The organism is Streptomyces sp. UF-297 (assembly GCF_058245575.1).
In genome coordinates, this window is record NZ_JBSIBZ010000043.1 from 1 (window position 1) to 55378 (window position 55378).

Here is a 55378-nt window from a genome sequence, read left to right on the forward strand (position 1 = left end):
GACAAACACGACCCCGTTTTGCGTGTGGGCTCGCGTGAAACGGGGTGGGGGCGGGCGATGTTTCACGTGAAACGAGGTGTGGAGCGGGGGAGTTCGGTGCTGCCCTGTGAGTTGTGCGGAGTGTCGGTCGGCGGGCCGGTCCTGCCTGGTCTCTGCGTACCGATAAGGCTTGGCAATTGGCCCTGCCGGGATTGCCGTTGTTCAAGATCTCTGCCGGAATGAGAGTGGAGAAGTCCCAAGGGGAGTCATCAACAAGGGAGTTGATCCCGGTGTCAGCAGTGGTGGAGGTCGCCCCTGAGGCGGCCGGTGCCGCGATGCTCTCCCCGCAGGTGCCGTCCGTCCTGCAGATCTCCTTCCAGGGGCGCGCACAAAGCCGGGCCTTTGCGGTCCTCGGTGCCACGGTCGGCCTTGCCTCGGCCGGGAGCAGGGGGTGGTGGCAGCCCGCTGACCGGCCCCCGGCTCCATGCCGCGCTCGCCCTGCTGCCGCTGCCGGCTCCAGCCGGATGTCGCAGGACATCGGGCCGGGGCGGGGCGCGCGGTGCTGCGTTTGCTCGCAGGGCGCCGGTCGGCCCCGTTTTCCGTGGATCTCGTGGCGCCGCCGCGCCCGTCGTTAACGATCTTGTTCAGGGGCTGCTCTAGAATCGGAATGAGCGACCCGGTTGAATGTGCGGAAGGACCGGCCCGGGTGTCGCGGATTTCGCAGGAGGCATACGCATGGTGGACGGCGGTTCGGGACCCTCGCGTGCGGATGCCCGGCGGAACAGGGCGCTGGTGTTGCAGGCGGCCCGATCCGCCTTTGAGGAACAGGGGTTGGGGGTTCCGCTCGGGGAGATCGCGCGCCGGGCCGGGGTGGGCGCGGGGACGGTGTACCGCCATTTCCCTTCCAAGGAAGCCCTGTTCAGAGCGACGGTCTCGGACCGGATCCAGCTGTTCACCGACACCGCAAGGGACTTGGCGGACGCCGAGGACGCCGGTGGGGTCTTCTTCCGCTTCCTGGCGTCGGTGGTGCGGCTGGCGGCGCGGAACAAGGCGCTGTGCGACGTGCTGGGCGCGGTGGGCGAAGGGGGATTCCAGCCCTCCGAGGGGGTCGAGCGGGCCTTCGGGGAAGCTCTTGAGGTCTTGCTGACGAGGGCTCAAGTGGCGGGCGAGGTACGGAAGGACGTCCGCTTCGACGATGTCAGGGTGCTGCTCGCCGGGTGTGTGGCCATGGAGCGGAACAGGTCGGGAGCGGGGGCGACGGTCGGGGTGCCGGGGCGGATGACGGCGCTGATGTGCGATGGGCTGCGTGCGGGGCGCAACGTAACGAAACTTCCGGATCGGGCGGCGGAACGTAACGAAACCCGCTGTGAGGTGTGCGGCGGGCCGGTCCCGGTGTCGGGGACGGGCCGGCCCGCGCGGTACTGCGGCGGAGCCTGTCGGCAGAAGGCGCACCGGGCCAGACGGCGGGCGCGCGGCGCGGACGGCTCCGCGGCCCGTACTCAGAGCTGAAGCTTGAAGCCCAGGTGGGAGGCGTCGAAGCCGAGGCGCTCGTAGAAGCGGTGCGCTTCCACGCGGGTCGCGTCGGAGGTGAGCTGCACCAACGAGCAGCCCAGCGTGCGGGATTCGGCGATCGCCCACTGTATGAGCTGGGTCCCCAGGCCGCTGCCGCGCTCGTCGGAGTGGACCCGTACGGCCTCGATGGTCGCGCGGGAGGCGCCGCGGTGCGAGAGGCCGGGGATGACGGTGAGCTGGAGGGTGCCCACCGTACGGGCGTCGCGTACGGCGACGATCAGGTGCTGGTGGGGGTCGGCGGCCAGCTTCTGGTAGGCCGCCCGGTACGGGGTCAGGTCGTCGGGGGACTCGCGGGTGGCGCCCAGGGCGTCGTCGGCCAGCATCGCCACGATGGCGGGGAGGTCGTCCTCGGTCGCACGGCGGAACTCGATATCGCTCATGAGCGCGACCTTATGCCGCGCCCCTGACGCGGGAGCGGTCCGGGCGACAGGGCGGGAACAGGCCGGAGGGCGGGCCGGAGAACGGATGAGCCCCGTCGAGGGCCCTGTGGCGGGCTCCCGGCGGGGCTCGCGAGGAGAAGAGCGGAGTTACGAGGCAGGGGCCAGGTTCTCGACGGCGGTCACCAGCGGCGCCAACTCCGGCCGCTTCGCCGCCTCTTCGAGCGCCTCGCGCAGGGCCCGGTCGTGCGTGGGACGGGCCTTTTCCAGCAGCTTGTACCCCGCGTCGGTGACATCGGTGTAGATGCCGCGCCGGTCGTCGGTGCACAGATAGCGGGAGAGCAGACCGCGCTCCTCCAGCCGGGTCACCAGGCGGGTGGTGGCGCTCTGGCTGAGCACGACGGAGTCCGCGACCTGGTGCATCCGCAGATGGCCGCCCGGACCGTCGTGCTGCTCGCTGAGCACGCTGATCACCGAGAACTCGCGGACGCTGAGGTTGTGCTCGGCCTGGAGGGCACGTTCGATGTGCGCCTCGAGGCGGCCGTGCAGTGCGGAGAGGGCGCACCAGCCCTGGGCTAGGCCGCGGGCGGGGTTCCGCTGCTGAGTCTGCTGCGTCATGGCAGCCCTCCTTACAGGTCCGTATGCGGGGCCGTACAGGTCCGTGCGGTCCAGGATAGGGCACGTTCGAAATATCCCGCGCTTGCATTTAGTCCGCGTCTGCAATTATTGTTTTCGCTCGTAAGGCTCGTAGGCAACCAGTTTCGCAGTCACTCAGCTTGAAGGGCCCTGTCATGCCTCTCGCACTCCTGGCGCTGGCCATCGGCGCTTTCGGCATCGGGATGACCGAGTTCGCCACCATGGGCCTGCTGCCCCAGATGGCGGCCGATTTCGGTGTCTCCATCCCCCTGGCCGGATACGCGACCACCCTCTACGCCCTGGGCGTCGTCGTGGGCGCGCCGCTGATGACCGCCGTCGGCACCCGGATGACCCGCAAGCAGATGCTCACGCTGCTGATGGGGCTGTTCATCGTGGGCAACGTGATCACGGCCCTCGCTCCCGCCTTCGGGCTGATGCTGGTGGGCCGGGTCGTCTCGTCCTTCACGCACGGGGCGTTCTTCGGCATCGGCGCGATCGTCGCCGCCGACCTCGTGGCACCCGCCAAGCGGGCCACCGCGATCTCCGTGATGTTCGCCGGTCTGACCTTCGCCAACGTCGTCGGCGTACCGGTCGGCACGCTGCTCGCCCAGCAGGTCAGCTGGCGGGCCACCTTCCTCGCCATCGCCGCGCTGGGCCTGGTCGGCATCGCCGGTATCGCCAAGCTCGTACCGGCCCAGCCCGGACCCGCCGCCTCCAGCATGCGCAGCGAACTCGCCGTCTTCCGCAACCCGCAGGTCGGCCTCGCCATGCTGATGACGGTCCTCGGCTTCGGCGGTGTCTTCGCGGCCAGCACCTACCTGGCGTCGATGATGACCGAGGTCGCCGGCTTCGCCCCGTCCTCCGTGATCTGGCTGACCATGGCCTTCGGTGGCGGACTGATGGTCGGCAACCTCTTCTCCGGCCGGCTCGCCGACCGCCGCCCGATGCCGATGCTGTTCATCTCGCTGATCGGACTCGCCCTCTCCCTGGGCGCGTTCACCTTCACCGCGCACCACAAGGTCGCCGCGATCATCACCATCGCGCTGGTCGGCGCCTTCGGTTTCGCGACCGTACCGCCGCTGCAGAAGCGCGTGATGGACAACGCCGCCTCCGCCCCCACGCTCGCCTCCGTCGGCAACATCGCGGCCTTCAACTTCGGCAACGCACTGGCCGCCTGGCTCGGTGGCATCGTCATCACGGCCGGTTTCGGCTACACCGCGCCCAACTGGGTCGGTGCGCTGATGACGCTCGGCGCCGTGGGCGTCGCGATCATCGCCGTGACCCTGGAGCGGCGCGGCGTGGGCACCGGCCACGGCCAGGTGGTCGCGGCCGGAGGACCGGGCCAGGAGCAGGCCGCGGTCACCGCGCAGGACCGCCCCCGGCAGGCCGTACGCGTCGAGCAGCACTGAGCCGTACGCCCCTGGGAAGTACCGAACGTCCGTGGAGACGGCCGCACGTGCGGCGGCACCCACCCCGTGCCCGCGGCCGTACTTCTCACAAAACCCGCCGCGCGGGCCCCTGCCGGGCAGGGCCCGCGGCCTCCGCACCGACCAGCACCGCCACACCGTTACAAGGAGCAGTACCCCATGAGCACGACCACCGCCGTCCGCACCCTGACCACCCACGACGCGGACACCCTCATCGAGGCCGCCCGCAGTGCCGCCGAGGGTCTGGGAGTGCGCGGCAGCATCACCGTCCTGGACGCGGGCGGCCATCTGCTGGGCTTCCGCCGCGACGACAGCGCGGTGCTGATCTCCGGTGAGACCAGCACCCGCAAGGCCTACACGGCCCTCCAGTTGGACGCGCCGACCGCCGAACTCGTCGACGCGGTACGCCCCGACGGCCTCTTCCACACCCTGCCGACCGCGCTGGACCGGCCGCTGCTGTTCATCGCGGGCGGGGTGCCGCTGCACCGCGACGGCCGGCTGATCGGCGCCATCGGCGTCGGGGGCGGGGCACCGGAGCAGGACCACCGGATCGCGACCGCCGCGATGGAGGCCGCTGGCCTGAACTGACGGGGGCCACTGCGGCGTCCCGCTGGAGGTGCGGTCGTGCACCTGCAGGACGGTGGGGACGGTCGCGCAGTTCCCCGCGCCTCCTATTGGGGCACGGGGAACTGGAGGCAGGTCGTCAACTGGCCTACTGGATCGATGGTTTCACGTGAAACGGCGCTCTCGATGGTCGTCAACTCACCGGTTGACGATGGCGGTTGATCGCCTTCGCCGCAGAAGAGGACGCCGACTTGGCCGTCGACTGTGCATGACGCAGTCGGCGGCCTCGTCGTGTCAGGCCCCAGGGCTTGAGCACCGAGATCACGGTGCAGAAGAGATACAGCGACAGCGCGACGGACGGCGCCATCACGAGGCTGAAGTCCGCTTCCGGACGCCCCGCCTCGACCGCGGCCGCGGCCCTGCCGATCTCCGGGCGCAGTGAGAAGACGGTGGCGCCCGCCGCGACGATCGTCAGCCACAGTTTGCTGCGTACCCAGTGGTAGCGGGCCAGTCCCCAAGGGGTGCCCAGGGACAGTACGACCCCGGAGACCACGGTCAGCAGGGCGATCGGCACGACCAGCCAGTCGATGAAGATCTTCATCGAGCGGTAGGCGGCCGCGACGGTCTCGGAGGAGCCGGTGGTGTAGGCGGTGAGGCCCAGCGCCAGCAGCCCGAGGGTCAGCCCGAGCCAGCCGACGGAGACGGTGACGTGGAGTGCGAGGGTGGCCCGGCGGACCGGGCGGGTGAGCTGCTGCATGACACTCACGGTGGCCCGCTGAGGTCCGTGGCGCGTCTGACGGCGGGAGTATCCCCTGGTACGCGTATCCGAGTACGGCCTAGGCTCGCGAGCATGAGCATCATGGGGACAACGCGGCCCGAGAGGGCAGAGGAAGCCGTGCGCTCCAAGGGGCGGCTGCACCTTTTCGACCTGGACGGGACGCTGATGTACGGGTCCGCCGCCGCCATCGAGATATCCCGGCAGCTGGGGCTGGAGCGCGAGATCGCCGAGCTGGAGCGGGCCTTCGTGGCGCGGGAGGTGGACCCGCCGCGCTATGCGCAACTGGCCGTGGAGCTGTGGAGCGAGCTGACCGATGCGCAGGTCGCGGCGGCCTTCGAGGGGGCGCCGTGGCTGGCCGGGATCCGGGAGGTGTGGGCGGACATCCGCGAGCGCGGGGAGCGCTGTGCGGTGATCTCGCTGTCGCCGCACTTCTTCGTCGAACGGCTGCTGGCGTGGGGCGCGGATGCCGCGTACGGATCGCGCTGGCCGGAGCTGCCCTTCCGCCAGCAGGTGGACCCGGCGGGCATTCTCTCCGCGGCGGCGAAGGTGCGCCTCGCGGACGAACTGTCCGCGAAATATGGGCTGACCAGGGACGATTGCGTCGCTTACGGGGATTCGATGTCCGACACCGAGCTGTTCTCGGTGCTTCGTGAGTCGGTCGCGGTGAATGCGGACCACCATGTCAGCGAACTGGCCTCATATGCGTACGCGGGGCGTGATCTGCGCGAGGCGTACGAACTGGTGCGGACCGGCCGGTAATTCCTGTCAATACGCCACGCATTCGCCGCGCGTGTGCAAAGAATTGGAGGGTGCGGGACGTTCGCCGTGCGCCGGTGATTTCGGTGGGGGTGTGCAGGTGTCGCGGATCAAGGGGTTGTGGTTTCAACTTCTGACGGTATGGTCGAGTCCCGTTCGACGGGGTGAGGGCGCCCGTGGGGGCGTACCAGGCATGCGGAGCCCGCCAGCCTAGCGGCGGCGAGGCGATCGGTACCCGGACTTCCGGCTATTTGTCCGGTGTGGTGGACCGGGGTGGCATGCTGCGGAGACGAGGGCCGCGCACAATGCGGCGAAACATGACACTTGTCCGCTTTGGAGGGTTTGCTCGGATCAACGGGGTGCGATGAAGAATTCCGATGCAGCGCGGGGGAATTCCGGGCACGTTCCGAACCACGGAAGTGCGTAGACGACCGAAAGACGCTCGAGGCGAGGCACACCATGGACGCTCCGACCACCACGACGGCCGATAACGGCTCTTCTGGCGGCAGTGGCGATTGGGGTTGGTTCACTCCGTCGAAGAAGTCCCCCGACGACTGCCCGGAGGGGCAGCATGAACCCGATGAGCAACAAGACGGTCAAACTCGGCGGGAACAGCACGACAAGAGCGAGCAGGGCGAGCGGGGCGAAATGGATGACCGGCACCGGATACCCGGCCGGCCGGTCAACCCGATAAGGCCCGTGGGCACCGCCGCCGAGCGCGGCCGCGATCCCGGGCCGGAAGCGACCGCGCCGGAAGCCCCCAGAAAGCCGGAAGCCCCCGCACCGCTGGAAGCCCCCGTACCGCAGGAAGCGCCACGGACCGCCGAGCCCGCACGGGCCGCCGGGCCGCCGCGTGCTCCCGAGCCGCCGCTCGTCACCGAGCCGCCGCGCGTCCCCGAGCCCCGCCAGGCCGCCGAGCCCGAGCCCGTGCACGAGCCGGTGCGGCGCCCGCTGCGGGAGGCGGCGCTGCCCGCGCCCGCCCAGTCCGCGCAGCCCGCCCCGTGGCCCGCCCGCCCGGCCAGGAGCGCGGGCACCGAGGCCGCCGCCTTGGCCGCGGATCTGCTGGACGCCTCCCCCGACACGGCCCTCATCCGCCGCACCATGGCCGAGATCGAGCCCATCTCCGACAAGGTGACGTCCTACTTCTACGCGCTGCTGTTCGTACGGCACCCCGATCTGCGTGCGCTCTTCCCGGCCGCCATGGACGCCCAGCGCGACCGCCTCTTCAGGGCGCTGCTCACCGCCGCCAAGCACGCCGACGACGCCGCGACCCTCACCGAGTACCTCTCCCACCTCGGCCGCGGCCACCGCAAGTACGGCACCCTGCCCGACCACTACCCGGCCGTCGGGGAGTGCCTGCTCAGCGCGCTGGCCCGCTATGCCCCCCGCACCTGGGGGCCGGAGGCGGAGGCGGCCTGGGTGCGCGCGTACACCACGATCTCCCAGATCATGATCGACGCGGCGGCCGAGAACGAGGCGGTGGCGCCCGCCTGGTGGCAGGCCGAGGTCGTCTCGCACGAGCTGCGCACGCCTGACATCGCTGTCGTGACCGTACGGCCCGACCAGCCCTACCCCTTTCTCGCCGGGCAGTACGCGAGCCTGGAGACCCCCTGGTGGCCGCGCGTGTGGCGGCACTACTCCTTCGCCTCGGCGCCGCGCTCGGACGGCCTGCTCTCCTTCCACGTCAAGGCGGTTCCGGCCGGCTGGGTCTCGGGCGCGCTGGTCCACCGGGCCCGCCCGGGCGATGTCATCCGCCTCGGCCCGCCCGCCGGATCGATGACCGTGGACCACAGCACCGACAACGGACTGCTGTGCCTGGGCGGCGGCACCGGCATCGCGCCGATCAAGGCGCTGGTCGAGGACGTGGCCGAGCGCGGCCACCGCCGTCCCGTCGAGGTCTTCTACGGAGCGCGCAGCGACCACGACCTGTACGACATCGACACCATGCTGCGGCTGGAGCAGGCCCATCCCTGGCTCGCCGTCCGCCCGGTCGTCGTGTACGGGGGGCCAGGCGGCCCCTTGAAGAGCCTGAGCGGCCAACTCCCCGACGCGGTACGGCAGTACGGGCCGTGGCGGGAGTACGACGCGTATCTGTCCGGGCCGCCCGGAATGATCCGCAGCAGTGTGGACGCACTGGTCGGGGTCGGCATGCCGTCCGACCGCATACGGCACGACTCCATAGAAGAACTGGTCGCGGCGGGAGATTGAGGTCTTGGCAGCAGAGACCGGACACATACAGGGCCAGTACGTACAGGACGGGCACACACAGGACGGGCACGTACAGAACCTTCAGGAACCGGAGCGGCAGGCGCCGGAGCGGCGGGTGCGTCCCGGCAGCGACGGCGAGCACGTGGTGCAGCGGCGCCTGGGCACGACCGAGCGCGCCGACCGCTTCTACGACGAGCAGGTGCTGGACCATCTCAACGTCCGTATGCGGGAGTTCGTGGCCCGCCAGGAGATGTTCTTCCTGGCCACGGCGGACCGCCACGGCGAGTGCGACTCGACCTTCCGGGCCGGCCCGCCCGGCTTCGTACAGGTGCTGGACGAGCGCACCCTGGCCTACCCCGAGTACCGCGGCAACGGCGTGATGGCCTCGGTCGGCAACATCTCGGAGAACCCCCGGCTGGGCATCCTGATGATCGACTTCACCCGGGACCGCATCGGCCTGCACATCAACGGCCACGCGCGCGTCGTGCGGGACGAGGAGATGCGCGCGCACCACCCCGGACTGCCCGTCGACCCGGTGCCCGGCCGCCGTGCCCAGCTGTGGGTCCAGGTGGGGATCGAGGAGGCCTACATCCACTGCGCCAAGCACATCCCGCATCTGCAGAAGGTCCCGGCGGGGCAGCGCGGCGACCGCGCCTGGGGGACGGACGACGTACGGCGCAAGGGCGGCGACTTCTTCGGGGCGGCGGCGCAGGCGGGCGAGCGCGCCGCGTACGGGGCGTCGGAGGGACAGCCGCGCGCTCAGCGGCCGCAGGCCCATCGGCAGCCGGATGTCCGCTCCGACTTCCGGGAGGCGGCGGAGCGGGTCCTCACCCGGGCACAGCAGCGGCGTCCGGCCGAGGAGGAGGCCGCCTTCCGGGGCTGGTTCGCCTGAGCCGCAGCGGGCCGGTCCGCAGCGGGCCGGTTCACAGCGGGCCGGTCCACAAGGGCCCGCCCGCCGTAGCCCGGCCCGCCGTGGGACCGCCCGCCACAGCCCGGCGCCTCAGAGGCTGTGCCCCGCCCAGCTTTGGCCGGATTCCGACGCACGCGGCGCGCCGGCTCAGCCCAGATCCGGCGCGTGCATGGCCCGTACGCCCTCGATGTTGCCGTCGAGGTAGTGCCGCAGCGAGAGCGGTACGACCTCGACCGAGGCGATCCCGACCCGGGTGAAGGGCACCCGCACGACTTCGTAGTGGCCGCAGGGCTCCTCGACCTCCGGGCCGTGGCGCCGGGACAGGTCCATGGAGTCCAGTCGGCAGACGAAGAAGTGCTGCACCTTCACGCCGTCCACCCCGCCGTCGCTGAAGTGCTCGACGGTGTCGACGAAGACCGGGACCACGTCGGTGACCTTGGCCCCCAGCTCCTCGTCCAGTTCGCGGTGCAGGGCCTCGATGACGGTGGCGTCCTCCGGCTCCACGCCACCGCCGGGAGTGATCCAGTACGGGTTGCGGTCGGGTTTGGTGCGCTTGATGAGAATGAGGTCGTCGCCGTCGAGAAGGATCGCGCGGGCGGTGCGTTTGACGACTGGCCGTACGGTCATACGGGACAGATGCCGCACTCGGCGCCTCACGAAACCCACGCGCCACGACGTGTCGGAATCACCGGACCGTCACGTACGCGCCCTCACCAGTCCACGGCCGCCCGCAGCAGCCACTCGTGGGTGCGCGCGATGTGCGGCAGCGCCAGGGTGCCGGTGCGTACGACGAGGAAGTACGTGCGCAGCGGCGGTACCGGCGGGTCCAGCAGGGCCACGACCTCGCCGGTGTCCAGCGCGGAGTCGCACAGATAGCGGGGCAGTACGGCCAGCCCGGCGCCCGCCGCCACACACGCCAGCACCGCCCGCAGGTCGCAGGCCACCACCGCGGCGGAGGTGGTGGGTTTGGCGTCGAAGACCGCGGCCCAATAGCGGGCGACCAGCGGCAGCGTCTCGTGCACCTCGACCAGGGGGACGGGGTCCAGCGCGGGTAACCCCCTGGCCTGCACGACCGCCGGGCCGCCGAGCCGCGCCGCCCAGCGGGGCGCGGCGATCAGCACATGCTCCTCGTCGCACAGCGGAGTGGCGGTGAGCAGGCCGCCGTGCGGGCGGGCGGTGGTGATGGCCAGGTCGTGGTGGCCCGCGGCGAGCCCGGAGAGCAGGTCCTCGGCGGGGCCGAAGGCGGTGCGTACGGCCAGCCCTTGGTCGATGAGGGGGGTGAGGGCGGGCAGCGCGCGCTCGGAGGTGAACTCGGGGGGACCGGCGAGGTGGAGGGTGTGGGAGACCGACTCCTCGTCCAGGCCGGCCTCGGTGATCTCGGTGAGGGCGTCCAGATGCGGGGCGATTTTGTGCGCGAGCTCGTCGCCGACTGTGGTGGGAGTGACGCCACGGGCCCTGCGCAAGAACAGAGGCTTGCCCAATTGGCGCTCCAATGACCGGATTTGACTGGTCACCGCGGGCTGCGAGAGGCCCAGCAGCGCCGCGGCACGGGTGAAGGAGCCGGCTCGGTGCACCGTGACGAACGTGCGCAGCAGCGCCAGATCCATCCGTACCCCTTCACGCCGGGATGCCTGGTCGAGGGACAACTATAAATTTGTCGATAGGACTGTGCCGCTAGCGTGATTGGACACTGACGCTGAGTCAACTAGCCTTGATTGTGCGGTTCGTTGCGCGTTGAACCGGGGCTGGCAGGGTAACGAGGGGGGATACCCTGCCAGCCCGCCTGACGTAGCCGCGCCACTCAGCCCTGGGCCGACGCCGCATCCAGGGCCCGCAGGACGTCCTCCACCAGGTCCTCCGGATCCTCGACGCCGACGGAGAAGCGGATGAAGCCCTCCGGCACGGCGTCGCCGCCCCAGCGTCCGCGCCGCTCGGCGGTGGACCGTACGCCCCCGAAGCTGGTCGCGTCGTCCACGAGCGTGAGCGCCGCCAGGAACCGCTCGGCGTGTGCCCGCCCGGGCAGCACGAAGGACACCACGCCCCCGAACTGCCGCAGCTGGCGGGCGGCGAGAGGGTAGGAGGGGTCGCCGGGCAGGCCGGGGTAGCGCAGCCCGCTGACCTCGTCCCGGCCGCTCAGGGCCTGGGCGAGCGTGAGCGCGGTGGCGGACTGCCGGCGTACCCGCAGGGCGAGGGTGGCCAGGGAGCGGTGGGCGAGCCAGGCCTCCATGGGGCCGGGGATCGCGCCGACGGTCTTGCGCCAGGTCCGTACGGACTGCGCCAGCGCCGCGTCGCCGGTGGCGGCGTAGCCCAGCAGGAGGTCGCCGTGGCCGGTCAGGGCCTTGGTGCCGCTGGCGACGGCGAAATCGGCGCCGAAGGACAGCGGGCGCAGCCCCAGCGGCGTGGCCAGGGTGTTGTCCATGGCCACCAGCGCCCCGCGGCGGTGGGCCTCCTCGACCAGGCGCGGGATGTCGCACATGTCCAGCCCCGGATTGGAGGGCGTCTCCAGCCACAACAGGCGGGCGCCGTCCAGGACTTCGAGCTGCCTGAGGCCCGCTGTGGGGGCCGTGCGCACTTCCACCCCGTAGCTCTCCAGGCGCTCGCGTACGGCCTTGAGGAGGTTGTAGCCGTCGCTGGGCAGGACGACCGCGTCCCCGGCGCGCAGCTGGGAGAAGAGCACGGCCGATATCGCGGCCATTCCGGAGGCGAAGGCGACGGCGTGGGCGGGGGCGCCGGGCGACTCCAGCTCGCCGAGGGCGGCCTCCAGCCCGCTCCAGGTGGGGTTGGTGTCGCGGCCGTAGGTGTACGGGCCCGTGGCCTCGCCGGGCAGGTGGTAGTGGGCGGCGAACACCGGCCCGGGGAGGGCGGGTTCATGGGCCTGGGGGGCCGGGAGCCCGGCTCGTACGGCCCGGGTGCTGTCACCTGTCATGTGCGCGTGGGCTCCTTCTCGCCGGCCTGGGCGCCGGCGTTCTGGTCGGCTGTGGCGCCGGTCTTCTCGCCGGTGAGCGCCGATCGCACCTCGGCCAGCAGCCCTTCGCTCGCCGCCTCCACCATCGTCAGACACTCCTCGAACCCGGCCTGCGTGCCGTAGTAGGGGTCGGGCACGTCCAGATCGGCGGGCCGGGCGGGGTCGTAGGAGCGCAGCAGGCGCACCTTGGCCGCGTCCTGCGGGGTGGGCGCCAGGCGGCGCAGCTCGTGCAGATGGCCGCTGTCCAGCGCGATCACCAGGTCCAGTTCGCCGAACCAGGAGGGCCGGAACTGCCGGGCGGTGTGGTGCTCGGTGTAGCCCGCCGCGTGCAGGACGGCGGTGGTGCGGCGGTCGGCTCCGTCGCCCTCGTGCCAGCCGTCGGTCCCGGCGCTGCCGGCCTCGACCAGGCCCTGGAGCCCGGCGTCGTGGATCTTCTCGCGGAAGACGGCCTCGGCCATGGGTGAGCGGCAGATGTTGCCCGTGCACACGAAGCAGATGCGGAAAGGGGCGTGGGGGGAGGACAAGAGGTCAGTCCTTCTCGTCGGGGAGGATCATGTGCATCGCCCAGGAGACGATCGAGATGATCAGGCCGCCCAGCACCGCCGTCCAGAAGCCCTCCACATGGAAGGCGAGGTCGAACCGGCCGGCCAGCCAGGAGGTCAGCAACAGCATCAAGGCGTTGATGACCAGCGTGATCAGGCCGAGGGTGAGGATGAACAGGGGGAAGGACAGCAGCTTCACCACGGGCTTGACGAGGAAGTTGACCAGCCCGAAGATCAGCGCGACGAGAATCAGGGTCAGCACCTTGCGGCCGGTGTTCTCACCGGTCAGCGTGATGTCGTTGAGAAGCCAAATGGCCACGGCAAGCGCCGCGGCATTGGCGATCGTCTTGACCAGAAAATTCTTCATGGTGTGATCGTCGCAGACCCGGCTGACACGACGGCCCGGCTGACACGGCGGTCGCACCAAGGGGCCGCGACGGTCTCATCAAGGGGCGTGGAGGACATGAAGGCATTTCGACTGGACGAGCTGGAGATCGAGCGGGCCGCCAACGACGGCGCGTATCTGCAGTTCCTGCGGGAGCGGAACATGTCCGTGGGGCTCTACGCCCTGGACGCCGGCGAAACGGACCCGCAGCAGCCGCACAACCAGGACGAGGTCTACGTCGTGGTCAGCGGGCGCGCCTCGATCACGGTGGACATGGAGACGACGCAGGTCGGGCGGGGCAGCGTGGTGTACGTTCCGGCCGGGGTGGCGCACCGCTTCCACCACATCAGCGAGGATCTGCGGGTCCTGGTGGTCTTCTCTCCGCCCGAAAGGTGAGTCCGGCCCCCTCGACCCGTAGGGGATCGTTCAGGGGAGGGCCGGGGCCGCGAGGCCCCCGATCCGCCGGCCGCCCGCCTAGCATCGAGGGTGTTGGGGGACGGGACACCGCATACGACGCGACGGAGCGCAGCACAGCGCACAGCGCAGAAAGCAGGGCAGAGCAATGGCTGGCAAGGGGATAGTCGCGGGACTTCCGTGGTGGGTGCTGTGGATCGTGGTGCCCGTGGTCGTGCTCGTGGTCTTCGGCGGACTGATCGCCACCGTGGTCGGCTGGCTGGCCTCGCTGCTCTTCAAGCTCCTGATCGCCGTCGCGCTGATCGCGGGTGTGGTGTACCTGATACGCCGCGTCACCGGCTCCTCCTCGTCCTCCTCGCGCAACGACTGGTGACCCCTGGCGCCCGTCGCCTCACCTGCCCGCACGCCCCGCTTCTCTCCAGGAGCGGGGCGCGCGGCATTGCGGGCCCGCCGGCCGGCGCGGGGACGGGCGCGCAGCCGTCCTCGGTACGGGGCACACGGCCCGGGCCTTCCGTGCGCCGCGCGTTCACCCGGTGCACTTGTGGCACTTCGTAACGTCACCCTCGGTCACGCGGTGCGCCAGGTGAGTTAACTCGCAAGCTAATCGGCTTACCGCCCCTGTGCCCCAAGTTAGAGTGCGGATCGCAGGCGTCTTCCGGATGGTGACGTTCCGGAAAATACCGAGTGAGCCGAGTCCGGGCCGGGCGTCGACGACGGGCCCCCTGGGAGACGCGGGCGCCGTGGGAGCTGGTCCCGCGGCCGGGGCCCAGTTGCCCCGGTGACCTGACCAGGGGGTTGGCGTTGGCAACGGTGAATGGTGAATCCGTTTCGCATCCCACCTTGATCGGATCGGTGCAGCGAGCGCTCCGCCTGCTGGAGGCGGTGGGCGCACACCCCGACGGGGCGCCCGCCAAACAGCTCGCCAGAGAGGCGGGGTTACCTCTGCCGACCACGTACCACCTGCTGCGGACGCTGACCCACGAGGGCTATCTGCGGCGCGAGAACGGCGTGTTCGTCTTCGGCGAGGCGGCCGACTCCATCGGCCGCGCCGGTGCGCAGCGCCAACAGCGCGCCAGGATCGCCGATGCGCTGTCCGCGGCGGGCAAACTCATCGGCGCCGCCGTCTACTTCGCGGTGTACCGCGAGGGTGAGATCGAGGTCGTGGCCGTCACCGACGACCCCGAGCGGCCGCCCGTTCAGGAGTGGGCGGACTTCCGTTCCACCGCGCACGCCCACGCGATCGGCCAGTGCCTGCTCGCCCAGCTCGACGAGCACTCCAGGAAGGACCACCTCGCGCGGTATCCGGTGCAATCCATCACGCCGTACTCCCTGCGGACCGAGGACGGTCTGCTGCACCGCCTGGATGCGGTGCGCCGCGCCCAAGTCGCCTACGAGCAGCAGGAATATGCCGTGGGCACAGTATGCTCGGCCATCCCGATCCAGGTCGGCTCGGCCGCCGCGACCCTGGCGATTTCTCTTCCCGCGGACGAGGCCGATCGACTGCGCTCCGTAACTGAACAACTACAGAGAATGGCGGAAGCGACGCTAACGACACTCGCTTTCTCTATCAGTATCTGAAAAATCACTCCTTGTGATCCGTGTGCACGTGACAGACGATGGCGTCAATGGAGCCACGGGGGATGATTCCTGGCCATCTCCGATCAACTACGGGCAGAGGTTGATGACCGACACAGTTCAGGCAGAAGTGATCATGAGCTTCCTGGTGTCAGAGGAGCTCTCGTTCCGGATCCCGGTGGAGCTGGAATTCGACCGCGCCGACCCCTACGCCGTCCGCTTCACCTTCGACCTCCCCGGCGATGTGCCGGTGACCTGGGTGTTCGGCAGGGAACTCCTGCTGGACGGGCTCAGCGGACCCGCCGGCGAGGGCGATGTCCGCATCGCGCCGTCCTCGGCCGAACACCTCAGCGACGTCTTCATCAGCCTCCAAGTCGGCCCCGAACGCGCCCTGTTCCGCGTCGCGGCGCCGCCCCTGGTGGCCTTCCTGGACCGTACGGACCGCCTGGTGCCGCTCGGTACGGAAGAGGTGTGCGGCACGCTGGAGGCCGAACTGGACCGCATCCTGGCCGAGGCCCAACGCGCGCGCTGAGCACGGGCCGCCGCGGCGAGCGGTCAGCGCTTGCGGCGCCGCCCGCGGCCCCCGCGCCGCGTACCTCCAACCGACGGTGCGGGAAGCGGACTTCGCGCGGCTCCGCCGGAGGCGGACGCGCCCTTGGTCCGGTCCGCGGAGACCACCAGCGCCGCCAGCAGCGTGGTCACGGGCACGGACGCCACCAGCCCGATGCTGCCCACCAGCGTACGGACGATCTCCTCGGCGACCACCTCGCTCGTGGCGACCGTACCGACACTGCTCTGTGCGATCGTGAACAGCAGGAGCAACGGGAGTGCCGCGCCCGCGTAGGCGAGCACGAGGGTGTTGACGACCGAGGCGATGTGATCGCGCCCGATCCGCATCGCCGCCTTGTAGAGCCGGCGCCAATTCGCCGACGGGTCCGCCTCCTTCAGCTCCCACACCGCCGCGGTCTGGGTGACCGTCACATCGTCGAGCACCCCCAGCGAGCCGATGATGATGCTCGCCAGCAGCAGCCCGCGGATCTCGATGCCGGGATACAGGCTGTGCACCAGGTTGGTGGTGTCGTCCGTGTTGCCGGTCAGCAGCGCCCAGCCGATGAACACCGAGCCCAGCAGGCCGATCAGCAGCAGTGAGACGAGCGTGCCGAGCACGGCCACCGAGGTGCGGGCGGTCAGGCCGTGGCACAGATACAGCGCGATCAGCATGATCGCGCTGCCGCCGACCACCGCGACCACCAAGGGGTTGGAGCCCTGGAGGATCGCCGGGAGGATGAACAGCGTCAGAACCAGGAAGCTGGCCACCAGCGCGACCAGGGCCAGCACGCCGCGCAGCCGTCCCACCGCGACCACCGCGAGCGCGAAGAGCGCGGCCAGCGCCCACATGGGGAAGGTCCGGTCCACGTCGGTGACCGCGTACTGAAGATCCCGGGGCGCCTTGGGAGAGTAGGCGACCACCACCTTCTGCCCGGCGGTGTAGTGGCGCGAGGCGTCGGGCGTGATGACGGTCTCGAAGACGTGGCCCTTGTCCGAGCCGGTGACGACCTCGATGGACGCGCGCTCGCAGTGGTCGCCGGGGCCCGCTCCCTGCGCCCCTGGGGGTTGCTGCTGCGAAGGTTGCTGAGGCTGCTGCGGCTGGGCGTGTACGTCCGCGCAGTTTACCTCCGCCACCTTGACGACCCTGGCCTGCTCGGTGGGCTGGTCGAAGCCGACGCCGGAGGGCTGATGGCCCGGTGCACCGCCCGGCCACAGCACGACCAGAGCGATGACGACCGCGGCGGCGAAGGGGATCAGCACCGCCGCGATGACCTTGCGGAGGTGCCGGGAGACGGGCGCTGCGGGCCCGTGGCCGTGCGCGTGGGAGTGGCCATGGGCGTGCTGAGGCGGCTCGGAGCTGGTCACCGACCGATCATCGCAAGAACTGCCAGGGCCCCCTGTTCACCGCGCCACATCGGCCGCTACCGTGGTGACACCTTTGCAATCGCGGGAGCTCGGAGCACCGGGCTGAGAGGGCGCTGACCTCCGTACACACACCGTACGGAAGCCGCTGCGTCGACCGCCGAACCTGTTACCGGGTAATGCCGGCGTAGGGAGTGGGTCTCATGACTCTGCAGGATGCACGCACGCCTGGAAACACCCAGGGCGAGCGGGAGATCGGCTGGCACAAGGGCTATGTCAGCGGATCGCGCCCGGACCTCCAGGTCCCGGTCCGCCGTGTGCACCTCACCAACGGCAAGGACGTGACGCTCTACGACACCTCCGGGCCGTACACCGACCCCCACATCGAAACCGATGTCCGCCGCGGCCTGGCGCCGCTGCGGGAGAACTGGATCATCGCGCGAGGAGACACCGAGGAGTACGCGGGCCGCCCGATGCGGCCGGAGGACGACGGCATCAAGCACACCTCGCCGCGCGGCGGGCTGAAGAACCTCGACGCGGTCTTCCCCGGCCGCCCGCGCCTGCCGCGCCGCGGCCGGGACGGCACGGCGGTCACCCAGCTCGCGTACGCGCGGCGCGGCGAGATCACCGCGGAGATGGAGTACGTCGCCCTCCGCGAGAACGTCACGCCCGAGTTCGTCCGCGAGGAGATCGCGGCGGGCCGCGCCGTACTGCCCTCCAACATCAACCACCCGGAGATCGAGCCGATGATCATCGGCAAGAACTTCCTGGTGAAGGTGAACGCCAACATCGGCAACTCCGCGGTCACCTCCTCCATCGAGGAGGAGGTGGAGAAGATGACCTGGGCCACCCGCTGGGGCGCCGACACGGTCATGGACCTCTCCACCGGCCGCAACATCCACACCACCCGCGAGTGGGTGCTGCGCAACTCCCCCGTCCCCATCGGCACGGTGCCGCTCTACCAGGCGCTGGAGAAGGTCGACGGCAAGGCCGAGGAGCTGACCTGGGAGATCTACAAGGACACCGTCATCGAGCAGGCCGAACAGGGCGTCGACTACATGACGGTGCACGCGGGCGTACTGCTGCGGTACGTGCCGCTGACCGCCCGCCGCAAGACCGGCATCGTCTCGCGCGGCGGCTCGATCATGGCGGCCTGGTGCCTGGCCCACCACAAGGAGTCCTTCCTGTACGAGAACTTCGAGGAGCTGTGCGAGATCCTCGCCTCGTACGACGTGACGTACTCCCTGGGCGACGGCCTGCGCCCCGGCTCCATCGCGGACGCCAACGACGAGGCGCAGTTCGCCGAGCTGCGCACGCTCGGTGAGCTGAACACCGTCGCCAAGCGGCACGGCGTCCAGACCATGATCGAGGGCCCGGGCCATGTCCCGATGCACAAGATCAAGGAGAACATCGACCTCCAGCAGGAGATCTGCGAGGAGGCCCCGTTCTACACCCTGGGCCCGCTGACCACGGACGTCGCGCCCGCCTACGACCACATCACCTCCGGCATCGGTGCCGCGATGATCGCCTGGTGGGGCACGGCCATGCTCTGCTACGTAACTCCCAAGGAGCACCTGGGACTTCCCGACCGCGACGACGTGAAGACCGGCGTCATCACGTACAAGATCGCGGCCCACGCGGCGGACCTGGCCAAGGGCCACCCCGGCGCCCAGGAGTGGGACGACGCCCTCTCCGACGCCCGCTTCGAGTTCCGCTGGGAGGACCAGTTCAACCTGGCCCTCGACCCGGACACGGCCCGCGCCTTCCACGACGAGACCCTCCCCGCCGAACCGGCCAAGACGGCGCACTTCTGCTCCATGTGCGGGCCGAAGTTCTGCTCGATGAAGATCTCCCAGGACATCCGCCGCGAACACGGCGGTGACCTGGGCGGTTTGACCGCAGCCGACGCCGAGGCCGGCATGGCGGAGAAGTCGAAGGAGTTCGCGGCGGCGGGGAACCGGGTGTATCTGCCGATCGCGGAGTGAGACGGCGACCTCCGGTCACCCTCTCGACGAGACCGGGCCCGAAGTGGCAATCAAGGGTTGCGACTTCGGGCTCGTTCCTTGTCAGCCGACGGACCCGCGCCCCGTCGCCGTGTCGGATGGTGCGGGGCCCGGCTAATCAGGGCGGTGATCCGGGCCCCCGTAGTCGGGGCTGGTGAAATCGGGGCTGGTGAAGCGCGGGCGGGGGGAGGCCGGGGGGCCGCCCTCGGGGCTGGTGAAGTCGGGGCGGGAGTAGCCCAGCGTCGGGATGCGGCTCTCGCCGTCCACGCCGCGCCGGCCCGTGTGCCGGGGCTCACGGACCGTACCGGATGCGGGGTCGCTCAGTGCCTCCCGCAGAAACGGGATCACCCCGCGCTCAAGAAGCGCGTGCCGCCACGCCTCACGGGCGCGGTCGACCTCCTGCGCCAACTCACCTCCCTTCGTGGCCCGCAGGGACGTCGATCCGTTGCGCAGGGCCGTGATGACCAGGCCCCCCATCGCGACGAGGATCGCCGCGGCGGTGAGTCCGGCGAAGACCCAGCCCACGCTGATCATGGGCTTGGCCACGGTCTGGTCGGGCCCCAGTCCGCGCAGGATGTAGCCGATGAGAAGGAAGATCACCGCGGAGATGCCGGCGAGTACGGGGACGAGGACCGCCAGCATGGCGGCCAGGCCCGCGCCCGTCGGCTCCGCCCCGCCGCTCACGGCGGCGACGAGTCCCTCTGCGGGACCGGTGCCCGGGGCATGGCGCTGTTCCTCGCCGTCCGTGCCGTCGTCCCCGTTTCCGTGCGCTGCGGAGGACGGGCCGGACGGGGAGCGCAGTTTCGCGCGGAGCTGTACGTAGCGTTCGTATTCGATCGTCGCGCATGCGGCGATCGCGGATGTGGCGCTGAGCGCCATGGTGCGCAACTGCTCGGTGTTGAGGCGCTTTCCCGCGGAGGCGAGATCCGGGCGGTATTCCGCGGTGCGCAGCGCCTCGTCGAGGATCCGCGCGAATTGCTCGCGGTCCTCGTTCAGCAGGTGCGGAGCGCTGTTCATGTGCATCCCCCGATGCTCCGTAGGGCCGTACGGGCCGGCATGTGCCGGGCAGATGGGCGGAAACGGAGGAGAGCCTGCTACGGATAGACCGATGGTAGAGCGCCTCCGGCACGGGGTGACAGGGTGTTTCCATAATTGGGCCCCGCTCGCGGCCGACCTCTGCCCCGCCCAGCTGTCCGCCGACCTGGTGGTACCCCTGCCCGAATAACGGTCAGTCAGTCAAGGGGAGCTGAACGACCAGCAGCTTTCCGGCCATGGTGACACCGCCGTCCATGGCGATGGCCAGCCCGTCGGCGTATACGTGCGGCCCGTCCACCGCGACGCCCTCGCCCTCGCCGTCCTCGGCGCCTACCTCTCCCAGCAGATACGGGATGGGGCTGTGGCCGTGGACGATGCGTTCGCCGCCGTAGGCGGCCAGCAGCTCGCGCACGGCCTGCGGGCCGGAGCCGTCGCGGAAGGCGAAGCGCTTGGTGAATTTGCGGAACAGGTCCCAGACCTCGTCGGCGTCACTGCGGTTGAGCACGTCGTGGACGCAGTCGTTGACGTCCTCGATGGTGTCGCCGTAATCGAGATAGGCGGTGGTGTCGGAGTGCAGCAGCAGGTGCCCGTCCTCCTCCACTACGGCGTCCAGGCGGGCCATCCACTGCAGGTGGTGGTCCTGCAGGCGGTCCATGTCGGTCTTCTGGCCGCCGTTGAGCAGCCAGGCGGCCTGGAAGGAGGCGGTGCCGGCGCCGGACTGCACGGGGGTGTCGCCGAAGCGCTTGGCCCCCAGCAGGAGGAGTTCGTGGTTGCCCATGAGGGCCTTGCAGTAGCCGCCGGCCGCCGCGGCCTCGGCGGACAGCTGCATGACGAGGTCGATGACGCCGATGCCGTCGGGCCCGCGGTCGGTGAAGTCGCCCAGGAACCACAGCCGGGAGCTGCCCGCCGACCAGTGGCCTTCCTCGTCGATGAGGCCCTCGGCGGCCAGCGCCTCGCGCAGCTCCTCGTAATAGCCGTGGACATCGCCGACGACGTAGAGCGGGCCCGGCCCCTCGGAGTCGGGGACGGCGGATTCCGGTACGGCGGAGAAGTCGACGGTGGGGTGGTCGACGGAGGCGTGCGCCAGGGAGGCGTGGTCGATGAGGGTGTCCGTGCGCTGGACCTCGCCGGGGGCGGAGTCCGTACGGGGTGCGCCCTCGGGGGCTTCGGCTCCGGTGACGCGCAGGGCGCGCTCGGTGGGGGGGTAGCCCTCGGGGGTACGGGCCGGGGGGACCCGGGGCATGGGCGGTGGGGTGAACGCCGGGGCGGGCGGAGCCCCGGCGGGCTGTCCGGGCGGCGGAGGGGACGCCGGAGGTTGTGCCGCCATGGTCCACACCATGGGTCCCTGACTGGCCCCCTGAGTCATCGACCCCTCCACCATCGCGCCGCCGTGCACCTCGCGGACCTTGCCTGGTCGACGGCGGTCCGTGGTGTCGTGCGCCCATCATAGGAATGCCGCTCGCGCGTTGTGACGCACCCGGGGGTGGTCAATCGAACGGTGCCCGGCGTTCGCTGCTGTTTTCTCCCGGGTTCGCCCCGTTTATCTCCGGGAAAGTCCAGCGCACAGGGCCCTCCGGCGCCCGTCAGTACTGCGTATGGACGGGGGCGCTCAGTCGCCGGACGGGCCGCGCGGGGGGCTGACGGTCGTGCGCGGGGACCTCCGTTGGGAGGAGGTGCGCACGATGAGGTCGGTCGGTATCACCTGCTCGACGGGGCGGCCGCTGTCCAGTCCTTCGATGGCGTCGATCAGGAGCTGGACGACGGCGGTGCCGATGCGGCGGGGCTTGAGGGACAGGGTGGTGATGGGCGGCTCGGTGGTGGCGTAGACATTGGATTCGCTGCAGCAGACCAGCAGCAGGTCCTCGGGGACGCGCAGGCCGTAGCGCCGGGCGGCGGCGAGCAGGTCGGTGCCGTTGGGGTCGAAGAGGCCGTAGACGGCGTCGGGGCGGTCGGGGCGGGCCAGCAGCCGGTCGGCGGCGACGGCTCCCGCGCACGGGTCGTGGGCGGGGTAGGACTCGTACACCGGGTCCTGGCCGACCCGCTCGCACCAGCGCAGATACGCGGTGGTGGACAGGCGGGTGTAGGTGTCGGTGGTGGTGCCGGTGAGCAGGCCGATGCGGCGGGCGCCGGCCTCGGCGAGGTGGTCCAGGAGTCCGAGGACGGCCGCCTCGTGGTCGTTGTCCACCCAGCCGGTCACCGGCAGCGAGCCGCCGGGGCGGCCGTCGGAGACGACGGGGATGCCGTGGCGGACCAGTTCGGTGACGACGGGGTCGCCGTCGGCGGGGTCGATGACGACCGTGCCGTCCAGGGCGACGTTGGACCAGACGTCGTGGCGGGAGGTGGCGGGGAGGATGACCAGGGCGTAGCCGCGTGCTAAGGCGGCGGAGGTGGCGGCCCTGGCCATCTCGGCGAAGTAGGCGAACTCGGTGAAGGTGAAAGGTTCATCCCCGTACGTCGTCACTGTCAGGCCGATGAGGCCCGACTTGCCGGTACGGAGGGTGCGGGCGGCGGCGGAAGGGCGGTAGCCCAACCGGTCGGCGACCTCGCGGACGTGGCGACGGGTGGCATCCGGAAGCCGGCCCTTGCCGTTGAGCGCGTCGGAGACAGTCGTGATGGATACACCGGCTGCGGCGGCCACGTCCCGGATGCCTGCCCGCCCCAGCCGGCGACCGGTCGACCGGCTCACCTGGTGCTTCCCTGCTGCTGTCATGGCGAGCCGATAGTAGGGCTCGGCCGGGGCTTTCGCGGGGCGTCGCGGGCGGCAGCGGAAAGGCACGTTTCTGCACGCCGGACTTCCGCCAATGACCTTGGAAACAAAGAGGGTTGTGCGGCCGGGCCGGTCTCTGATCGGTGATCGGTGAGACTTGCCTGTCGATTGGCCCAGGTCTCGAAGAGGTCTCAAGTCACCTTCACGGGTGATGCGCGCCACGGCGCGAGCCACCGGCGCATGGCAGGGCAAGGAGCGCTCCCCCGGGGCCGGGCGCGGGGCGGCCCCCGGCCGGGTCCCGTGCGGCCGGGGCCTACGCTCGGCCGGTCAATCCTCATAAGGTGTGCAGTATTGGAGACGGACGGGACGGTCGAGGAGGACCTGCGGTGAGCGAGAAGACCCCCAAACTGCGTGCTGCGCTGGACGGCATCCCCACCTACAAGCCGGGGAAGCCGGCGGCCGCGGACGGCCCGGTCGCCTACAAGCTGTCCTCCAACGAGAACCCCTATCCGCCGCTGCCGGGCGTCCTGGAGAGCGCGGTCACGGCCGCCGGGTCCTTCAACCGCTACCCGGACATGGCCTGTACGGGCCTGATGGCGGAGCTGGCCGAGCACTTCGGCGTCCCCGTGACGCACCTGGCCACGGGGACGGGATCGGTGGGTGTGGCCCAGCAGTTGATCCAGGCCACGGCCGGTCCGGGGGACGAAGTCATCTACGCCTGGCGGTCGTTCGAGGCGTACCCGATCATCACCCAGGTCTCCGGCGCCCGCTCCGTACAGGTCCCGCTGACCTCAGGGGATGTGCACGACCTGGACGCGATGCTCGCCGCTATTACGGACCGCACCCGGCTGATCTTCGTCTGCAACCCCAACAACCCCACCGGCACCGTCGTACGCCGTGCCGAACTGGAGGCGTTCCTGGACCGGGTGCCCTCGGACGTCCTGGTCGTGCTGGACGAGGCCTACCGGGAGTTCATCCGTGCCGCCGAAGGTGAAGGAGGTGGGGTGCCCGACGGCATCGAGCTGTACCGGGACCGCCCCAATGTGTGTGTGCTGCGCACCTTCTCCAAGGCCTACGGGCTGGCCGGGCTGCGGATCGGCTTCGCGGTGGCGCACGAGCCGGTGGCCGCCGCGCTGCGCAAGACGGCGGTGCCCTTCGGGGTGAGCCAGCTGGCCCAGGAGGCGGCGGTGGCCTCGCTGCGCAGCGAGGGCGCGCTGCTGGAGCGGGTGGACAAGCTGGTCGTGGACCGCGCCCGGGTCGTGGCGGGGCTGGAGGCGCAGGGCTGGACGGTGCCCGAGACGCAGGCGAACTTCGTGTGGCTGCGGCTGGGGGAGCGCACGGCCGACTTCGCGGCGGCGTGCGAGAAGGCCGGGGTGGTCGTGCGGCCGTTCCCGGGTGAGGGCGTGCGCGTCACGATCGGCGAGCCCGAGGCGATGGACCTGTTCCTGAAGGCGGCGGAGGCCTTCCGCAAGGAGCTGTAGCGCTGCCGCAGACCTCGTCAGGCGCCCGCACCGGCCACCGGTGCGGGCGCCTGTTTCTCTCTGCGTGACACCCATCACGCACCCCCCGTCAAGAGCGCCAATCGGCCATGCGCCATAATGCTTGTGAATGTGAACGCGTTCACAATCGTGTCCCCTTATGTCCCCCTTCCTATGTGACAAAAGGGGCAAACTGCCGTAATGAACGCGGCGACGTAAGGAGAGTCCGACGTGGAACTGGCGTTGGCGCCAGAGACTTTGGCGCGATGGCAATTCGGCATCACGACCGTCTACCACTACCTCTTCGTTCCCCTGACGATCTCCCTCGCCGCTCTGGTGGCAGGTCTGGAGACCGCGTGGGTACGGACGGGCAAGGAGAAGTACCTCAGGGCCACCAAGTTCTGGGGCAAGCTCTTCCTGATCAACATCGCGATGGGTGTCGTCACCGGCATCGTCCAGGAGTTCCAGTTCGGCATGAACTGGTCGGACTACTCGCGCTTCGTCGGTGACGTCTTCGGCGCCCCGCTCGCGTTCGAGGCGCTCATCGCCTTCTTCTTCGAGTCCACCTTCATCGGACTGTGGATCTTCGGCTGGGACAAGCTGCCGAAGAAGATCCACTGCTTCTGCATGTGGATGGTCTCCATCGGCACGATCCTGTCGGCCTACTTCATCCTCGCCGCCAACTCCTGGATGCAGCACCCCGTCGGCTACAAGTACAACGCCGCCAACGGGCGGGCCGAGCTCACCGACTTCTGGCAGGTGCTGACCCAGGACACCACCCTGGTCGTCGTCTTCCACACGCTGACCGCCGCCTTCCTGACCGGCGCGGCCTTCATGGTCGGCATCGCCGCGTACCACCTGATGCGCAAGAAGCATGTGAAGGTCATGAAGACCTCGCTGCGCCTCGGCCTGGTCACCATGGTCGTCGCGGGCCTGCTCACCGCCATCAGCGGTGACGAGCTGGGCAAGGTCATGTTCAAGCAGCAGCCGATGAAGATGGCCGCCGCCGAGGCGCTGTGGGACGGCGAGGCGCCCGCGCCCTTCTCCGTCTTCGCCTACGGGGACGTGGACAAGGGCCACAACAAGGTCGCCATCGAGATCCCCGGAATACTGTCCTTCCTCGCCCACAACGACTTCTCCTCCTTCGTCCCCGGCATCAACGACGTCAACAAGGCCGAGCAGGAGAAGTACGGGCCCGGCGACTACCGGCCCAACATCGCCGTCGCCTACTGGGGCTTCCGCTGGATGATCGGCTTCGGCATGGCGTCCTTCGCCATCGGAGTGGCCGGACTCTGGCTGACCCGGAAGAAGTTCTGGCTCTCACCCGGGCTGCGGACGGGGGAGGAGGAGCCACCCCATCTGGCGCTGACCAAGAACAGGAAACTGGGCGCGCGCCTGACCAAGTGGTACTGGTCGCTGGCCTTCGTCACCCTCGGCTTCCCGCTCATCGCCAACTCCTGGGGCTGGATCTTCACCGAGATGGGCCGGCAGCCCTGGGTCGTCTACGGCGTCCTGAAGACCTCCGCCGCCGTCTCCCCCGGCGTCTCCACCGGCGAGGTCATCACCTCGATGATCGTCTTCACCTCGCTGTACGCGATCCTCGCCGTCATCGAGGTCAAGCTGCTCGTCAAGTACGTCAAGGCCGGACCGCCGGAGCTGTCCGAGAACGACCTCAACCCGCCCACCAAGATCGGCGGCGACGACAAAGACGCCGACCGGCCGATGGCCTTCTCGTACTAGGAGGCAGCTGTGCACCTTCACGACGTCTGGTTCGTCCTCATCGCCGTCCTGTGGACCGGGTACTTCTTCCTCGAAGGCTTCGACTTCGGGATCGGCGTCCTGACCAAACTGCTCGCCCGTGACCGCCGCGAGCGGCGCGTACTGATCAACACCATCGGCCCGGTCTGGGACGGCAACGAGGTCTGGCTGCTGTCCGCGGGCGGCGCCACCTTCGCCGCCTTCCCCGAGTGGTACGCCACCCTCTTCTCCGGCTTCTACCTCCCGCTGCTGCTCATCCTGGTCTGCCTGATCGTGCGCGGCGTCGCCTTCGAGTACCGCGCCAAGCGGCCCGAGGAGCGCTGGCAGAGGAACTGGGAACAGGCGATCTTCTGGAGCTCGCTGATCCCGGCCTTCCTGTGGGGCGTGGCCTTCGCCAACATCGTGCGCGGTGTGAAGATCGACGCGCACAAGGAGTACGTCGGCAACGTCCTGGACCTGCTGAACCCGTACGCCCTGCTGGGCGGACTGGTCACGCTGACCCTGTTCACCTTCCACGGCGCGGTCTTCGCCTCGCTCAAGACGGTGGGCGACATCCGCAAGCGGGCCCGCAGGACGGCGACGGTGCTCGGTCTGATCACCGCGGGACTGGCGCTGGCCTTCCTGACCTGGACCCAGGCCGACAACGGAGACGGCAAGAGCCTGGCCGCGATGATCGTCGCGGTGGTGGCGCTGGTCGCCGCCCTGGTGGCCAATCAATTCGGCCGCGAAGGATGGTCCTTCGCCTTCTCCGGCGTCACCGTCGTGGCCGCGGTCGCCATGCTGTTCCTGACGCTGTTCCCCAACGTCATGCCGTCCTCGCTGAACGAGGCCTGGAACCTCACGGTCACCAACGCCTCCTCCAGCCCGTACACCCTGAAGATCATGACCTGGTGCGCCGGGATCGCCACCCCCGTCGTGATGCTCTACCAGGGCTGGACGTACTGGGTCTTCCGCAAGCGGATCGGCACCCAGCACATCGCCGACGCCCACTAGCCCCGTTGATCAACTTCCTTACTGGGAAGGGTTGTTTCACGTGAAACCGGTCGACCCGCGCCTGCTCCGGTACGCCCGCGCCACCCGCTTCTTCCTGATCGCGGTGGTGGTGCTCGGGCTTGCCGGGGCGGGCCTGGTCGTCGGCCAGGCCATGCTGATCGCCGAGGTCGTGGTCGGCGCCTTCCAGCAGGACAAGGCAGTGGCCGACCTCGGTCTGCCGCTGGCGCTGCTCGCGGCGGTCTCCGTGGGCCGGGGCCTGGTCTCCTGGCTCACGGAACTGGCCGCGCACCGCGCCGGCGCCGCGGTCAAGTCCGAACTGCGCACCCGCCTTCTGGCCCGGGCCACCGCCCTTGGCCCCGGTTGGCTGAGCGGTCAGCGCACCGGCGAACTCACCACCCTCGCCACCCGAGGCATCGACGCACTGGACGACTACTTCGCGCGCTATCTCCCGCAGTTGGGGCTGGCGGTGGTCGTCCCGGTCGCGGTGCTGGCCCGTATCGTCACCGGCGACTGGATCTCGGCGGCCACCATCGTGGTCACGCTGCCGCTGATCCCGCTGTTCATGGTCCTGATCGGCTGGGCCACCCAGTCCCGGATGGACCGCCAGTGGAAGCTGCTGTCGCGGCTGTCCGGGCACTTCCTGGACGTGGTCGCCGGGCTGCCCACCCTCAAGGTCTTCGGCCGGGCCAAGTCCCAGGCGGAGTCGATCCGTTCCATCACCGGGGAGTACCGCCGGGCCACGATGCGCACCCTGCGCATCGCCTTCCTCTCCTCCTTCGCGCTGGAACTCCTCTCCACGATCTCCGTCGCGCTGGTCGCGGTCGGCATCGGCATGCGCCTGGTCCACGGCGGCATCGACCTCTACACCGGCCTGATGATCCTGGTCCTGGCCCCCGAGGCCTACCTGCCGCTGCGACAGGTAGGCGCGCAGTACCACGCGGCCGCCGAGGGACTGTCGGCCGCCGAGGAAATCTTCACGGTCCTGGAGAGCGAGCCGCCCGCACCGGGCACCGAGCCCGCCCCCGGCGGCACGGGCATCCGCGTCCAGAACCTGCTGGTCCGCTACCCCGGCCGCACCCGGCCCGCCCTCCCCGCCACCTCCTTCGAGGTCCGCCCCGGCGAAACGGTGGCCCTCACCGGCCCGTCCGGCGCAGGCAAGACCACCCTGCTCAACGTCCTCCTCGGCTTCACCCGCCCCACCCAGGGCCGCGTCCTCATCGACGGCCAGGACCTGACGGCCCTCTCCCCCGACAGCTGGCGCCGACAGATCGCCTGGGTCCCCCAGCACCCGTACCTCTTCGCCGGCACCATCGCCGAGAACGTACGCCTGGCCCGCCCGGACGCCGACGACACCGCCCTGCGCACCGCCCTGCGCGACGCGGGCGCCCTCGACTTCGTCGACGCCCTCCCCGACGGCACCGACACCCGCCTCGGCGAATCCGGCACCGGCCTCTCGGCGGGCCAGCGCCAACGCCTCGCCCTGGCCCGCGCCTTCCTCGCCGACCGCCCGATCCTTCTCCTGGACGAACCGACGGCCAACCTGGACGGCGAAACGGAGGCGGACATCGTGGCCGCCGTCCGCCGACTGGCCCAGGGGCGTACCGTCCTGCTGGTCGTCCACCGCCCGGCCCTCCTGGCAGTAGCAGAGCGAGTCGTACGCCTGGACGTGGACGCGCACCACGACGACGCCGCGGCCGCCCACACCACCGAAGGGACCGGTGCGGAAGGGGTAGTTGCCGGACGTGAAGCGAAGCAGTCCGACGACTCCCCCCGGAGTACCGGTCCCGCAACACCCAGCGCACCTGGCGCGACCCCGGCACCCGGGGCGACCCCCGCCCCCGCCGAGAACCCCGCGACCCCGGCAGCCCGCAACCCCCTGGCCCGCCTGCGCGAGGCGGCCCGCCCCCGCAGCCCCCGCTTCGCCCTGGCCCTCCTCCTCGGCTCCCTGGCCCTCGCCAGCGCCGTAGGCCTGATGGCCACCTCCGGCTGGCTGATCTCCCGCGCCTCCCAACACCCCCCGGTCCTCTACCTGATGGTCGCCGTCACCGCGACCCGCGCCTTCGGCATCGGCCGCGCCGTCTTCCGCTACGCCGAGCGCCTGGTGGCCCACGACGCGGTCTTCCGCATGCTCGCCGACCTCCGTGTGACCGTCTTCCAGCGCCTGGAGCGACTGGCCCCGGCAGGCCTGAAGGACCGCAGCCGCGGCGATCTGCTCTCCCGGCTCGTCGCGGACGTGGACGCGGTCCAGGACTACTTCCTGCGCTGGCTGCTTCCCGCCGGAGCGGCGGTCCTGGTGGGCGCCGCCTCCGTCGGCTTCACGGCCTGGCTGCTGCCCGAAGCCGGCGCGATCCTGGCCGTGGGCCTGCTGCTGGCGGGCGCCGGAGTGCCGCTGCTGTCCGGCGCGCTGGCCCGCAGGACCGAGCGGCGCCTGGCGCCCGCCCGCGGCGTACTGTCCGCGCGGGTCGTCGATCTGCTCACCGGTACGGCCGAGTTGACCATCGCCGGCGCCCTGCCCTCGCGTACGGAGCGGACCCGCGACGCCGACCGCGACCTGACGCGGCTGGCCGCCCGCTCCGCCACCGTGGCAGGTGTCGGCGCTGGGCTGTCGGCGCTGGTGTGCGGCCTGACGGTGGCCGCCGCCGCCGTGGCAGGCGTCCAGGCCGTACACGCCGGACGGCTGGACGGCCTGCTGCTGGCCGTCGTCGTCCTGACCCCGCTCGCCGCCTTCGAGGCCGTCACCGCACTGCCGCTGGCCGTGCAGTACCGCCAGCGCACCCGCCGCGCCGCGCAGCGCATCCACGACGTGCTGGACGCGCCCGACCCGGTGCGCGAGCCCACCACGCCCGTCGAGGCGCCCGGATCGCCGTTCCCGGTGGTCCTCGATGACCTGACCGCACGCCATCCGGGACAGCGGGACGCGGCGTTGGACGGCGTCGGCCTCACCCTGACCGCGGGCCGCCGCCTCGCCGTCGTCGGCCCGTCCGGATCGGGCAAGACGACCCTGGCGCAGGTGCTGCTGCGCTTCCTGGACCAGGAGGCGGGCACGTACGAGCTGGGCGGGGTGGACGCCCGGGAGATGGCGGGGGACGCGGTACGCCAGCGGGTGGGGCTGTGCGCCCAGGACGCGCACATCTTCGACAGCTCCGTCCGCGAGAACCTGCGGCTGGCCCGTACGGACGCGAAGGAGGCGCAGCTGTGGGAGGCCCTGGAGCGGGCCCGGCTCGCCGACTGGGTGCGGCAGCTGCCCGAGGGGCTGGACACGTTGGTCGGCGAGCACGGCGCGCGGCTCTCCGGAGGCCAGCGTCAGCGCCTGGCGCTGGCCAGGGCGCTGCTGGCCGACTTCCCCGTCCTGGTCCTGGACGAGCCCGCCGAGCACCTGGACCTGGCGACGGCGGACGCGCTGACCGCCGACCTGCTCACCGCGACCGAGGGCCGTACGACGGTCCTGATCACCCACCGCCTCACCGGTCTGGAGGCCGTCGAGGAGGTGCTGGTCCTGGACCGGGGGCGGGCCGTGCAGCACGGCCCGTACGAGGAGCTGGCCGCGGCCGAGGGCCCGTTCCGGCGGATGCTGGAGCGCGAACGGGCGGTGGACGCCGCGTACGACACCGCCCGCGGGACGGACGGGACGGGCAGGACGGACGCGATGGCCGCACCAGATGTCCCGCATGGGCGACTTTCGCCCGAAAAGGCGGCTCATTAGGCTCGGAGCATGGCAGTCACGGCAGGACCCTCAGACCCCATGGGTACCGGGCACAGCGAGCCCGTCCCCGGCGTGGGCCCGCAGGACGGGCCGCTCCCCGGGCCCGACCCCATGGACGCCGCCACCGAGGCCACCCGCAGCCTCCAGGGCCTGTCCACCGAGCTGACCGCCCGGGTGCCGCAGCTGCTGGAGGCGATGCGTACGGTCGGCGCGGGGCTGGACCTGCACATCACGCTGGACCGGATCGTGGAGACCGCCGCCGAGCTGGCCGACGCCCGCTACGCCGCGATCGGCATCATCGACGACGCCCGCGAGGGCCTGTCGGACTTCGTGACGTTCGGGGTCACGGCCGAGGAGCACCGGCGCATCGGCGCGCTGCCCGACGGCCACAAGGGGCTGCTGGGGGCGCTCATCCACGACCCGCAGAACCTGCGGCTGGCCGACCTGACCCAGGACCCGCGCTCGGCCGGCCTCCCGCCGGGACACCCGCCGATGCGGACGTTCCTGGGGGTGCCCATCCGCGTCCAGGGAGAGATCTACGGGAATCTCTATCTGACCGAGAAGCGCGGCGGCGGGGAGTTCAGCGAGGAGGACCTGCACATGGTGCGGGTGCTGGCCACCGAGGCGGGCATCGCGATCGGCAACGCCCGCCTGTACGCGGCCACCCGCCAGCGTGAGCGGTGGATCGACGGCTCGGTCGCCGTGACGACCGCGCTGCTGGCGGGCAGCGACGTGGACGACGCGCTCGCCGTCGTCGCCGAACAGGCGCGCAAGCTCGCGGACTCCGCCGCCGGGATCGTCCTGCTGCCCACCGAGGAGGGCGGCCTGGAGATCGTCGCGGTCTCCGCCGACGCCCCGGCCGGAATCCTGGGTACGCAGATGCCGCCCGAGAGCCCCGTGGCGGCCCAACTCCTGGCCGGAGAGCCGGTGTTCGTCGACGACTCGGCCACCGACCCGCGGATGGTCACCCCCGTCGCGCAGCACTTCGGGCCGAGCATGCTGCTGCCGCTCAAGAGCGGGGGCCGGGTGCTGGGCACCCTGGCCACGCCCCGGGCCCGGGGCGGGCGGCCCTTCTCCGAGGCCGAGCGCAGGCTCGCGGCGCAGTTCGCCGCGCAGGCCGCGCTGGCGCTCGTCCTGGCCGACGCGCAGCGCGACCGCGAACGCCTGGCGGTCTTCGAGGACCGCGACCGTATCGCCCGTGACCTGCACGACCTGGTCATCCAGCGGCTGTTCGCCACCGGGATGATGCTGGAGAGCGCCCAGCGCAAGTCGGTGGTGCCCGAGGTGCAGCGGCGGGTGGGCAAGGCGGTGGACGAACTCGACGTCACCATCCAGGAGATCCGCACCGCGATCTTCGCGTTGCAGCAGGGGCCCGCCGAGGCGCCGTCCGGGCTGCGCACCCGGGTGCTGCGCGAGATCGGCACGGCAGCCGTACCGCTGGGCTTCCAGCCCTCGGCGAACTTCATCGGCCCGGTGGACGCGCGGGTGGGCGAGCTGACCGGCAAGAACCTGATCGCGGCCCTGCGCGAGGCGCTGTCCAACGCCTTCCGGCACGCCCAGGCCTCCCGTATCGAGGTCGTCGTCGACTGCACCGTCACGCTGCCGGACGGGCGCGAGGGGGTGCGGCTGACCGTCGCGGACGACGGGGTCGGCATCCCGGAGGGCGGGCGCCGCAGCGGCCTGCGCAACCTGGCCAAGCGGGCCGAGTCGCTGGGCGGTTCGAGCACCTACGGGCCGGGGCTGGGCGAGGACGGGACGGGGACGATGGTGACGTGGCAGGCGCCGCTGTAAGGGGCGGGCGCCCGGCCGGGTTGCGCCAATCGGGGCATTGCGGGGCGAAGAGGGAACCGGCATCCGCGGGTTCGCGTCCGCGCCGGGCGAGGATCGCCCCATGTGTGCCGTTTCTTCAGGCCCGTTGGGCCCCCGCGGAGCCCGCAGCCCAGGGGCCGCGCTGTGCGCGATCACCGTGGTGGTCTCGGCGCTGCTGGGAACCGGGCCGAGCGCCGCGCAGCCCGTACGGGCGCACGAGACGGCGCCGTTGGGGCAGCAGCCCGCGCCGCTGGGGCAGGTGCCGCACAGCCGGACCCCCTACGGCAGGGTCCCGCGCAGCGGCGCCGAGCGGCTTGCCGACGCGAGCCTGGAAGTGATCCGGCTGGGCGAGAGCGTGAGCCGGCTGGGCCGCGCCTATGAGCAGGGACGGCGGGCCGCGCAGACGCAGCGCGAGCACACGGCCCGGCTGCGCGCCGCGCTGCGCCGTGAGCGCCGTACCACCGCCGCACTGCACGCGATGGTGGGGCAGGTCGCGCGCGAGCAGTACCGCACCGGCGGCGGACTCCCGTACGCGATGCGCGGGTTGACCTTCCAGGATCCGACCGCGCTGATCGAGGGGCACCAGCTGGCCGAGCGGCGCGAGCTGGTCCTGGCGGCGCGGGTGCGGGCCGCGCTGCGCGAGAGCCGGTCGCTGGCGGCCGACACCGCGGCGGCCAAGGCCCGTTGGCGCACGCTGGAGGGGCGCAGGGACCGGCTGGCCAGGGAGCGGCGGCGGGTGGAGGGCAGTCTGCGCGCGGCCCGCGACCGGCTGCAGCTGCTGGCCTATCAGGCGTCCGAGAGCGGCCACTGCGGCGGGCTGCCGAGCGCCGCTTCTTCGGCGGCGGTCCTCTTCGGCCCGGTGGCCACGCCGCGCGGGCGCTGGACGGGGCCGGTGGAGCGCTTCGAGCTGTCGGCGTCCTTCGGCGGGTCCGGCGCCCGCTGGGCGAGCACGCACACCGGCCAGGACTTCGCGGTGCCGGTGGGCACGCCCGTACGGTCCGTGGGCTGGGGCCGGGTGATCGGCCTGACCTGCGGGGACGGCTTCGGGATCAGCCTGGTGGTGCAGCACGGCAGGGGCGCCTACTCGCAGTACGCGCATCTGGCCGCCGTCATGGCGGTGCCCGGCCAGCGCGTACGGCCGGGCCAGCGGATCGCGCTGTCGGGGGACACCGGCAACTCCACTGGCCCGCATCTGCACTTCGAGGTGCGGCGCACCCCGTACCTGGGCTCGGGGGTGGACCCGCTGCCGTGGCTGCGGCAGCGGGGGGTGCGGCTGCGCGGCGCGGGGGCGTGATCAGGCCCCCGCGGGCCGCGGGTTCATGACCGCGCCTTGAGCGGAGCGTCGGCGCTGTGCCAGGAGGCCGTCAGCGCTGCGCCAGGAGGCGTTCGATGGCCGCCGCGACCCCGTCGTCGTTGTTGGAGTGGGTGCGGTGGGTGGTGGCGGCGAGCACGTCGGGGTGGGCGTTGGCCATGGCGTAGGAGGTGCCCGCCCAGGAGAGCATCTCCAGGTCGTTGGGCATGTCCCCGAACGCGACGACCTCTTCGGGGGCGATGCCGCGCTCGGCGCAGGCGTGCGCGAGGGTGCTGGCCTTGCTGACGCCCGGGCCGCTGATCTCCAGGAGGGCGGAGGGGCTGGAGCGGGTGAAGGAGGCGTGCTCGCCGGCCGCGGTGCGGGCCAGCCGGAGGAAGGCGTCCGGGTCCATCTCCGGGTGGAAGGCCAGGAGCTTGAGGACCGGCTGCTCGTCGCAGGGGGCGCCGGGCGCGGCGACGTAGGGGGTGCCGGACGCGGCACCGGGTATTCGGGGCCCGGGCGTGCCGGGCGCGTGGGCGGCGCCGTACAGCGCGCTCGGCGAGGACGCGGAGACGGGCGGGGCCACCGGGCCGGAAGGGGCCGCAGCGTCCTGGGAGGTGCCCTCCGGGGTCTGCTCGCCGGGCGTGCCCGCCTCGGGGGAGAGCAACTTCTCGGCGGGTGCCACGACCGCGGCCGGGTCGAGGTGAAAGGGCGGGTACTCCGGCTCGTAGTTGATGCCGTTGGTGCGCTCCACCGCGAAGGAGGTGCCGGGGGCGGCGGCGCGCAGCGCGTGGACGACGGCGAGCGCGGCCTCCCGCGCCAGGGGGCGGACCTGGAGGATCCGGCCGCCGTTGTGCAGATCGACGACGGCCGCGCCGTTCGCGCAGATCGCCAGGCCGTGGCCGTGCACATGGTCGCTGACCACGTCCATCCAGCGGGCCGGCCGGCCGGTGACGAAGAAGACCTCGACGCCGGCCTTCTCCGCGGCGTCCAGCGCGGCGACCGTCCGGTCCGAGACCGATTTGTCGTCGTGCAGCAAGGTGCCGTCGAGATCGGTGGCGATCAGCCGGGGCGGAGTGGCGGAGGCATCAGTCACAGACCCATCCTCCCGCATATGCGCGCACAAGCGTGCGGCGGGTTGCGCGCATGAGCTCTACGGGGAGGTCGCGGTTGTCCACAAGGGCGTACGGGGAGGGGGCCACTCGTACGGCCGTGCCCCCGCGCCCGTACGGCCGTAGGCTCGGGATCATGCGACTGAGCACCGTGATCCTCCCCGTCCGCCGCTGGTCCCAGGGTGGAAAGGAGGTGTGGCAGCGCGCCGAGGAGCTGGGCTTCCACACCGCGTACACCTACGACCACCTGTCGTGGCGCAGCTTTCGCGACGGCCCCTGGTTCGGCGCCCTCCCCACGCTGACCGCGGCCGCCGCGGCGACCTCCCGGATGCGGCTGGGCACCCTGGTCACCTCCCCCAACTTCCGGCACCCGGTCACCCTCGCCAAGGAACTGATCTCGCTGGACGACATCAGCGACGGGCGCATCACGCTGGGCATCGGCGCGGGCGGCTCCGGTTTCGACGCCACGGCGCTGGGGCAGGACCCTTGGTCGCCGCGCGAACGGGCGGACCACTTCGGGGAGTTCGTCCCCCTGCTGGACGAGCTGCTGACGCGGGACGTGGTCTCCTTCGAGGGCGAGCACTACAGCGCGCACGAGGTGCGCAACATCCCCGGCTGCGTACAGCGGCCGCGGCTGCCCTTCGCGGTGGCGGCCACCGGGCCGCGCGGGCTGAAGCTGGCGGCCCGGCACGGTCAGGCGTGGGTGACCACCGGCGACCCCAAGGTCTCCGCGAGCGGGACGCCGGCCGAGTCCCTGGCGGCGATCGGCGGGCAGATCGAGCGGCTGGACAAGGCGTGCGCCGACACCGGGCGGGACGCCGCCGAGCTGGACCGGATTCTGCTGACGGGCTTCACGCCGGACCGGCCGCTGGAGTCCTTCGACGCCTTCGTGGACTTCGCGGGGGCCCATGCCGAGCTGGGCATCGACGAGATCGTCGTGCACTGGCCGATCGCCGATTCGATCTTCGCGGCGGACCAGAAGGTCTTCGAGCGGATCGCCACGGAAGGGCTCGGGCAGCTGGGATAGCGGCCTCGTGGGGCGGGCCCGTGGCGTGGGCCCGCGGGAGGGGTTCCGGGCGGGGCGGCGGGCCGCGGTGTTCCTCCGGGTGCCACTTACCTACCGCCCCTTTACCCCGTAAATAGCAATCAAGAGGGAGAATCGGGACAGGGGGAGACGCGCTAGGGAGGACGTGAAGCGATGGCCCGGACCCGATTCGCCCCCGACCGTGGGCTGACCTCGCGCATGGTCACCACGATGTTCTTCATCGGACTGCTGTACGTGGTCGTCGTGGGCGCGCTGGTGGTGCTGCTCAAGGGCGCGTGGGTGGTGGTGCTGCTGCTCTCGGGCGCCATGTTCGTCGCGCAGTTCTGGTTCAGCGACCGGATCGCGGCCTTCAGCATGGGCGCGCGCGAGGTGACGCCCGAAGAGGCGCCCGAGCTGCACGGCGCGGTGGACCGGCTGTGCGCGCTGGCCGACATGCCCAAGCCGCGGGTCGCCATCGCCGACACGGACGTACCGAACGCCTTCGCCACCGGCCGCAACCAGAAGAACTCCATGGTCTGCGCGACGACCGGGCTGCTGCGCCGCCTGGAGCCCGAGGAGCTGGAGGGCGTGCTCGCGCACGAGCTGTCGCACGTCGCGCACCGGGACGTGGCGGTGATGACCATCGCGTCCTTCCTGGGCGTACTGGCCGGGATCATCACCCGGGCGGCGCTGTGGAGCGGGGTCGGCCGCAACAACCGGGACAACAACGCCGCGGTCGCCGTCCTGGTCGTCACCGCTGTCAGCGCCGTCGTCTATGCCGTCAGCTTCCTGCTGACGCGGCTGCTGTCGCGCTACCGCGAGCTGTCCGCCGACCGGGCCGCGGCGATCCTCACCGGGCGCCCCTCGGCGCTGGCGTCCGCGCTGACCAAGGTCACCGGCCAGATGGCGCAGATCCCGACCCGCGATCTGCGCAAGGCCGAGCCCTTCAACGCGTTCTACTTCGCGCCGGCCTTCACCAAGGAGAGCTTCAGCCGGCTGCTGTCCTCGCACCCGACGCTGGAACAGCGCCTGGACCAGCTCGGCCGGATCTCGGCCCAGCTGGGACGGCCGTAGAGGCGCGCCGGTCGTGCGTGGCCGCACGACCCCATGGCCCGCTTCCCGGCGCGACCCGGCCCTGTGACTTCGACGACCGTGACGACTCTGAGCAAGGAGCCTGCCCCGTATGGGATTTCTGGACGCCATCCTCGGCCGCAGCAAGCCGGTACGTCCCGACCTCGACCAGCTCTTCGCCCTCCCCTCGGCCGCCGTCACCCTCCAGGTCGCGGCCGGATTCGTACCGACCGGCCTGGGGTCGGTGTGCTTCGCCAGCGTCGAGGGCGGCGCGTTCTCGCGTATCCAGGAGGAGGTAGGGGCGCTGCTGGACGCGCCGGTGGAGTTCAGCCAGGACGAGTACGGCTACACCTGGCTGCTCGCCCGGCACCCGCCCGAGGACCTCGCGGGCCTGGTCAACGATCTGCACGCGGTCAACACCTCCCTCCAGGACGGCGGGTTCGGCCCGCAGCTGCTGTGCTCACTGGTGGGCTTTCGCGACGAGCGGGGCCGCTCCCTGGCGCTGGTCTACCTCTACAAGCGCGGCACGTTCTACCCCTTCGCGCCGCAGTCGTCCCCGGGAGCGCGGGCCGCCGCTGCCGACAAGCGCGACAACCCGCTCGAACTCCAGGTACGGGCGATGCTCGGCGACGACCTGACGATCGAGAAGGACCTGGGGCGGTGGTTCCCGGTGTGGGGGGCGCCCGGGCTGTGAGGACCGCATGACCTGCTCTGCTTTACCGGTTCACCGGCTCCGGCTATCTGACGTGGCGGGACAGCCACGGGGTCAGGATGTTGTCCAGGACCAGCTCCTTGTACGTCTCGTCGCCGGGCAGCGGTACGACCAGCCACCAGCCGGGCGGGAAGAAGCGGCCCTTGACGTGTGCGAGGTCGCCGAGGACGGAGCGCAGGAAGGCGGGGACGGATTCGCGCGGGATGTCGTGGAAGGCGACGCCCTCGACGGTGACGGCCGCGTCGTCCTCCGGGAAGACCTCGATCTCGATATGGGGCGTGCCGGTGAACTCCACGGAGGCCTCGTGCGGGAGCGACCCGTCCGGGTCGGTCACCACAAAGGCCCCACTGGACAGTCGGCGCCCGGAGCGGTCCGCACCGATGTCGTGCGTGACCTCGATGTCGCGCCCGTGCTCTGCGGCCACCTCACGGATGGCGCTGACGACGGCCTCGGTGCTGGGGAACTTCGCCTGGTCCATACCTAGGGATCATGCAGCATGCGGGGAGAACCGGCCGTGCCCGGGGCGGGGCGCCCCGGGGGCAGGCCTCTCTGGTCCCCTGGCCGGGGCTGCTGCGGGCTGCTGCTCCGGGCTGCTCCGGGCTACTTCGGGCTACTTCGGGCTACTTCGGGGGTGCTGAGCGGTCCTGGGGCCCGGGCCGGTCCTCGGACCCGGGCGGTTCGGCGGGTGCGGACGGATCGGCGGGCGGGCGCCGGTCCCACGCCGTGGTCCGCTCGCTCGCCTTACGGGCCTTCGCGGAGTTGATCTCGTCGGCGGCCCAACGGGCCCACTCCTCCTGGGCGGTGGACATGCGCAGGCCGTACTCCAGCGCGATGCGGCCGTACACCGAGATCATCTCCTCGTCCCAGGCGGCGTCCTTGTCCAGCTGCTGGAACGAGGCGCGCGCACGGGCTGCGCGCTCGGCCTGCTGCAGGAGATAGGTGCTCGCCTCCAGCGGGGTGAGCACGCCGAGGAAGAAGACACGCAGCAGGGCGTCGCTGCGCGAGGGCCGGTTCGGCTCCACCTCGATGAGCCAGTGGCGCAGCTCGGCCAGGCCCTCGTCGGTGATGGCGTACTCCTTGCGGCCACGGGGGCCGTGCGCGCTGACCTCCGCGAGCCCGGCCGCGGTGATTTTGCTCAGCTCGCCGTAGACCTGGCTCTGGGTGGCGGGCCAGACGTTCGCGAGCGAGGCGTCGAACAGCTTCATCAGGTCGTAGCCGCTGGCCGGGGATTCGGCCAGCAGGCCCAGGACGGCATGTCTGAGGCTCATGACCCGCACTTTACATTCCACTCTTGACATGTCGAGTGAGCAGGTTCTACCTTCGACATGTCGAAGTTGGAATGTCGGAGTTGGAACGTCGTCGGTGGGCGAAGGCCGCGGGGCGACGAGGGGAGTCGGGGCGGGCGTCATGAACTACCTGCGCATTTTCATTCCGTGGATCGCCTACGCGGCGGTGTCGGCGGCCGGCTGGCAGTGGGGGGCGTCGGCGGGACTGCTGCTCGGCGCCGGGCTGCTGTTCGCGGACCGGGCGGCGGGCCTCGCTCTGGGCGAGCGGCTCCTGGACTACGGCACGCTGGTGTTCTTCGCGGCGCTCACGGCCCTGGCCTTCCTGCGCCCCGACAGCCCTCTGCAGGACTACGGCAGCGCACTGTCCGCGGGCTGGCTGGCGCTGATCTCCTGGGGCTCGATCGCGGTCGGGCGCCCCTTCACGATGGCCATCGCCCGCCGCGTGGCGCCGCCGGAGGTGTGGCACACCGCGCTGTTCCGCCGCATCAATGTCGTCCTCACCGCGGCCTGGGCCGCCGCCTTCACCCTTACCGCACTGGCCCAAACGGCAGTCTCCTTCTACGGGTTGGGGATCGCGGCCGCCATCGCCCTCCAGGTCGCCGGCATCGTCCTGCCCGCCCGCTTCAGCGCCACCTACCCGGAGCGCGTCCGGGCCCGCTATCTGCAGAAGTACGGAGCGAGGGGTACGGCGCCGAGCGCGACGGCCGGCTCCCCTCGCCCCGGCGCCCTCTCCGACATCCAGGGAGCCTGACCCATGACCACGTCATCCACCTCCCCTTCCGGTACGGCCCCCGCTCCCCACCTGTCGGGCAACTTCGCGCCCGTCCAGGAGGAGTTGACCGCCTACGACCTCCCGGTCACCGGCGCGATCCCGCCCGAGCTGAGCGGCTGGTATCTGCGCAACGGCCCCAATCCGCACGACGCCGACTCACCGCACTGGTTCTTCGGCGACGGCATGGTGCACGGCGTGCGGCTGGAGGGCGGCCGGGCCGTCTCCTACCGCAACCGCTGGGTGCGTACCTCCACCTTCACCGACGGCGCGCGGGTGTACGACGAGCAGGGCCGCCGTGACCTGCGGGCAGGCAGCGCCAACACCCATGTCGTCCGGCACGCGGGCCGGACCCTGGCGCTGGTCGAGTCCTCCTTCCCCTACGAACTGGACTGCCGGCCGGGCCATGAGCTGGAGACCGTCGGGCCGCACGACTTCGCCGGGCGCCTCACCACGGCCATGACCGCCCACCCCAAGACCTGTCCCCGCACCGGTGAGCTGCACTTCTTCGGATACGGCGGCCTGACCCCGCCCTATCTCACCTACCACCGGGCGGACGCCTCGGGCGAGTTGGTGGTCAGCCGCCCCATCGACGTCCCGGCCCACACGATGATGCACGACTTCCATCTGACGGCCCGGCATGTCGTCTTCATGGACCTCCCGGTCCTCTTCGACCTGAGCAGGCCGGGCATGCCCTACCGCTGGGACCCGGACTACGGCGCCCGCCTCGGCGTCCTGCGCCGCGACGACCCCTATGGCGAGGTCCGCTGGTTCCCCATCGACCCCTGCTATGTCTTCCACGCCCTCAACGCCCACGACGAGGGCTTCGAGGCGGACGCCCCGGGCGAGGCGGGCCGTCCGCCCCTGCCGGACGGCCACCTGCACCGCGGGGGAGCCCGGGCCCACGGGCGGCGCATCGTGCTCCATGTGGCCCGCTATCCCGACTTCAAGGGCGATGCCCCTTCCGCGCTGTGGCGCTGGACCATCGACCTCGACCGAGGGGTGGTGTCCGAGGAGCAACTGGACGACACCTTCTGCGAGTTCCCGCGCGTGGACGACCGCCTGGCGGGCCTCGATTCCCGTTACGGTCACGCCACCATGGCCGAGCTGCCGGGCACCGGGCCGATACCGAGCGCGCTGCTCCGCTACGACCTGCACACCGGAGCGGTCAGCCGACACGACTTCGCCCCCGGGCGCACCCCGGGCGAGGCCGCCTTCGCCGCGGCGGACGACCGCCCGGGCGGACCGGGCTGGCTGATCACCTACGTCCATGACGCGGCCACCGACACCAGCGACCTGGTGATCCTGGACGCCCAGGACATATCCGCCCCACCGGTGGCCACGGTCCAGCTGCCGCGCCGGGTTCCGTACGGCTTCCACGGCAACTGGATACCGGACCCGGTCAGCTGAAGGTCCATCGAGCTTGCCGGGGCGGGGCCTCAGCGGCGGGTGCGGCGGCGACCGGCGAGTTCGTCCATGGTGCGGGCCTGGACCTCGCGTTGGGCCGCGGCGGCGATGAAGGCAGCCGTGCCCGTGCTGCCCACCAGCTCCCGTACGGCCCGCACCGTCTCGGCGGGGAGGGCCACGGTCTCCGGGGCGGGGGTGGCGTCCGGGGTGAGGGGGGCATCCGGGACGGGCACGGCATCCGAGGGGCGGGGGGCGTCCGGCAGGGGGGCGGTGCCGGGCACGGGGGTGGTGCCCGGCAGGGGGGCGGTGCCCGGCGGGGGCTTGGACTCCGAGGCGAGGGGAGTGCGGGTGGTGGGGTCGCCGGAGAGGTGGTGGCGTACGTAGCGGGTGGCCGATGTGCGCATGGCGCGGGCGAGTTCGGCGTCGACGATCTGCTGGGCCAGGGGGCGCAGGCGGCGGACGAGGGTGGCGGCCTCGGTGGCCTCGGCGTCGGTGGGCGGGTGGTCCAGGTACTGCTGGAAGACGTGTTCGGTGGTGAAGTCGAAGAAGCGGGCGGCGATGTACTCGACCTGGACCCGGAGTTCGCGCAGGTGGCCGGAGATGGCGAGCAGGGGGACGCCGGCGGCATTGAGTTCGGCGGCCACCGCCAGTTCGCGGGGGCTGGGGACGATGAAGGTGTCCTCGTTTCCGGGGACGCGTTCCAGTACGCCCAGGTCGACGGCGTCGGCCACCGCCGCGTCGTCGTGGCTGCCGCCGAACTTGGCGTCCAGTTCGGCGCGGCTGATGCGGGCCGCCTCCTCGTCGGTCCAGGGCCCGTCGATCTCCGCGACCAGGCCGAGGACGCCGCCCAGGCCGCGGCCGGCGTCCCAGGCCTCCAGGAGCTCCTTGATGCTGGCGAGGGTGTAGCCGCGGTCGAGCAGATCGGCGATCCGGCGCAGTCGTTCCAGATGCGGTTCGCCGTAGACATTGGCCCGGCCGCGGCGCTCGGGCTTGGGGAGCAGGCCGCGGTCCTGGTAGGCGCGGATCGTACGGACCGTCGTACCGCTGATGTGCGCCAGGTCCTCGATGCGGTACTCAGGCGTACGGTCCTCGGCCCGCTCGGCCCGCTCGGCCCGCTCGGCCCGCTCGGCCCGCTCGGCCCGCTCGGCCCGCTCGGCCCGCTCGGCGGTCTCGGTCCCGGTGTCCTCCGGCCTCCCCCGTAGGGCCTTTTCCGATCCGGATGGCCGTGGTGGATGGTCGGTGGTCAATGTGGTGCTCCTTATGAGATGGCTGCGCGGCCTGCGGCGGCTGCCGCTGTGCGGGCGGCCGGGGAGGAGGCCAGGTAGGCGATGGCCCTGCGCAGTGACCCTTCCTGGGAGGGATGGTACGAGCGCTTGAGGTAGCGGGGAATGGCCGTGCCCAGCTCGCGCCAGGTGGGCAGGAGGCCCTTGGCCACGGCCCTGTTGTGCTCGCGCAGCGAGTAGCGCAGCCGTCCGGCCAGCTGCGGGTCGTGGCGGATGAGGTAGGCGGCGCCCCAGACCCACAGGTAGAGGAGTACGGGGGCGGTGATGCCCATGCCCAGGACGCGACGGGCGTAGCGGGGCAGGCCTTCACCGCCGGTGTGCTGGTACATGTCGAAGGCGACCGCGCGGTGTTCGACCTCCTCGGCGCCGTGCCAGCGCAGCAGGTCGAGCATGACCGGGTCGGGCTCGGCCCGGTCCAGGCCGTCGGCGTGCAGCACCCAGTTGCCCAGTACGGCGGTGAACTGCTCGATGGCGGCGATCAGCGACAGCCGGAAGCGCAGCCACTCCTGGGTGGGGATGGGCGCGGCGAAGGGCGGGCGCTCGCCGAGCAGGTACTCGAAGAGGAAGTCGACGTGTTTGGTGTAGGGGGCGGTGTCCAGGTCCTGGCGGGCCAAGTGCTGCAGGACGTAGGCGTGTTGGACGCTGTGGGTGGCCTCCTGGCCCATGAAGCCCTTGATGTCCTGGAGGAGTTCGGGGTCCTGGACCAGCGGCAGGGCCTCCTTGAAGACCTTGACGAACCACCGCTCGCCCGCCGGCAGCAGCAGATGCAGCACATTGATGACGTGGGTGGCGGTGGGTTCGTCCGGTATCCAGTGCAGCGGCGTCGCGTCCCAGTCGAAGGAGACCCGGCGCGGGGAGATGGTGTAGTGCCCGCCGTGCTCCCGGGACGAGCCGTACTCCCGGGATGCGTCGTGCTCCCCGGCTGAGCCGAGTTCCCCGGCTGAGCCGAGCTCCCCGGACGCTGCGGGCCCGGTGCGTTTCGTACTCACTCTCAACCCCTCCTGAAGTCCGGTCCTGAGTCCGGTCCTGCGCTCTACAGCGGCGGCTCGATCCGGGCGAGGGCCCGCAGCGTGCGCGGTGCGAACCGGGACATCCAGTGCGCGCCGCGCGCCTCGGGCGTGACCGGGACGACCGCCTGATTGCGCACCACCGCGCGCAGTACGGCGTCGGCGACCTTCTCCGGCGGGTAGTTGCGCAGGCCGTAGATCCGCGCGGACTTGGCCTGGCGGCGCTTTTCCTCCTGCGCCGAGACACCCGTGAAGCGCGAGGTGGAGGTGATGTTGGTGTTGACGATGCCGGGGCAGATCGCCGTGACCCCGATGCCCTGCCCGGCCAGCTCGGCGCGCAGGCACTCGCTGAGCATCAGCACGGCCGCCTTGGAGGTGCTGTAGGCGGGCAGCACCCTGGAGGGCTGATAGGCCGCGGCCGAGGCGGTGTTGACGATATGGCCGCCCTGTCCGCGCTCGGCCATCTGCCGGCCGAAGATCCGGCAGCCGTGGATGACGCCCCACACATTGACGTCCAGGACCTTCTTCCAGTCCTCGGAGGTGGTGTCGAGGAAGGCCCCGGACAGCCCGATCCCGGCGTTGTTGACCAGGACGTCGACGGTGCCGTACTCGGCGGCGACCTTGTCGGCGAGCTTTTCCATCGCGGCCTCGTCGGCGACGTCCACCACCTCGCCCCAGGCCTCGGGCGCGCCGATGAGCCGTGCCATCTCGGCCGTACGGGCGGCGCCCTCCGCGTCCCGGTCCACCGCGACCACCCGCGCGCCCGCTTCGGCGAAGGAGAAGGCGGTGGCCCGCCCGATGCCGCTGGCCGCGCCCGTCACCAGCACCAGCTGCCCGCCGAAGCGGTCGGCGTAGGGCCCGCAGGCCGTGATCCGGCGGGCCGGGTCGCCCTCCTCCTTGGAGGTGATGAACTCCGTTATCCAGGCGGTGAGTTGGTCGGGACGGGTGCGCGGCACCCAGTGCTTGGCGGGGAGGGTGCGGCGTACCAGCTGCGGCACCCACCGGTCCAGGTCGTCGTAGACCCGTTGGGAGAGGAAGATGTCACCGGCCGGGGTGATCAGCTGGACCGGGCAGTGCGCGTAGGCGTCCGTGCGTGGGCGGCGCATGCGGGCGCGGATGTTGTCGCGGTAGAGCCAGGCGCCGTGCGCGGCGTCGTTGGGCAGGGAGGGGGTCGGGTACTCCCCCTGCGGGATCTTCTCCAGCCGCTGAAGCACCTTGGGCCACTGCTTTCCCAGCGGTCCCTTCCACGCCAGCTCCGGCAGTACGGGGGTGTGCAGCAGGTAGACGTACCAGGACTTGGCGCCCTGGGTCAGCAGCTGGGCCACCCGGCGCGGGGTGGGGCGGACGGTCCGCTGCTTGATCCAGTGCCCCAGGTGGTCCAGGGACGGGCCCGACATGGAGGTGAAGGACGCGATCCGCCCCTCGGTGCGCTTGACCGTCGCGAACTCCCAGGCCTGCACCGAGCCCCAGTCGTGGCCGACCAGGTGCACCGGCTTATCGGGGCTGACGGCGTCGGCGACCGCCAGGAAGTCGTCCGTCAGCTTCTCCAGGGTGTATCCGCCGCGCAGCGGTTCGGGCGCGCTGGAGCGCCCGCAGCCGCGTATGTCGTACAGCACCACGTGGAAGTTCTCGGCCAGGCCGTGGGCGACCCGCGACCAGACCTCCTTGCTGTCCGGGTAGCCGTGCACCAGCACCACGGTGGGACGGGAGGCGTCGCCCAGTTCGGCGACGTTCAGCTCCACTGCGCCCGTACGGACCCAGTGTTCCCTCGCTCCGGTGATCATGCGGCCTTCTCCTCCTGCCAGCGCCGCACGTGCGGCAGATCGTCGTCCAGCCAAAAGGCGCTCTCCTGGGGGTCCTTGGAGTCGGTGACGACCAGGATTTCCTCGAACTTCGCGCCCGTGCCCCGGAATCCGAGGTGCGGTTCGACCGCCCACAGCCCGGCCTGGGGCGGGTGGTCGGAGAATCTGTACGGGCTCCACAGCGGCGACCAGCCCTCGCGGTGGCCGTGCAGCGCGTCGGAGGCCAGGCCCTTGAGCGACTGGGTGCCGAACCCGAAGAGCGTCGGCGACCACCGGCGGTCCTTGACCCGGTCGACCTTGTGGGCGATGACGCCGAAGGGGTAGGCGCGGTGCCGGTTGGTGTACCCCTGGCGCACCATCAGCCGCTCCACGTCCTCGTAGATCTCCCGCAGCGGGCGCCGTTCGCGCACCTCGCGCAGGATCAGCGCGCGGTGTGCCTCCAGGTCGGCCAGCAGCCGGTCGTGCACGGGGTTGAGCCCCAGGCAGCCGGAGTAGCCGATGTCGGCGGTGAAGCCGTTGTGCACGGGTGCCATGTCGAGGATGAAGGGCATCCCCGGCTCCAGCTCGCGGTGGGTGGGGAAGAACTGCAGGGGGATACGGAAGTTCGTGAAGGCGGTGCGGTCCCCGAACCAGGCGAAGGGCAGGTGGAACCAGTCCCGCACCCCGCGCTCGCGCAGCCACTCCCGCTGCATCCGCGCCGCGTCGCGCTCGGTGACGCCTGGTTTGAGCTGGGCCGCCACCGCCTCCGCGCACTCGTACGCCAGCCGCTGCACCGATGCGAACCCGCGGAGTTCAGCGGTGAGTTCGCCGGGCGCTGCCGTGCTCGCTGAAGCCATCGCCAACCGTCCGTCCCGTAGGCCCCGTCGATCCCGGTCCGGGCCGGCCAGATGCCGGACCGGTCGCGGTTCGATCGCGGTACTCGTCCGTAACTTGACGCTGATGAATGTGACAATGACTGACGGCTACGTCAAGGGTCCGGTACGACCTGTGGAGAACTTTCCGCGCCGCGGACACGGCATACGGGACACGCACCACGCGCCCCACGCCCCGCGCGGCCGTCCCCGCGCCCGGCGTACGACCGTGACCCTGACACCGGAAGCGACCGAAGGCATAGGCCCCCTACGGGCCGTAAGACCTGAGGACTACACCGATACCACCGCGCGGGTTGACGTCAGCTGTGGCATGCGCCACTACCGTCGAATACGTGACTGTGATCGTGACCGAAAGCCTGAGCAAGCGGTTCCCGCGGGTGACCGCCTTGGACCGGCTGACCGTTGACATCACCCCCGGCGTAACGGGCCTGGTGGGTGCCAACGGCGCCGGAAAGTCCACCCTGATCAAGATCCTGCTGGGTCTGTCCCCCGCCACGGAGGGGCGGGCGAGCGTCCTTGGCCTGGACGTGGCCAAGGACGGCAGCGCCATTCGCGAGCGCGTCGGCTACATGCCCGAGCACGACTGCCTGCCGCCCGACGTCTCGGCCACCGAGTTCGTCGTCCACATGGCGCGCATGTCGGGCCTGCCGCCGACCGCCGCCCGCGAGCGCACCGCCGACACCCTGCGCCACGTCGGCCTCTACGAGGAGCGCTACCGCCCCATCGGCGGCTACTCCACGGGCATGAAGCAGCGGGTCAAGCTGGCCCAGGCCCTCGTCCACGACCCGGAGCTGGTGTTCCTGGACGAGCCGACCAACGGCCTGGACCCGGTGGGCCGGGACGACATGCTCGACCTGATCCGCCGGGTGCACACCGACTTCGGCATCTCGGTCCTGGTCACCTCCCACCTCCTGGGCGAGCTGGAGCGCACCAGCGACCATGTGGTGGTCATCGACGGCGGCAGGCTGCTGCGCTCCTCGGCCACCGACGACTTCACCCAGGCCACGGCCTCCCTGGCCATCGAGGTCACCGACACCGACCGCCACCCCGACGGCACCCGCGCGCTGCACGCCGCGCTGGCCGCCGCGGGCGTGTCGGTGACGGCCGCGGCCGCCGGCGGCGACAGCGCCACGAGCGCCTCCTCTTCGGGACATCTGCTGTACGTGGACGCCGCCGGCGAGCAGACCTACGACCTCGTCCGGGACACCGTCGCCGACCTCGGCCTCGGCCTGGTCCGTATGGAACAGCGCCGGCACCGCATCGCCGAGGTCTTCCGCACCCCGCACGAAGCGCAGCGGCCGGCCGCTGCGGCGCACCCGCAGCACACCGACAGCCCGCCCGCCCCCGGCAGTTGGGGCGCCGACTGGAACGCCGAGCAGGGCTCCGCGAGCGCCAGGGGCGCGCGGGCCAAGAAGGACGGAGGCGCTCCCGATGCCGCCTGAGACCACCACCGCAAGCAGCGCGCCGAACGTCATCCACAACATCGGCTACCGCCACTACGACGGCCCGCGCCTGGGCCGCTCCTACGCCCGCCGCTCACTGTTCTCGCAGAGCCTGCGCGGCGCGTACGGACTGGGCCGCTCGGCCAAGTCCAAGGTGCTGCCGATGCTGCTGTTCGCCGTGATGTGCCTGCCGGCCGGCATCATCGTCGCCGTCGCCATCTTCACCAAGCTCAAGTCCCTGCCGGTCTCCTACACCCAGTACGCGATCTACCTCCAGGCGGTCATCGGCCTCTATCTGGCCTCCCAGGCGCCCCAGTCCGTCTCCCGCGACCTGCGGTTCAAGACCGTCCCGCTGTATTTCTCCCGCCCCATCGAGCGGGTCGACTACGTCGTGGCGAAGTTCGCGGCGATGGCCAGTGCGCTGTTCGTCCTGACCGCGGCCCCGGTGCTGATCCTCTACATCGGCGCGCTGCTGGCCAAGATGGACTTCGCCGACCAGACCAAGGGCCTGGCCCAGGGCCTGGTCTCGGTGGCCCTGCTCTCCCTGCTGTTCGCCGGGATCGGCCTGGTCGTCTCCGCGCTCACCCCGCGCCGCGGCTTCGGCGTCGCCGCCGTGATCGCCGTACTGACCATCCCGTACGCCGCCGTCAGCGCCGTCCAGGGCATCGCCACCGTCCAGGGCGCCACCGAAGTCGTGGGCTGGCTGGGCCTGTTCTCGCCGATCACCCTCATCGTCGGGGTGCAGACCACCTTCCTCGGCGGCACCAGCTCCTTCCCCGACGGGATCGAGCCCTCCACCGCCGCCGGATTCGTCTACCTCCTCGTCACGCTGGGCGCCATCGCCGGCAGCTACGCCCTGCTGATGCGCCGCTACCGGAAGGCCGGTCTGTGATGGCCCACCCGTCGCCCACCACCACCCTTCGAAGGAATGGGCCGCGCCCATGAGCACTCTCTCCATCGACCACGTATCGCGCTGGTTCGGCAATGTCGTCGCCGTCAACGACATCACGATGACCATCGGCCCCGGCGTCACCGGCCTGCTCGGCCCCAACGGCGCGGGCAAGTCCACCCTGATCAACATGATGGGCGGCTTCCTGGCGCCCTCCAACGGCACCGTCACCCTGGACGGCGCCCCGATCTGGCGCAACGAGCAGATCTACCGCCACATCGGCATCGTCCCCGAGCGCGAGGCGATGTACGACTTCCTCACCGGGCGCGAATTCGTGCTGGCCAACGCCGAGTTGCACGGCCTGGGCGGCAAGGAGGCGCAGCGCGCGCTGGCCACGGTCGAGATGGAGTACGCCCAGGACCGCAAGATCGCCACGTACAGCAAGGGCATGCGCCAGCGCGTGAAGATGGCCTCCGCCCTGGTCCACGACCCCTCCGTGCTGCTGCTGGACGAGCCGTTCAACGGCATGGACCCGCGCCAGCGCATGCAGCTGATGGATCTGCTGCGTCAGATGGGTGCCCAGGGGCGTACGGTCCTGTTCTCCTCGCACATCCTCGAAGAGGTCGAGCAACTGGCCGCCCACATCGAGGTGGTGGTCGCCGGGCGGCACGCCGCCTCCGGTGACTTCCGCCGGATCCGCCGCCTGATGACGGACCGCCCGCACCGCTATCTCGTGCGCTCCGACGACGACCGCGCGCTGGCCGCCGCCCTGATCGCGGACCCCTCCACGGCGGGCATCGAGGTCGACCTGAAGGAAGGCGCGCTGCGCATCCAGGCCGTCGACTTCCTGCGCTTCACCGAGCTGCTGCCGCGCGTCGCCCGCGACCACGGCATCCGCCTCCTGACGGTCTCGCCCTCCGACGAGTCCCTGGAATCGGTCTTCTCCTACCTCGTAGCGGCCTGAAAGGAGCCCTGTAGCGATGAGTTCGCTCTACCACCCCACCGTCGCCCGGCTCACCTACCGGGCCCTGCTCGGCAGGCGCCGCGCGCTGATCCTCTTCGCCCTGCCCGCCCTCCTGATCGTCATCTCGATCGCCGTGCGCGCCCTGACCGGCGCGGACGACGAAACCACCAAGGCCGTCCTGGGCGGCTTCGCGCTGGCCACGATGGTCCCGCTGATCGGCGTGATCGCCGGTACGGGCGCGATCGGCCCGGAGATCGACGACGGCTCGGTGGTCTATCTCCTGGCCAAGCCCGTGCCGAGGTCGACGATCATCCTCACCAAACTCGTGGTGGCCGTCGGGGTGACGGTCGTCTTCTCCGCCGTCCCGATCCTGATCTGCGGCTACATCCTCAACGGCAACAGCCAGCAGCTCGCGGTGGCCTACGCCGTCGCCGCAGCCCTGGCCTCCCTCGCCTACAGCGCGATCTTCCTGTTCCTGGGCACGATCACCCGCCATGCCGTCGTCTTCGGCCTGGTCTACGCCCTGGTGTGGGAGTCCCTGTTCGGCAGCCTGGTCCCCGGCGCGCGCACACTGAGCGTGCAGCAGTGGGCGCTGGCCCTGGCCCAGAAGATCGGCGCCGAGGGCGCGGTCAGCGCGGACGTGGCGGTGCCGCTGGCGGCCGTGCTGCTGGTGGTCGTCACGATCGCCGCGACCTGGTACGCGGCCCGGCGCCTGAAGGTGCTCAAGCTGGCCGGCGAGGAGTGAGGCTCCTCGCCGGACGGTGAGCGGACCGTGAGCGTTCGCCGCTGCCCGCGCCGCCCTCATCCCCGGAGGGCGGTACGGGCCCTGTGCGAGCTGGCAGGACGGTGTGCGGGCCTCACTTGGCCCGGGAGGGCGGCACGAGCTCCAGGACCAGGCCGGCGATGGCCAGGGTGTGCCGGACGTCCGCGTAGGCCTTGCCGATGAGCTGCATCAGGACCGACTTGACCTCGGGGGCGACGGGTCCCGCCTTCTTGATCTCGTCGACGAGCGCCATGAAGAGCCGGTGCGTGTCCATGTGGCTCAGCGCGGAGCCGCGGATCTGCTCGGCGAGCGCCCGGGCCGTGCGCAGCAGCGGCTTCAGGTCCGGGCGCCCCAGCAGCGCGGCGACGGGCCCGCTCGCGGCGTCGACGAACCGGGTGACCCGATCGGCGGGCAGCTCGGGTGCGTACGCCTGAAGGAACTTCCGCAGTTCCTGCTCGATGCGCTGTTCGTCCTTGCCGCCGAGGACGGGTTTGGCGTCCGGGCCGGTGGCGGGGACGGCGCGGATCTGCTGGGCATCGGCCGGGCGGCCACCGGCCGCATGGGCCGGCGCGGCCAGGCCCGCGCCGAGTGCGGCGGTCAGGACGGCGGCGCCGGCGGCGGTGGCGATACGGGAGAGCTGGGGCATGGGCTCTTTCCTTCGTGCGTTTCCCGGCGGGCCCGCTGGCTGAACGGCCCTGGGCGGGCCTTGTCCACTGTCACCCGCGCCCGGCCGTACCGCTTCTCCTGCGCCGCCACGCGTGTGGCGGCAGCCCAGCGGGGTGCGTGCCCCTGCGGAACACCCCTCGGGCCGGTGGCGGCCGGCCGCGCCGACGCGGCGGAGCCGCACATCGATACGGCCCCGCGCCCCTGTACGGCCCCTTACGGGACCCGCCTAGGACGCCTTGCGCTGCCGCTCGTTGAACTCGCGCACATTGCGCTGGTGTTCCTCGTAGCTGCCGGTGAAGCGGGTGTCGCCGGGCGCCACCGTCACGAAGTACAGCCAGTCGCCCGCAGGCGGTGCCGCCGCGGCCTGCAGCGCGTCCGCGCCCGGACTGTCGATCGGGGTGGGCGGCAGCCCCTTGTGGCGGTAGGTGTTGTAGGGGCTGTCGATGCGGGTGTCGGCCTGGCTGGTGTGCAAAGTGCTGCGCCCCAGCGCGTAGTTGATGGTGGAGTCCATCTGCAGCGGCATGCCCCGGGCGAGCCGGTTGTCGATGACCCGGGCCACCTTGCCCATGTCCTTGGGGGTGTCCGCCTCCGCCTGCACGATCGAGGCGATGGTCACCGTCCGGTACGAGCCGCCGCCGTCGGCCGCCAGGCGGCGGTTGGCGGTGTCGACCATGAAGGCCAGCAAGGAGGCGGGGGTGGTGTCCTGCCGGATCGGATACGTCGCCGGATAGAGGTACCCCTCCGGGTTGCCCCTGGCCTCACCCGGCAGCGCCAGCCGGGCGCTCTTGGCCGCGCTCTCGGTGGTGCCGGGCCGGACCTTCAGCGCCTTGTCGGCGGCGGCGTAGACCTGCGTGGCCCGCCACCCCTCGGGGACGGTGAGCTTCGCCGACGGGCCCTCGCCGCCGCTCAGCAGCCGCGCCACCAGCACCGCTGCCAGCGCCAGGACGGCACAGAGACAGACGGCCAGCAGCAGCCGTCCCCTGCGGGTCAACCTCGGCCCCGGCCCGCGGCCGGTGCGCTGCGCTTCGCTCATGCAGGGCAAGGTAGGGCAGAACCCGGTGCGAAGCGCGCGTCCACACGCGCCCGCGGACCGTACGGGTCGCCCGCTCCCTCCCGTACGGCATCTCCCGTACGAGCCCCCGGGCGATTACCGACTACCGACGGGCAGCCCCAGTGAACCCCCGCCCCGCCGCTCACTCCCCGATACGCCGGTCCCGCCCCGCGCCCATCGCCAGCAGCGCCAGCCCCGCGCACACCACCAGCAGCAGCACGATCGGCAGCGTCCAGCCGTCCGTGGCCTGGTGGACCGCGCCCAGTGCCAGCGGGCCGACGGCCGCCAGCAGATAGCCCCAGGTCTGGGCCATGCCCGAGACCCGGGCCGCGGTGTGTGCGTCACCGGAGCGCAGCACCATCATCGTCAGCGCCAGCCCGAGCGCCCCGCCCTGTCCGACGCCCAGCAGCGCGGCCCACACCCAGGCCCCGGCCACCGGTGCCACCAGCAGCCCGGTGATCCCGCAGGCCATCAGCGCGGAGACGCCCACGCCCAGCAGCCGCTGGCGGCGCATCCGCCCGGCGAGCACCGGCACCACGAAGGAGCCGGCCATCTGCATCAGCGTGCTGAAGGCGAAGGCCAGCCCGGCCTCGCCCTTGCCCATGCCGTGATCGGTGAAGATCGTCGGCATCCAGGCGATCATCACGTACGCGATCAGCGACTGCGACCCCATGAACAGCGTGACCTGCCAGGCCAGCGCGGAGCGCCCCACCTTCGGCCCGTCCTCGGTCAGATGGCGCTGTGCGGCCGCCGCCTGCCCGTGCCGGGTGCCCCGCCGGGCGATGGCCACCTGCGGGATCCACACCGCCGCGGCCACCGCGGCCAGCACCGCCCACGAGAGCAGCGAGCCCTGCCAGGTGCCCAGCGCGTCCTCCATCGGGACGGCGGAGGCGGCCGCGACGGTGGCGCCCAGGATCATCGCGGTGGAGTACAGGGCGGTCATGCCCGCGGCCTTCTCGGGGAAGTCCCGCTTGATCAGCCCCGGCATCAGGACGTTGAGCAGGGCTATCGAGCCGCCGACCAGCGCACAGCCCACGAACAGCGCGACCACCGGCGGCGCGACGCGCACCACGATGCCGCCGCACAGCAGCACCAGCGCGCCCAGCAGCACCGACTCCGTACCCCAGCGGCGGGCCAGCCGCGGCGCGAGGACGGAGCCCAGCCCCATGAACACCAGCGGGATCGTCGTCACCAGGCTGCTCGCGGTCGCGGCCAGGTGGAAGTGCTCGCTGATCTCGCCGAGCAGGGGCGAGACCCCGGCCAGCGCGGCCCGCATGTTCAGCGAGGCCAGCACGATGCCGAGCAGCACCAGCGCCGGGTGCGCCCGCAGCCGCCGCCGCGCGGCGGCGACCGGCGGGGCGGGCGCCAGATCCTCTTCGGCGTCGATCAGCGGGGCTGGGGGTCTGGTGCCTGACATGGGCGGTGCCTCTCGGAAAACGCGAATACGTGTACGTGCCGATACGACTTGACTGGCACCTACACGTATTCGTCAAGTCCGAGCCCTCTCGCGTACGGCGCGGTGCACATTGTTCAGCGCCGTGCCGACGGGGCACAGCCCTCCCTCTCCCCGGCAGCAGGGGGCGACCATGGCGTGCTCCGGTACGAGTCGCCAGGCGGTGGCGGGGGTGAGGTAGTGATGTGCGCAGTCCGGGCAGGCGTACAGGTTGCAGCCGGGGATTGCGCTCTCGACCGGTACGGGCGTCGAAGTTGTCACCTTGCAGCGGACGCACATGCGAAGGGGCGTGCGGCGGCTGGAATCGTCCATGTCGGCGCTCCTGGAATTGTGTTGGCCGTACCGCGGGAGGGCTCGACCACCTCACCGGGGCTTTTTGTCTCGGAATTGTATTGCGGCGGTATCGGTCCGTATATATGCGTATCTATACTGCTCGAAACGTATCGAAGCGCATCGATAGTTGTTCATAAGTGTCGCAACTTCTAACGTAATTGCCATGGAATTCGGCCCTGATGACGAGATCGACAACGGAGCTCCGGTCACCCCGTACCGCCAGCTCGCGGCCATCCTGAAGGCGCGCATCGAGCGCGGGGACTGGCAGCCGAACCGTGCAATTCCCTCGGAGGCGCGGCTTGTTGAGGAGTACGGACCGGCGCGCAGCACCGTCCGCAGGTCGATTGCGCTCCTGGTCGAAGAGGGCGTGCTCTTCGTAGTCCCCGGGCGCGGCAGCTTCGTCGCTGAACAGAAGGCGCCGGAGGAGCCCAGCAACGGCTCCTCCGGCGGAGGCGAGAAGTAAGCGGCCCTACAGGCCGATGTCGCGCTCCTGCATGTCCGCGAGGGACTCGCGGCGTACCAGCAGGCGGGCGCGCCCGTCGGCCACCGCGACCACCGGGGGCCGTCCGACGAGGTTGTAGCCGGAGGCCATCGACAGGTGGTACGCGCCGGCGACGGGGACCGCGATCAGGTCGCCGGGGTGCACGTCCCCGGGCAGCGGCACATCGGCCGCGACCACGTCACCGGCCTCGCAGTGCCGCCCCACGACCGTGACCGGGGCGGGCGCCGCGGCGGAGTGGCGCCCGACGAGCCGGGGCGCGTAGCGCACCCCGTACAGCGCGGGCCGGGGGTTGTCGCTCATCCCGCCGTCGACGGCGACGAAGGTGCGCTCGCCGGTCCGCTTGACCGACAGCACCCGGTACAGCGCCACCCCCGCGGGCCCGGCGATGGCGCGGCCCGGCTCGATGGTCAGCCGGGGCACCGGCAGACCGGCCGCCGCACAGCTCCCGGCCAGCTCGGCCCGTACCTTCGCGCCGAGCGCCGCGATGTCCAGCGCCGCCTCGCCGGGCCGGTAGGCCACCCCGTGGCCGCCGCCCAGGTCCAGCTCGGGCAGCGTCACGCCGTGCTGCTCGTGCACCCGCGCCAGCAGCCCGACCAGGCGCCGTACGGCGGACAGATACGGCTTGACGGCGGTGATCTGCGAGCCCAAGTGGCAGTGCAGACCGGCCAGTTCCAGGCGCGGCTGGTCCAGGACGCGGGTGATGGCGTGCTGCGCCGAGCCGTCCGCCAGGGACAGCCCGAACTTCTGGTCGTCGGTGCCGGTACGGATCTTGGCGTGGCCGCCCGCCGCGATGCCCGGCACCACCCGGATCAGCACCTTCTGGCGCGAGCCCGCGGGGATCGCGGCGGCCAGCCGGGCGATCTCGGAGGTGGAGTCGATGACGATCCGGCCCACCCCCAGGCGCAGCGCGGTCTGCAGGTCCTGGGGGCTCTTGGCGTTGCCGTGCAGCACGATCCGCTCGGCCGGGAAGCCGGTGGTGACGGCGAGTTCCAGCTCGCCCGCCGAGCACACGTCCAGGCCGAGGCCCTCCTCGCGGACCCAGTGCGCCATGGCGCGGCACAGGAAGGCCTTGGCCGCGTACACCACGTCGGCCTGCGGGAAGGCCCGCAGATAGGCGCGGCAGCGGCTGCGGATCTCGTCCTCGTCCAGGACGTAGGCGGGGGTGCCGAAGCGCTCGGCGAGTTCGGTCAGCGG

At 71.3% G+C, this 55378-nt stretch carries 51 protein-coding genes (1 of these 51 cut by a window edge); 27 read left to right on the top strand and 24 right to left on the bottom strand.

Annotated features, from left to right (window positions below; genetic code table 11):
• The first annotated feature begins 714 nt into the window (after positions 1–714).
• Positions 715–1488 carry a TetR/AcrR family transcriptional regulator gene (locus tag AC4IJH_RS23395; RefSeq protein WP_490853773.1) on the top strand — a complete coding sequence of 258 codons (774 nt, stop codon included), beginning with the start codon at positions 715–717 and terminating at the stop codon, positions 1486–1488.
• On the opposite strand, the gene AC4IJH_RS23400 is transcribed toward AC4IJH_RS23395, so the two are convergent.
• On the bottom strand, positions 1479–1931 hold the full coding sequence (locus AC4IJH_RS23400; RefSeq protein WP_490853774.1) for a GNAT family N-acetyltransferase: 453 nt from the start codon (positions 1929–1931) through the stop codon (positions 1479–1481). The two genes, AC4IJH_RS23395 and AC4IJH_RS23400, sit on opposite strands and share 10 nt — an antisense overlap.
• Positions 1932–2078: 147 nt before the next feature.
• Complete coding sequence (locus tag AC4IJH_RS23405) at positions 2079–2546, bottom strand: MarR family winged helix-turn-helix transcriptional regulator (protein ID WP_490853775.1); 468 nt, start codon at positions 2544–2546, stop codon at positions 2079–2081.
• 173 nt (positions 2547–2719) lie between these two features.
• On the opposite strand from AC4IJH_RS23405, the gene AC4IJH_RS23410 reads away from it, so the two are divergent.
• Positions 2720–3973 (top strand): MFS transporter, encoded by a 1254-nt coding sequence (locus AC4IJH_RS23410; RefSeq protein ID WP_490853776.1) that lies wholly within the window; start codon positions 2720–2722, stop codon positions 3971–3973.
• 177 nt (positions 3974–4150) lie between these two features.
• A complete protein-coding gene (locus tag AC4IJH_RS23415; RefSeq protein ID WP_490853777.1) occupies positions 4151–4579 on the top strand; it encodes a GlcG/HbpS family heme-binding protein in 429 nt (142 codons plus the stop codon).
• Between the two features lie 169 nt (positions 4580–4748).
• Here AC4IJH_RS23415 and AC4IJH_RS23420 read toward each other — a convergent pair whose 3' ends face one another.
• On the bottom strand, positions 4749–5312 hold the full coding sequence (locus AC4IJH_RS23420) for a DUF2269 family protein (RefSeq protein WP_490853778.1): 564 nt from the start codon (positions 5310–5312) through the stop codon (positions 4749–4751).
• Positions 5313–5414: 102 nt separating this feature from the next.
• On the opposite strand from AC4IJH_RS23420, the gene AC4IJH_RS23425 reads away from it, so the two are divergent.
• The 3 genes from AC4IJH_RS23425 to AC4IJH_RS23435 all read left to right on the top strand — a co-directional run bounded on the left by AC4IJH_RS23425 (position 5415) and on the right by AC4IJH_RS23435 (position 9189).
• Positions 5415–6092, top strand: coding sequence for an HAD family hydrolase (locus AC4IJH_RS23425; RefSeq protein WP_490853834.1), 678 nt, complete (start codon positions 5415–5417; stop codon positions 6090–6092).
• A gap of 456 nt (positions 6093–6548) precedes the next feature.
• The gene (locus tag AC4IJH_RS23430; RefSeq protein WP_490853779.1) at positions 6549–8297 is read left to right on the top strand and encodes a globin domain-containing protein; all 1749 of its coding nucleotides are present in this window, start codon (positions 6549–6551) and stop codon (positions 8295–8297) included.
• A 145-nt stretch (positions 8298–8442) separates the two neighbouring features.
• A complete protein-coding gene (locus AC4IJH_RS23435) occupies positions 8443–9189 on the top strand; it encodes a pyridoxamine 5'-phosphate oxidase family protein (RefSeq protein WP_490853835.1) in 747 nt (248 codons plus the stop codon).
• A gap of 165 nt (positions 9190–9354) precedes the next feature.
• Here AC4IJH_RS23435 and AC4IJH_RS23440 read toward each other — a convergent pair whose 3' ends face one another.
• The 5 genes from AC4IJH_RS23440 to AC4IJH_RS23460 all read right to left on the bottom strand — a co-directional run bounded on the left by AC4IJH_RS23440 (position 9355) and on the right by AC4IJH_RS23460 (position 13081).
• On the bottom strand, positions 9355–9834 hold the full coding sequence (locus tag AC4IJH_RS23440; RefSeq protein ID WP_490853780.1) for an NUDIX domain-containing protein: 480 nt from the start codon (positions 9832–9834) through the stop codon (positions 9355–9357).
• Between the two features lie 83 nt (positions 9835–9917).
• Positions 9918–10814, bottom strand: a complete 897-nt coding sequence (locus AC4IJH_RS23445; protein ID WP_490853781.1) for a LysR family transcriptional regulator — start codon at positions 10812–10814, stop codon at positions 9918–9920.
• Positions 10815–11008: 194 nt separating this feature from the next.
• Positions 11009–12133, bottom strand: a complete 1125-nt coding sequence (locus AC4IJH_RS23450) for a cystathionine gamma-lyase (RefSeq protein ID WP_490853782.1) — start codon at positions 12131–12133, stop codon at positions 11009–11011.
• On the bottom strand, positions 12130–12630 hold the full coding sequence (locus tag AC4IJH_RS23455) for a low molecular weight protein-tyrosine-phosphatase (RefSeq protein ID WP_490853836.1): 501 nt from the start codon (positions 12628–12630) through the stop codon (positions 12130–12132). Before AC4IJH_RS23455 ends, AC4IJH_RS23450 begins: the two co-directional genes overlap by 4 nt.
• A gap of 70 nt (positions 12631–12700) precedes the next feature.
• On the bottom strand, positions 12701–13081 hold the full coding sequence (locus AC4IJH_RS23460; protein ID WP_490853783.1) for a phage holin family protein: 381 nt from the start codon (positions 13079–13081) through the stop codon (positions 12701–12703).
• A gap of 96 nt (positions 13082–13177) precedes the next feature.
• Here AC4IJH_RS23460 and AC4IJH_RS23465 point away from each other — a divergent pair, with 96 nt between their 5' ends.
• The 4 genes from AC4IJH_RS23465 (at position 13178) to AC4IJH_RS23480 (ending at position 15620) form a co-directional block, all read left to right on the top strand.
• On the top strand, positions 13178–13495 hold the full coding sequence (locus tag AC4IJH_RS23465; protein WP_490853784.1) for a cupin domain-containing protein: 318 nt from the start codon (positions 13178–13180) through the stop codon (positions 13493–13495).
• A 166-nt stretch (positions 13496–13661) separates the two neighbouring features.
• Positions 13662–13886 carry a DUF5326 family protein gene (locus AC4IJH_RS23470; protein ID WP_490853785.1) on the top strand — a complete coding sequence of 75 codons (225 nt, stop codon included), beginning with the start codon at positions 13662–13664 and terminating at the stop codon, positions 13884–13886.
• 428 nt (positions 13887–14314) lie between these two features.
• Complete coding sequence (locus tag AC4IJH_RS23475; protein ID WP_490853786.1) at positions 14315–15091, top strand: IclR family transcriptional regulator; 777 nt, start codon at positions 14315–14317, stop codon at positions 15089–15091.
• A 103-nt stretch (positions 15092–15194) separates the two neighbouring features.
• Positions 15195–15620, top strand: a complete 426-nt coding sequence (locus tag AC4IJH_RS23480) for an SsgA family sporulation/cell division regulator (RefSeq protein ID WP_490853787.1) — start codon at positions 15195–15197, stop codon at positions 15618–15620.
• A gap of 23 nt (positions 15621–15643) precedes the next feature.
• On the opposite strand, the gene AC4IJH_RS23485 is transcribed toward AC4IJH_RS23480, so the two are convergent.
• Positions 15644–17002 carry a YibE/F family protein gene (locus AC4IJH_RS23485; RefSeq protein ID WP_490853788.1) on the bottom strand — a complete coding sequence of 453 codons (1359 nt, stop codon included), beginning with the start codon at positions 17000–17002 and terminating at the stop codon, positions 15644–15646.
• A gap of 200 nt (positions 17003–17202) precedes the next feature.
• On the opposite strand from AC4IJH_RS23485, the gene thiC reads away from it, so the two are divergent.
• Positions 17203–18984 carry a phosphomethylpyrimidine synthase ThiC gene (gene thiC, locus AC4IJH_RS23490; protein ID WP_490853789.1) on the top strand — a complete coding sequence of 594 codons (1782 nt, stop codon included), beginning with the start codon at positions 17203–17205 and terminating at the stop codon, positions 18982–18984.
• Positions 18985–19116: 132 nt separating this feature from the next.
• Here the strand turns inward: thiC and AC4IJH_RS23495 are convergent, their stop codons facing one another.
• The 3 genes from AC4IJH_RS23495 to AC4IJH_RS23505 all read right to left on the bottom strand — a co-directional run bounded on the left by AC4IJH_RS23495 (position 19117) and on the right by AC4IJH_RS23505 (position 22747).
• Positions 19117–20025 (bottom strand): MATE family efflux transporter, encoded by a 909-nt coding sequence (locus AC4IJH_RS23495; protein WP_490853790.1) that lies wholly within the window; start codon positions 20023–20025, stop codon positions 19117–19119.
• Positions 20026–20230: 205 nt separating this feature from the next.
• Complete coding sequence (locus AC4IJH_RS23500; protein ID WP_490853837.1) at positions 20231–21418, bottom strand: metallophosphoesterase; 1188 nt, start codon at positions 21416–21418, stop codon at positions 20231–20233.
• 228 nt (positions 21419–21646) lie between these two features.
• Positions 21647–22747 carry a LacI family DNA-binding transcriptional regulator gene (locus AC4IJH_RS23505; RefSeq protein ID WP_490853791.1) on the bottom strand — a complete coding sequence of 367 codons (1101 nt, stop codon included), beginning with the start codon at positions 22745–22747 and terminating at the stop codon, positions 21647–21649.
• A 383-nt stretch (positions 22748–23130) separates the two neighbouring features.
• Between AC4IJH_RS23505 and hisC the strand changes: the two genes are divergently transcribed.
• The 6 genes from hisC to AC4IJH_RS23535 all read left to right on the top strand — a co-directional run bounded on the left by hisC (position 23131) and on the right by AC4IJH_RS23535 (position 33779).
• Positions 23131–24225, top strand: a complete 1095-nt coding sequence (hisC, locus tag AC4IJH_RS23510) for a histidinol-phosphate transaminase (RefSeq protein ID WP_490853792.1) — start codon at positions 23131–23133, stop codon at positions 24223–24225.
• 228 nt (positions 24226–24453) lie between these two features.
• Positions 24454–25962, top strand: coding sequence for a cytochrome ubiquinol oxidase subunit I (locus AC4IJH_RS23515; RefSeq protein ID WP_490853793.1), 1509 nt, complete (start codon positions 24454–24456; stop codon positions 25960–25962).
• A gap of 9 nt (positions 25963–25971) precedes the next feature.
• Positions 25972–26973, top strand: coding sequence for a cytochrome d ubiquinol oxidase subunit II (cydB, locus tag AC4IJH_RS23520; protein ID WP_490853794.1), 1002 nt, complete (start codon positions 25972–25974; stop codon positions 26971–26973).
• A 40-nt stretch (positions 26974–27013) separates the two neighbouring features.
• The gene (gene cydD / locus AC4IJH_RS23525; RefSeq protein ID WP_490853795.1) at positions 27014–30676 is read left to right on the top strand and encodes a thiol reductant ABC exporter subunit CydD; all 3663 of its coding nucleotides are present in this window, start codon (positions 27014–27016) and stop codon (positions 30674–30676) included.
• Positions 30677–30787: 111 nt separating this feature from the next.
• Positions 30788–32467 carry a GAF domain-containing sensor histidine kinase gene (locus tag AC4IJH_RS23530; RefSeq protein ID WP_490853838.1) on the top strand — a complete coding sequence of 560 codons (1680 nt, stop codon included), beginning with the start codon at positions 30788–30790 and terminating at the stop codon, positions 32465–32467.
• A gap of 100 nt (positions 32468–32567) precedes the next feature.
• A complete protein-coding gene (locus tag AC4IJH_RS23535; RefSeq protein ID WP_490853796.1) occupies positions 32568–33779 on the top strand; it encodes a M23 family metallopeptidase in 1212 nt (403 codons plus the stop codon).
• A gap of 70 nt (positions 33780–33849) precedes the next feature.
• Here AC4IJH_RS23535 and AC4IJH_RS23540 read toward each other — a convergent pair whose 3' ends face one another.
• Positions 33850–34890, bottom strand: coding sequence for an HAD hydrolase family protein (locus AC4IJH_RS23540; RefSeq protein ID WP_490853797.1), 1041 nt, complete (start codon positions 34888–34890; stop codon positions 33850–33852).
• A gap of 134 nt (positions 34891–35024) precedes the next feature.
• Between AC4IJH_RS23540 and AC4IJH_RS23545 the strand changes: the two genes are divergently transcribed.
• The 3 genes from AC4IJH_RS23545 to pspAB all read left to right on the top strand — a co-directional run bounded on the left by AC4IJH_RS23545 (position 35025) and on the right by pspAB (position 37677).
• On the top strand, positions 35025–35915 hold the full coding sequence (locus AC4IJH_RS23545) for an LLM class flavin-dependent oxidoreductase (protein ID WP_490853798.1): 891 nt from the start codon (positions 35025–35027) through the stop codon (positions 35913–35915).
• A gap of 171 nt (positions 35916–36086) precedes the next feature.
• On the top strand, positions 36087–36986 hold the full coding sequence (gene htpX / locus AC4IJH_RS23550) for a zinc metalloprotease HtpX (protein WP_490853799.1): 900 nt from the start codon (positions 36087–36089) through the stop codon (positions 36984–36986).
• A gap of 109 nt (positions 36987–37095) precedes the next feature.
• Positions 37096–37677, top strand: coding sequence for a PspA-associated protein PspAB (gene pspAB / locus AC4IJH_RS23555; RefSeq protein ID WP_490853800.1), 582 nt, complete (start codon positions 37096–37098; stop codon positions 37675–37677).
• A gap of 43 nt (positions 37678–37720) precedes the next feature.
• Here pspAB and AC4IJH_RS23560 read toward each other — a convergent pair whose 3' ends face one another.
• Together AC4IJH_RS23560 and AC4IJH_RS23565 are read right to left on the bottom strand one after the other, a co-directional pair.
• Complete coding sequence (locus tag AC4IJH_RS23560; protein ID WP_490853801.1) at positions 37721–38173, bottom strand: hypothetical protein; 453 nt, start codon at positions 38171–38173, stop codon at positions 37721–37723.
• Positions 38174–38315: 142 nt separating this feature from the next.
• Entirely contained in the window at positions 38316–38963 is a 648-nt protein-coding gene (locus AC4IJH_RS23565) for a PadR family transcriptional regulator (protein ID WP_490853802.1), read from the bottom strand.
• A gap of 139 nt (positions 38964–39102) precedes the next feature.
• Here AC4IJH_RS23565 and AC4IJH_RS23570 point away from each other — a divergent pair, with 139 nt between their 5' ends.
• Positions 39103–39732 (top strand): hypothetical protein, encoded by a 630-nt coding sequence (locus tag AC4IJH_RS23570; protein ID WP_490853803.1) that lies wholly within the window; start codon positions 39103–39105, stop codon positions 39730–39732.
• A 3-nt stretch (positions 39733–39735) separates the two neighbouring features.
• Positions 39736–41160, top strand: a complete 1425-nt coding sequence (locus AC4IJH_RS23575) for a carotenoid oxygenase family protein (RefSeq protein WP_490853804.1) — start codon at positions 39736–39738, stop codon at positions 41158–41160.
• Between the two features lie 29 nt (positions 41161–41189).
• On the opposite strand, the gene AC4IJH_RS23580 is transcribed toward AC4IJH_RS23575, so the two are convergent.
• From AC4IJH_RS23580 to AC4IJH_RS23595, 4 genes are all read right to left on the bottom strand, one after another.
• Complete coding sequence (locus tag AC4IJH_RS23580) at positions 41190–42224, bottom strand: MerR family transcriptional regulator (protein ID WP_490853839.1); 1035 nt, start codon at positions 42222–42224, stop codon at positions 41190–41192.
• A 191-nt stretch (positions 42225–42415) separates the two neighbouring features.
• Positions 42416–43300, bottom strand: coding sequence for a metal-dependent hydrolase (locus AC4IJH_RS23585; RefSeq protein ID WP_490853840.1), 885 nt, complete (start codon positions 43298–43300; stop codon positions 42416–42418).
• A 173-nt stretch (positions 43301–43473) separates the two neighbouring features.
• Positions 43474–45231 carry an SDR family oxidoreductase gene (locus tag AC4IJH_RS23590; protein WP_490853805.1) on the bottom strand — a complete coding sequence of 586 codons (1758 nt, stop codon included), beginning with the start codon at positions 45229–45231 and terminating at the stop codon, positions 43474–43476.
• Positions 45228–46085, bottom strand: a complete 858-nt coding sequence (locus tag AC4IJH_RS23595) for a M24 family metallopeptidase (protein WP_490853806.1) — start codon at positions 46083–46085, stop codon at positions 45228–45230. Before AC4IJH_RS23595 ends, AC4IJH_RS23590 begins: the two co-directional genes overlap by 4 nt.
• A 341-nt stretch (positions 46086–46426) precedes the next feature.
• Between AC4IJH_RS23595 and AC4IJH_RS23600 the strand changes: the two genes are divergently transcribed.
• From AC4IJH_RS23600 to AC4IJH_RS23615, 4 genes are read left to right on the top strand one after another with little or no spacing between them, the layout of a single operon-like run.
• On the top strand, positions 46427–47563 hold the full coding sequence (locus tag AC4IJH_RS23600; protein WP_490853807.1) for an ABC transporter ATP-binding protein: 1137 nt from the start codon (positions 46427–46429) through the stop codon (positions 47561–47563).
• Positions 47553–48455 (top strand): ABC transporter permease, encoded by a 903-nt coding sequence (locus AC4IJH_RS23605; RefSeq protein WP_490853808.1) that lies wholly within the window; start codon positions 47553–47555, stop codon positions 48453–48455. The genes AC4IJH_RS23600 and AC4IJH_RS23605 overlap by 11 nt, the downstream gene beginning before the upstream one ends.
• A gap of 49 nt (positions 48456–48504) precedes the next feature.
• A complete protein-coding gene (locus AC4IJH_RS23610) occupies positions 48505–49416 on the top strand; it encodes an ABC transporter ATP-binding protein (protein ID WP_490853809.1) in 912 nt (303 codons plus the stop codon).
• Positions 49417–49432: 16 nt separating this feature from the next.
• Positions 49433–50161 (top strand): ABC transporter permease subunit, encoded by a 729-nt coding sequence (locus tag AC4IJH_RS23615; protein WP_490853810.1) that lies wholly within the window; start codon positions 49433–49435, stop codon positions 50159–50161.
• Positions 50162–50273: 112 nt separating this feature from the next.
• On the opposite strand, the gene AC4IJH_RS23620 is transcribed toward AC4IJH_RS23615, so the two are convergent.
• The 4 genes from AC4IJH_RS23620 to AC4IJH_RS23635 form a co-directional block, all read right to left on the bottom strand.
• Positions 50274–50825: a hypothetical protein gene (locus AC4IJH_RS23620; protein ID WP_490853811.1), complete on the bottom strand. Its 552-nt coding sequence runs from the start codon at positions 50823–50825 to the stop codon at positions 50274–50276.
• Positions 50826–51071: 246 nt separating this feature from the next.
• A complete protein-coding gene (mltG, locus tag AC4IJH_RS23625; protein ID WP_490853812.1) occupies positions 51072–51878 on the bottom strand; it encodes an endolytic transglycosylase MltG in 807 nt (268 codons plus the stop codon).
• Between the two features lie 160 nt (positions 51879–52038).
• Complete coding sequence (locus AC4IJH_RS23630; protein ID WP_490853813.1) at positions 52039–53313, bottom strand: CynX/NimT family MFS transporter; 1275 nt, start codon at positions 53311–53313, stop codon at positions 52039–52041.
• 72 nt (positions 53314–53385) lie between these two features.
• Positions 53386–53661 carry a hypothetical protein gene (locus tag AC4IJH_RS23635; RefSeq protein ID WP_490853814.1) on the bottom strand — a complete coding sequence of 92 codons (276 nt, stop codon included), beginning with the start codon at positions 53659–53661 and terminating at the stop codon, positions 53386–53388.
• Positions 53662–53845: 184 nt separating this feature from the next.
• Between AC4IJH_RS23635 and AC4IJH_RS23640 the strand changes: the two genes are divergently transcribed.
• Positions 53846–54145, top strand: a complete 300-nt coding sequence (locus AC4IJH_RS23640) for a GntR family transcriptional regulator (protein WP_490853815.1) — start codon at positions 53846–53848, stop codon at positions 54143–54145.
• A 6-nt stretch (positions 54146–54151) separates the two neighbouring features.
• On the opposite strand, the gene lysA is transcribed toward AC4IJH_RS23640, so the two are convergent.
• Positions 54152–55378: the 3' portion of a diaminopimelate decarboxylase gene (gene lysA / locus AC4IJH_RS23645; protein WP_490853816.1), read on the bottom strand. It continues 138 nt past the right edge of the window; only the last 1227 of its 1365 coding nucleotides appear in the window; the start codon falls outside the window, past its right edge — the gene reads right to left on this strand; its stop codon occupies positions 54152–54154.

What these genes read in the sequence shown, in the direction of transcription:
- AC4IJH_RS23395 (WP_490853773.1), top strand. Translation starts at nt 715, where the DNA reads ATGGTGGACGGCGGTTCGGGACCCTCGCGTGCGGATGCCCGGCGGAAC.
- AC4IJH_RS23400 (WP_490853774.1), bottom strand. Translation starts at nt 1,931, where the DNA reads ATGAGCGATATCGAGTTCCGCCGTGCGACCGAGGACGACCTCCCCGCC.
- AC4IJH_RS23405 (WP_490853775.1), bottom strand. Translation starts at nt 2,546, where the DNA reads ATGACGCAGCAGACTCAGCAGCGGAACCCCGCCCGCGGCCTAGCCCAG.
- AC4IJH_RS23410 (WP_490853776.1), top strand. Translation starts at nt 2,720, where the DNA reads ATGCCTCTCGCACTCCTGGCGCTGGCCATCGGCGCTTTCGGCATCGGG.
- AC4IJH_RS23415 (WP_490853777.1), top strand. Translation starts at nt 4,151, where the DNA reads ATGAGCACGACCACCGCCGTCCGCACCCTGACCACCCACGACGCGGAC.
- AC4IJH_RS23420 (WP_490853778.1), bottom strand. Translation starts at nt 5,312, where the DNA reads ATGCAGCAGCTCACCCGCCCGGTCCGCCGGGCCACCCTCGCACTCCAC.
- AC4IJH_RS23425 (WP_490853834.1), top strand. Translation starts at nt 5,415, where the DNA reads ATGGGGACAACGCGGCCCGAGAGGGCAGAGGAAGCCGTGCGCTCCAAG.
- AC4IJH_RS23430 (WP_490853779.1), top strand. Translation starts at nt 6,549, where the DNA reads ATGGACGCTCCGACCACCACGACGGCCGATAACGGCTCTTCTGGCGGC.
- AC4IJH_RS23440 (WP_490853780.1), bottom strand. Translation starts at nt 9,834, where the DNA reads ATGACCGTACGGCCAGTCGTCAAACGCACCGCCCGCGCGATCCTTCTC.
- AC4IJH_RS23445 (WP_490853781.1), bottom strand. Translation starts at nt 10,814, where the DNA reads ATGGATCTGGCGCTGCTGCGCACGTTCGTCACGGTGCACCGAGCCGGC.
- AC4IJH_RS23450 (WP_490853782.1), bottom strand. Translation starts at nt 12,133, where the DNA reads ATGACAGGTGACAGCACCCGGGCCGTACGAGCCGGGCTCCCGGCCCCC.
- AC4IJH_RS23455 (WP_490853836.1), bottom strand. Translation starts at nt 12,630, where the DNA reads ATGGCCGAGGCCGTCTTCCGCGAGAAGATCCACGACGCCGGGCTCCAG.
- AC4IJH_RS23460 (WP_490853783.1), bottom strand. Translation starts at nt 13,081, where the DNA reads ATGAAGAATTTTCTGGTCAAGACGATCGCCAATGCCGCGGCGCTTGCC.
- AC4IJH_RS23465 (WP_490853784.1), top strand. Translation starts at nt 13,178, where the DNA reads ATGAAGGCATTTCGACTGGACGAGCTGGAGATCGAGCGGGCCGCCAAC.
- AC4IJH_RS23470 (WP_490853785.1), top strand. Translation starts at nt 13,662, where the DNA reads ATGGCTGGCAAGGGGATAGTCGCGGGACTTCCGTGGTGGGTGCTGTGG.
- AC4IJH_RS23480 (WP_490853787.1), top strand. Translation starts at nt 15,195, where the DNA reads ATGACCGACACAGTTCAGGCAGAAGTGATCATGAGCTTCCTGGTGTCA.
- thiC (WP_490853789.1), top strand. Translation starts at nt 17,203, where the DNA reads ATGACTCTGCAGGATGCACGCACGCCTGGAAACACCCAGGGCGAGCGG.
- AC4IJH_RS23495 (WP_490853790.1), bottom strand. Translation starts at nt 20,025, where the DNA reads ATGCACATGAACAGCGCTCCGCACCTGCTGAACGAGGACCGCGAGCAA.
- AC4IJH_RS23500 (WP_490853837.1), bottom strand. Translation starts at nt 21,418, where the DNA reads ATGGTGGAGGGGTCGATGACTCAGGGGGCCAGTCAGGGACCCATGGTG.
- AC4IJH_RS23505 (WP_490853791.1), bottom strand. Translation starts at nt 22,747, where the DNA reads ATGACAGCAGCAGGGAAGCACCAGGTGAGCCGGTCGACCGGTCGCCGG.
- AC4IJH_RS23530 (WP_490853838.1), top strand. Translation starts at nt 30,788, where the DNA reads ATGGACGCCGCCACCGAGGCCACCCGCAGCCTCCAGGGCCTGTCCACC.
- AC4IJH_RS23535 (WP_490853796.1), top strand. Translation starts at nt 32,568, where the DNA reads ATGTGTGCCGTTTCTTCAGGCCCGTTGGGCCCCCGCGGAGCCCGCAGC.
- AC4IJH_RS23540 (WP_490853797.1), bottom strand. Translation starts at nt 34,890, where the DNA reads ATGCGGGAGGATGGGTCTGTGACTGATGCCTCCGCCACTCCGCCCCGG.
- AC4IJH_RS23545 (WP_490853798.1), top strand. Translation starts at nt 35,025, where the DNA reads ATGCGACTGAGCACCGTGATCCTCCCCGTCCGCCGCTGGTCCCAGGGT.
- htpX (WP_490853799.1), top strand. Translation starts at nt 36,087, where the DNA reads ATGGCCCGGACCCGATTCGCCCCCGACCGTGGGCTGACCTCGCGCATG.
- pspAB (WP_490853800.1), top strand. Translation starts at nt 37,096, where the DNA reads ATGGGATTTCTGGACGCCATCCTCGGCCGCAGCAAGCCGGTACGTCCC.
- AC4IJH_RS23560 (WP_490853801.1), bottom strand. Translation starts at nt 38,173, where the DNA reads ATGGACCAGGCGAAGTTCCCCAGCACCGAGGCCGTCGTCAGCGCCATC.
- AC4IJH_RS23565 (WP_490853802.1), bottom strand. Translation starts at nt 38,963, where the DNA reads ATGAGCCTCAGACATGCCGTCCTGGGCCTGCTGGCCGAATCCCCGGCC.
- AC4IJH_RS23570 (WP_490853803.1), top strand. Translation starts at nt 39,103, where the DNA reads ATGAACTACCTGCGCATTTTCATTCCGTGGATCGCCTACGCGGCGGTG.
- AC4IJH_RS23575 (WP_490853804.1), top strand. Translation starts at nt 39,736, where the DNA reads ATGACCACGTCATCCACCTCCCCTTCCGGTACGGCCCCCGCTCCCCAC.
- AC4IJH_RS23590 (WP_490853805.1), bottom strand. Translation starts at nt 45,231, where the DNA reads ATGATCACCGGAGCGAGGGAACACTGGGTCCGTACGGGCGCAGTGGAG.
- AC4IJH_RS23595 (WP_490853806.1), bottom strand. Translation starts at nt 46,085, where the DNA reads ATGGCTTCAGCGAGCACGGCAGCGCCCGGCGAACTCACCGCTGAACTC.
- AC4IJH_RS23605 (WP_490853808.1), top strand. Translation starts at nt 47,553, where the DNA reads ATGCCGCCTGAGACCACCACCGCAAGCAGCGCGCCGAACGTCATCCAC.
- AC4IJH_RS23610 (WP_490853809.1), top strand. Translation starts at nt 48,505, where the DNA reads ATGAGCACTCTCTCCATCGACCACGTATCGCGCTGGTTCGGCAATGTC.
- AC4IJH_RS23615 (WP_490853810.1), top strand. Translation starts at nt 49,433, where the DNA reads ATGAGTTCGCTCTACCACCCCACCGTCGCCCGGCTCACCTACCGGGCC.
- AC4IJH_RS23620 (WP_490853811.1), bottom strand. Translation starts at nt 50,825, where the DNA reads ATGCCCCAGCTCTCCCGTATCGCCACCGCCGCCGGCGCCGCCGTCCTG.
- mltG (WP_490853812.1), bottom strand. Translation starts at nt 51,878, where the DNA reads ATGAGCGAAGCGCAGCGCACCGGCCGCGGGCCGGGGCCGAGGTTGACC.
- AC4IJH_RS23630 (WP_490853813.1), bottom strand. Translation starts at nt 53,313, where the DNA reads ATGTCAGGCACCAGACCCCCAGCCCCGCTGATCGACGCCGAAGAGGAT.
- AC4IJH_RS23635 (WP_490853814.1), bottom strand. Translation starts at nt 53,661, where the DNA reads ATGGACGATTCCAGCCGCCGCACGCCCCTTCGCATGTGCGTCCGCTGC.
- AC4IJH_RS23640 (WP_490853815.1), top strand. Translation starts at nt 53,846, where the DNA reads ATGGAATTCGGCCCTGATGACGAGATCGACAACGGAGCTCCGGTCACC.